General features: G+C 47.1%; 58 protein-coding genes, 5 tRNA genes, 2 pseudogenes and 2 riboswitches (2 of these 67 only partly in view). Of the genes and pseudogenes, 23 read left to right on the forward strand and 42 right to left on the reverse strand.

Going from position 1 to position 56418, the window contains the following annotated elements:
- Positions 1-360, reverse strand: partial view of a MarR family winged helix-turn-helix transcriptional regulator gene (locus HP568_RS09380; protein ID WP_048033804.1) — the 5' portion only. 189 nt of this gene lie to the left of the window's left edge; only the first 360 of its 549 coding nucleotides appear in the window; the start codon lies at positions 358-360; its stop codon lies beyond the left edge, outside the window.
- A gap of 180 nt (positions 361-540) precedes the next feature.
- On the opposite strand from HP568_RS09380, the gene HP568_RS09385 reads away from it, so the two are divergent.
- Positions 541-969 carry a DUF1885 family protein gene (locus HP568_RS09385; protein ID WP_048033805.1) on the forward strand — a complete coding sequence of 143 codons (429 nt, stop codon included), beginning with the start codon at positions 541-543 and terminating at the stop codon, positions 967-969.
- Between the two features lie 113 nt (positions 970-1082).
- Positions 1083-1721 (forward strand): glycoside hydrolase family 73 protein, encoded by a 639-nt coding sequence (locus HP568_RS09390; protein WP_048033806.1) that lies wholly within the window; start codon positions 1083-1085, stop codon positions 1719-1721.
- A gap of 112 nt (positions 1722-1833) precedes the next feature.
- Here HP568_RS09390 and HP568_RS09395 read toward each other — a convergent pair whose 3' ends face one another.
- From HP568_RS09395 to dapD, 5 genes are all read right to left on the reverse strand, one after another.
- Positions 1834-2196: a DUF4912 domain-containing protein gene (locus HP568_RS09395; protein ID WP_007723202.1), complete on the reverse strand. Its 363-nt coding sequence runs from the start codon at positions 2194-2196 to the stop codon at positions 1834-1836.
- Positions 2197-2308: 112 nt separating this feature from the next.
- Positions 2309-2908 carry a hypothetical protein gene (locus HP568_RS09400; RefSeq protein ID WP_048033807.1) on the reverse strand — a complete coding sequence of 200 codons (600 nt, stop codon included), beginning with the start codon at positions 2906-2908 and terminating at the stop codon, positions 2309-2311.
- 275 nt (positions 2909-3183) lie between these two features.
- Entirely contained in the window at positions 3184-4317 is a 1134-nt protein-coding gene (locus HP568_RS09405; RefSeq protein ID WP_048033808.1) for an N-acetyldiaminopimelate deacetylase, read from the reverse strand.
- Positions 4318-4320: 3 nt separating this feature from the next.
- Complete coding sequence (locus HP568_RS09410; protein WP_048033809.1) at positions 4321-5535, reverse strand: aspartate aminotransferase family protein; 1215 nt, start codon at positions 5533-5535, stop codon at positions 4321-4323.
- Between the two features lie 14 nt (positions 5536-5549).
- Positions 5550-6260: a 2,3,4,5-tetrahydropyridine-2,6-dicarboxylate N-acetyltransferase gene (gene dapD, locus HP568_RS09415; protein ID WP_007723196.1), complete on the reverse strand. Its 711-nt coding sequence runs from the start codon at positions 6258-6260 to the stop codon at positions 5550-5552.
- Between the two features lie 91 nt (positions 6261-6351).
- Positions 6352-6541, reverse strand: a riboswitch (Lysine riboswitch).
- A gap of 139 nt (positions 6542-6680) precedes the next feature.
- Here dapD and HP568_RS09420 point away from each other — a divergent pair.
- Positions 6681-7121, forward strand: coding sequence for a flavodoxin (locus tag HP568_RS09420; protein WP_048033810.1), 441 nt, complete (start codon positions 6681-6683; stop codon positions 7119-7121).
- 68 nt (positions 7122-7189) lie between these two features.
- Positions 7190-7738: a GNAT family N-acetyltransferase gene (locus HP568_RS09425; RefSeq protein WP_048033811.1), complete on the forward strand. Its 549-nt coding sequence runs from the start codon at positions 7190-7192 to the stop codon at positions 7736-7738.
- On the opposite strand, the gene HP568_RS09430 is transcribed toward HP568_RS09425, so the two are convergent.
- Genes HP568_RS09430 through HP568_RS09440 form a run of 3 tightly spaced genes read right to left on the reverse strand, consistent with a single transcriptional unit; the run spans position 7716 to position 10876 of the window.
- Positions 7716-8558: an EcsC family protein gene (locus HP568_RS09430; protein ID WP_173628933.1), complete on the reverse strand. Its 843-nt coding sequence runs from the start codon at positions 8556-8558 to the stop codon at positions 7716-7718. The genes HP568_RS09425 and HP568_RS09430 overlap by 23 nt on opposite strands.
- A gap of 22 nt (positions 8559-8580) precedes the next feature.
- On the reverse strand, positions 8581-8775 hold the full coding sequence (locus HP568_RS09435) for a hypothetical protein (RefSeq protein ID WP_235617508.1): 195 nt from the start codon (positions 8773-8775) through the stop codon (positions 8581-8583).
- Between the two features lie 58 nt (positions 8776-8833).
- Positions 8834-10876 (reverse strand): hypothetical protein, encoded by a 2043-nt coding sequence (locus HP568_RS09440; RefSeq protein ID WP_048033813.1) that lies wholly within the window; start codon positions 10874-10876, stop codon positions 8834-8836.
- A gap of 198 nt (positions 10877-11074) precedes the next feature.
- On the opposite strand from HP568_RS09440, the gene HP568_RS09445 reads away from it, so the two are divergent.
- On the forward strand, positions 11075-11875 hold the full coding sequence (locus HP568_RS09445) for a class I SAM-dependent methyltransferase (protein WP_048033814.1): 801 nt from the start codon (positions 11075-11077) through the stop codon (positions 11873-11875).
- Complete coding sequence (locus HP568_RS09450; RefSeq protein WP_048033815.1) at positions 11872-12546, forward strand: hypothetical protein; 675 nt, start codon at positions 11872-11874, stop codon at positions 12544-12546. Before HP568_RS09445 ends, HP568_RS09450 begins: the two co-directional genes overlap by 4 nt.
- A 91-nt stretch (positions 12547-12637) precedes the next feature.
- On the opposite strand, the gene HP568_RS09455 is transcribed toward HP568_RS09450, so the two are convergent.
- From HP568_RS09455 to HP568_RS09465, 3 genes are read right to left on the reverse strand one after another with little or no spacing between them, the layout of a single operon-like run.
- Positions 12638-14155, reverse strand: coding sequence for an efflux RND transporter periplasmic adaptor subunit (locus HP568_RS09455; protein WP_048033816.1), 1518 nt, complete (start codon positions 14153-14155; stop codon positions 12638-12640).
- Positions 14156-14179: 24 nt separating this feature from the next.
- Positions 14180-15637, reverse strand: a complete 1458-nt coding sequence (locus HP568_RS09460) for an ABC transporter permease (protein ID WP_048033817.1) — start codon at positions 15635-15637, stop codon at positions 14180-14182.
- 24 nt (positions 15638-15661) lie between these two features.
- Positions 15662-16363 (reverse strand): ABC transporter ATP-binding protein, encoded by a 702-nt coding sequence (locus HP568_RS09465; RefSeq protein ID WP_048033818.1) that lies wholly within the window; start codon positions 16361-16363, stop codon positions 15662-15664.
- Positions 16364-16584: 221 nt separating this feature from the next.
- Between HP568_RS09465 and HP568_RS09470 the strand changes: the two genes are divergently transcribed.
- A complete protein-coding gene (locus tag HP568_RS09470; RefSeq protein ID WP_007723176.1) occupies positions 16585-16758 on the forward strand; it encodes a hypothetical protein in 174 nt (57 codons plus the stop codon).
- Between the two features lie 170 nt (positions 16759-16928).
- Positions 16929-17756 carry a pyridoxine/pyridoxal/pyridoxamine kinase gene (pdxK, locus tag HP568_RS09475; protein WP_173628934.1) on the forward strand — a complete coding sequence of 276 codons (828 nt, stop codon included), beginning with the start codon at positions 16929-16931 and terminating at the stop codon, positions 17754-17756.
- 71 nt (positions 17757-17827) lie between these two features.
- On the opposite strand, the gene rarD is transcribed toward pdxK, so the two are convergent.
- Complete coding sequence (gene rarD, locus HP568_RS09480) at positions 17828-18736, reverse strand: EamA family transporter RarD (RefSeq protein WP_048033820.1); 909 nt, start codon at positions 18734-18736, stop codon at positions 17828-17830.
- A 288-nt stretch (positions 18737-19024) separates the two neighbouring features.
- Between rarD and HP568_RS09485 the strand changes: the two genes are divergently transcribed.
- From HP568_RS09485 to HP568_RS09495, 3 genes are all read left to right on the forward strand, one after another.
- Positions 19025-19933 (forward strand): EamA family transporter, encoded by a 909-nt coding sequence (locus HP568_RS09485; protein ID WP_048033821.1) that lies wholly within the window; start codon positions 19025-19027, stop codon positions 19931-19933.
- A gap of 149 nt (positions 19934-20082) precedes the next feature.
- Positions 20083-20547 (forward strand): DinB family protein, encoded by a 465-nt coding sequence (locus tag HP568_RS09490; RefSeq protein WP_048033822.1) that lies wholly within the window; start codon positions 20083-20085, stop codon positions 20545-20547.
- Positions 20544-20912: a glyoxalase superfamily protein gene (locus HP568_RS09495; protein ID WP_048033823.1), complete on the forward strand. Its 369-nt coding sequence runs from the start codon at positions 20544-20546 to the stop codon at positions 20910-20912. The genes HP568_RS09490 and HP568_RS09495 overlap by 4 nt, the downstream gene beginning before the upstream one ends.
- Positions 20913-20991: 79 nt before the next feature.
- Here the strand turns inward: HP568_RS09495 and HP568_RS09500 are convergent.
- From HP568_RS09500 to HP568_RS09540, 8 genes are all read right to left on the reverse strand, one after another.
- Positions 20992-21067, reverse strand: a tRNA-His gene (locus tag HP568_RS09500).
- A gap of 17 nt (positions 21068-21084) precedes the next feature.
- Positions 21085-21171 (reverse strand) — tRNA-Leu (locus HP568_RS09505).
- A 9-nt stretch (positions 21172-21180) separates the two neighbouring features.
- Positions 21181-21256: transfer RNA gene (locus HP568_RS09510), tRNA-Val, on the reverse strand.
- Positions 21257-21316: 60 nt separating this feature from the next.
- A tRNA-Glu gene (locus tag HP568_RS09515) sits at positions 21317-21390 on the reverse strand.
- An 8-nt stretch (positions 21391-21398) separates the two neighbouring features.
- Positions 21399-21491: transfer RNA gene (locus tag HP568_RS09520), tRNA-Ser, on the reverse strand.
- 885 nt (positions 21492-22376) lie between these two features.
- Positions 22377-23186 carry a hydroxyethylthiazole kinase gene (gene thiM, locus HP568_RS09530; protein ID WP_048033825.1) on the reverse strand — a complete coding sequence of 270 codons (810 nt, stop codon included), beginning with the start codon at positions 23184-23186 and terminating at the stop codon, positions 22377-22379.
- Positions 23152-23694 (reverse strand): hypothetical protein, encoded by a 543-nt coding sequence (locus tag HP568_RS09535; RefSeq protein WP_235617509.1) that lies wholly within the window; start codon positions 23692-23694, stop codon positions 23152-23154. Before HP568_RS09535 ends, thiM begins: the two co-directional genes overlap by 35 nt.
- A 282-nt stretch (positions 23695-23976) precedes the next feature.
- Positions 23977-25413: an RtcB family protein gene (locus tag HP568_RS09540; RefSeq protein ID WP_173628935.1), complete on the reverse strand. Its 1437-nt coding sequence runs from the start codon at positions 25411-25413 to the stop codon at positions 23977-23979.
- Between the two features lie 183 nt (positions 25414-25596).
- Between HP568_RS09540 and HP568_RS09545 the strand changes: the two genes are divergently transcribed.
- From HP568_RS09545 to HP568_RS09555, 3 genes are all read left to right on the forward strand, one after another.
- Positions 25597-26892 carry a helix-turn-helix transcriptional regulator gene (locus HP568_RS09545; RefSeq protein ID WP_048033827.1) on the forward strand — a complete coding sequence of 432 codons (1296 nt, stop codon included), beginning with the start codon at positions 25597-25599 and terminating at the stop codon, positions 26890-26892.
- Positions 26879-27688, forward strand: a complete 810-nt coding sequence (locus HP568_RS09550; RefSeq protein WP_048033828.1) for a WYL domain-containing protein — start codon at positions 26879-26881, stop codon at positions 27686-27688. Before HP568_RS09545 ends, HP568_RS09550 begins: the two co-directional genes overlap by 14 nt.
- A gap of 102 nt (positions 27689-27790) precedes the next feature.
- Positions 27791-28897 (forward strand): N-acetylmuramoyl-L-alanine amidase family protein, encoded by a 1107-nt coding sequence (locus HP568_RS09555; RefSeq protein WP_048033829.1) that lies wholly within the window; start codon positions 27791-27793, stop codon positions 28895-28897.
- Here HP568_RS09555 and HP568_RS09560 read toward each other — a convergent pair.
- The 7 genes from HP568_RS09560 to HP568_RS09590 all read right to left on the reverse strand — a co-directional run bounded on the left by HP568_RS09560 (position 28882) and on the right by HP568_RS09590 (position 35277).
- On the reverse strand, positions 28882-29358 hold the full coding sequence (locus tag HP568_RS09560; protein ID WP_048033830.1) for a hypothetical protein: 477 nt from the start codon (positions 29356-29358) through the stop codon (positions 28882-28884). The genes HP568_RS09555 and HP568_RS09560 overlap by 16 nt on opposite strands.
- Before the next feature lie 170 nt (positions 29359-29528).
- On the reverse strand, positions 29529-30185 hold the full coding sequence (locus HP568_RS09565) for a YitT family protein (protein WP_173628936.1): 657 nt from the start codon (positions 30183-30185) through the stop codon (positions 29529-29531).
- Between the two features lie 279 nt (positions 30186-30464).
- Positions 30465-31031, reverse strand: coding sequence for a bifunctional adenosylcobinamide kinase/adenosylcobinamide-phosphate guanylyltransferase (gene cobU / locus HP568_RS09570; RefSeq protein ID WP_173628937.1), 567 nt, complete (start codon positions 31029-31031; stop codon positions 30465-30467).
- Positions 31032-31055: 24 nt separating this feature from the next.
- Entirely contained in the window at positions 31056-31832 is a 777-nt protein-coding gene (locus HP568_RS09575; RefSeq protein WP_173628938.1) for a heme ABC transporter ATP-binding protein, read from the reverse strand.
- 8 nt (positions 31833-31840) lie between these two features.
- Entirely contained in the window at positions 31841-32878 is a 1038-nt protein-coding gene (locus HP568_RS09580) for a FecCD family ABC transporter permease (protein ID WP_048033834.1), read from the reverse strand.
- 1 nt (position 32879) lies between these two features.
- Entirely contained in the window at positions 32880-33875 is a 996-nt protein-coding gene (locus HP568_RS09585) for an ABC transporter substrate-binding protein (protein ID WP_173628939.1), read from the reverse strand.
- A 156-nt stretch (positions 33876-34031) separates the two neighbouring features.
- A riboswitch (cobalamin riboswitch) is annotated at positions 34032-34181 on the reverse strand.
- Positions 34182-34332: 151 nt separating this feature from the next.
- Positions 34333-35277 (reverse strand): MBL fold metallo-hydrolase, encoded by a 945-nt coding sequence (locus HP568_RS09590; RefSeq protein ID WP_173628940.1) that lies wholly within the window; start codon positions 35275-35277, stop codon positions 34333-34335.
- A 168-nt stretch (positions 35278-35445) separates the two neighbouring features.
- Between HP568_RS09590 and HP568_RS09595 the strand changes: the two genes are divergently transcribed.
- On the forward strand, positions 35446-36024 hold the full coding sequence (locus tag HP568_RS09595) for a pyridoxamine 5'-phosphate oxidase family protein (protein WP_173628941.1): 579 nt from the start codon (positions 35446-35448) through the stop codon (positions 36022-36024).
- Between the two features lie 49 nt (positions 36025-36073).
- Here HP568_RS09595 and HP568_RS09600 read toward each other — a convergent pair whose 3' ends face one another.
- On the reverse strand, positions 36074-36832 hold the full coding sequence (locus tag HP568_RS09600; protein ID WP_048033837.1) for a MerR family transcriptional regulator: 759 nt from the start codon (positions 36830-36832) through the stop codon (positions 36074-36076).
- 137 nt (positions 36833-36969) lie between these two features.
- Here HP568_RS09600 and HP568_RS09605 point away from each other — a divergent pair, with 137 nt between their 5' ends.
- Complete coding sequence (locus HP568_RS09605; protein ID WP_173628942.1) at positions 36970-37140, forward strand: hypothetical protein; 171 nt, start codon at positions 36970-36972, stop codon at positions 37138-37140.
- A gap of 51 nt (positions 37141-37191) precedes the next feature.
- Here the strand turns inward: HP568_RS09605 and HP568_RS09610 are convergent, their stop codons facing one another.
- Complete coding sequence (locus HP568_RS09610) at positions 37192-38124, reverse strand: manganese-dependent inorganic pyrophosphatase (protein ID WP_056485813.1); 933 nt, start codon at positions 38122-38124, stop codon at positions 37192-37194.
- A gap of 143 nt (positions 38125-38267) precedes the next feature.
- Here HP568_RS09610 and HP568_RS29715 point away from each other — a divergent pair.
- Both HP568_RS29715 and HP568_RS29720 read left to right on the forward strand, forming a co-directional pair.
- Positions 38268-38441: pseudogene (locus HP568_RS29715) on the forward strand (metallophosphoesterase); the annotation flags it as partial.
- Positions 38442-38509: 68 nt separating this feature from the next.
- Complete coding sequence (locus tag HP568_RS29720; RefSeq protein ID WP_309142214.1) at positions 38510-38926, forward strand: metallophosphoesterase family protein; 417 nt, start codon at positions 38510-38512, stop codon at positions 38924-38926.
- 30 nt (positions 38927-38956) lie between these two features.
- On the opposite strand, the gene HP568_RS09620 is transcribed toward HP568_RS29720, so the two are convergent.
- The 8 genes from HP568_RS09620 to fmdA all read right to left on the reverse strand — a co-directional run bounded on the left by HP568_RS09620 (position 38957) and on the right by fmdA (position 47380).
- Positions 38957-39553, reverse strand: coding sequence for a PepSY domain-containing protein (locus HP568_RS09620; protein ID WP_173628943.1), 597 nt, complete (start codon positions 39551-39553; stop codon positions 38957-38959).
- Between the two features lie 761 nt (positions 39554-40314).
- A complete protein-coding gene (locus HP568_RS09625; protein ID WP_173628944.1) occupies positions 40315-41316 on the reverse strand; it encodes an ABC transporter substrate-binding protein in 1002 nt (333 codons plus the stop codon).
- Between the two features lie 43 nt (positions 41317-41359).
- Positions 41360-42385 (reverse strand): FecCD family ABC transporter permease, encoded by a 1026-nt coding sequence (locus HP568_RS09630; protein ID WP_173628945.1) that lies wholly within the window; start codon positions 42383-42385, stop codon positions 41360-41362.
- Complete coding sequence (locus HP568_RS09635) at positions 42385-43422, reverse strand: FecCD family ABC transporter permease (RefSeq protein WP_173628946.1); 1038 nt, start codon at positions 43420-43422, stop codon at positions 42385-42387. Before HP568_RS09635 ends, HP568_RS09630 begins: the two co-directional genes overlap by 1 nt.
- Positions 43397-43990, reverse strand: a complete 594-nt coding sequence (locus tag HP568_RS09640; RefSeq protein ID WP_048033843.1) for a nitroreductase family protein — start codon at positions 43988-43990, stop codon at positions 43397-43399. Before HP568_RS09640 ends, HP568_RS09635 begins: the two co-directional genes overlap by 26 nt.
- 32 nt (positions 43991-44022) lie before the next feature.
- Positions 44023-45450 carry an AraC family transcriptional regulator gene (locus HP568_RS09645; protein WP_254551109.1) on the reverse strand — a complete coding sequence of 476 codons (1428 nt, stop codon included), beginning with the start codon at positions 45448-45450 and terminating at the stop codon, positions 44023-44025.
- Positions 45451-45850: 400 nt separating this feature from the next.
- Positions 45851-46162, reverse strand: a complete 312-nt coding sequence (locus tag HP568_RS09650; RefSeq protein WP_048033845.1) for an FmdB family zinc ribbon protein — start codon at positions 46160-46162, stop codon at positions 45851-45853.
- Positions 46163-46198: 36 nt separating this feature from the next.
- A complete protein-coding gene (fmdA, locus tag HP568_RS09655) occupies positions 46199-47380 on the reverse strand; it encodes a formamidase (RefSeq protein WP_048033846.1) in 1182 nt (393 codons plus the stop codon).
- Positions 47381-47862: 482 nt separating this feature from the next.
- Between fmdA and HP568_RS09660 the strand changes: the two genes are divergently transcribed.
- On the forward strand, positions 47863-49185 hold the full coding sequence (locus HP568_RS09660) for a sigma-54 interaction domain-containing protein (RefSeq protein WP_173628947.1): 1323 nt from the start codon (positions 47863-47865) through the stop codon (positions 49183-49185).
- Positions 49186-49241: 56 nt separating this feature from the next.
- Here HP568_RS09660 and HP568_RS09665 read toward each other — a convergent pair whose 3' ends face one another.
- Both HP568_RS09665 and HP568_RS09670 read right to left on the reverse strand, forming a co-directional pair.
- Entirely contained in the window at positions 49242-50159 is a 918-nt protein-coding gene (locus tag HP568_RS09665) for a phosphotransferase (protein ID WP_173628948.1), read from the reverse strand.
- A gap of 52 nt (positions 50160-50211) precedes the next feature.
- On the reverse strand, positions 50212-50847 hold the full coding sequence (locus HP568_RS09670; protein ID WP_173628949.1) for a helix-turn-helix transcriptional regulator: 636 nt from the start codon (positions 50845-50847) through the stop codon (positions 50212-50214).
- Between the two features lie 220 nt (positions 50848-51067).
- Here HP568_RS09670 and murB point away from each other — a divergent pair, with 220 nt between their 5' ends.
- Complete coding sequence (gene murB / locus HP568_RS09675) at positions 51068-51970, forward strand: UDP-N-acetylmuramate dehydrogenase (RefSeq protein WP_173629007.1); 903 nt, start codon at positions 51068-51070, stop codon at positions 51968-51970.
- A gap of 22 nt (positions 51971-51992) precedes the next feature.
- Positions 51993-52346 (forward strand): HesB/IscA family protein, encoded by a 354-nt coding sequence (locus HP568_RS09680; RefSeq protein WP_173628950.1) that lies wholly within the window; start codon positions 51993-51995, stop codon positions 52344-52346.
- A 739-nt stretch (positions 52347-53085) separates the two neighbouring features.
- On the opposite strand, the pseudogene HP568_RS09685 reads toward HP568_RS09680, so the two are convergent.
- Both HP568_RS09685 and HP568_RS09690 read right to left on the reverse strand, forming a co-directional pair.
- Positions 53086-53550: pseudogene (locus tag HP568_RS09685) on the reverse strand (type 1 glutamine amidotransferase family protein).
- 171 nt (positions 53551-53721) lie between these two features.
- Complete coding sequence (locus HP568_RS09690) at positions 53722-55347, reverse strand: amidohydrolase (protein ID WP_173628951.1); 1626 nt, start codon at positions 55345-55347, stop codon at positions 53722-53724.
- 99 nt (positions 55348-55446) lie between these two features.
- Here HP568_RS09690 and HP568_RS09695 point away from each other — a divergent pair, with 99 nt between their 5' ends.
- Together HP568_RS09695 and HP568_RS09700 are read left to right on the forward strand one after the other, a co-directional pair.
- Positions 55447-56178 carry a GAF domain-containing protein gene (locus tag HP568_RS09695; protein ID WP_173628952.1) on the forward strand — a complete coding sequence of 244 codons (732 nt, stop codon included), beginning with the start codon at positions 55447-55449 and terminating at the stop codon, positions 56176-56178.
- Positions 56160-56418: the 5' portion of a helix-turn-helix domain-containing protein gene (locus HP568_RS09700; RefSeq protein ID WP_173628953.1), read on the forward strand. It continues 257 nt past the right edge of the window; the window shows 259 of its 516 coding nt (coding positions 1-259); its start codon is at positions 56160-56162; its stop codon lies beyond the right edge, outside the window. Before HP568_RS09695 ends, HP568_RS09700 begins: the two co-directional genes overlap by 19 nt.

Here is a 56418-nt window from a genome sequence, read left to right on the forward strand (position 1 = left end):
CAATCTAAAAATATCTGGTACACTTCTTCGACTGGCTTCCAATACTTCTTTGCCTTTTTCAGTCGGGTATACGTGAACCACACGCCCATCCAACTCCGACTTTTCGATCGTCACCATGCCTTTCTCCATTAATTTCTTGATATGAATGACAATCGATGAGGGATGCCAGAAGGTCCAATCTGCAATTTGCGTGACGCGTACACCTTCATAACAGTAGATGATCCAGAGAATGTTTAACTGTACAGAGGAATCCAATTCGGCTTCCTTCGCTGCCCGCTCCCAGTCTTCTTTGTTCACCACATCGATGGCGCGCATGGTGTTTAAAGCTTCGAATACGTGTCTAATTGAGGCCTCCTGCATGCGTATATTCCTCCATGATTCTTTATCGTTCATCTAACGGCATATAAATATGATATATATTTTACACTTTTCAGAAAAAACACGCAATTGTTTTCGGTCGCCAACTGCCTCATTGCCAAAGAGTGGAAGACAATGCTACACTTAACGCACAGAATACCGGTACTAGGAGTGAGTGCAGTCGTGAAACTTCAATCCGCCTACATCTATTTCGTTGATGGTTCTACCGCAGCATCTGTAAGTATTGATGACGTGAAAGCCAAGTTTACGCGATACGTTGACATGACCTCAAAAACAGGAAAGCAATTGGGCTGGAGCTATGCTGACGCCGCTTTCCCTTACACCCTAGAAGAACGCCCTGAAGGAGTCGACTCGTGGTTCCTTCTCAAAGGAAAAGATCCAAACATGTACAAAGCTATCGTTGTTGGCGTCGGGAGCAAAAATGAAAACGGTTCCGAGAAGCACTACATACAAGTGTCCCTCCCTGAATCGGCCACGCACGGCGATAAAAACAAGGCAAATGAATACTGTCGATACTTGGCACGTGATTATAAAGCAGAGCTCCACCTCTTCAACAAGCGCATTCAATACTTCCAACCTCGAAAGCCATAAACAAAAAAACGGAAAAACAGTCGAGAAATATCGACTGTTTTTTCATGTTCAGGCCTATTCCCCCTGACCTCTTTTTTTCATACGAATAACAAAAAGAGGAAAGGGGTGTGCTTATGGATGCGCAAGCATTTATTCAGTTGGTTGCTGACCACGCCAGAAAGTCTTATCTGAACCATCGTATATTCCCCTCCATTATCATAGCGCAAGCCATACTCGAGTCAGGTTGGGGTAAAAAAGTACCTGTTGACCCAGCCACTGGGACATTCTCGTACAACCTCTTTGGAATGAAAGGAACGGGACCTGCCGGCTCTGTCACCATCGAAAGCAAAGAGGTAGAAAACGGAAAGACAGTCACACGTACCTCCCAGTTCCGCGCTTACGAAAATTACCAGCAATCCATGGAAGACCATGCCCAGTTTTTACGTAAGCCCGCATACAAAAACGTGCTGGCAGCAGCTACTCCCGCACAAGCCGCACAGGCTTTAGAAGAAGCCGGCTACGCTACCGATCCTGCGTATGCAGAAAAGCTGACGCGCCTCATTCAAACGTACAACTTATCTCAGTACGATCCATTCGCCCCAGAAGAACCACAATCGTTTCCTCCCTGGAAATTGGAGCTGGGCAATCGTGCGTTACAAGAGGGCTTGCTGACCTCGCCTGAATGGCTGAAGAAGTTAGACGAACCAATGCCAGTATGGGCTGTTTTAGCGGTTGCCCTGCGACTGTTAGACAAACAGCGAGAGAACCCATAAGTGTACGAATATAAATCAAAAGCCCCATTGCCACAAGCAAATCTCGTGGATAATGGGGCTGTTTCGTATAAAAATGCAGTTGCCTCAGTCGTACGTTGCTTGAGCACGTTGATCAAATCATTTGAGACCTGGACAGCGAATAAAACCTTCCGTCCACCATCCGAATTCCCAGATCGACGCAATATTCCAATCCTTGCGTCACTCCGTACAAAATCCATTCGGAAGAACGGTGGTTGATATCAAAATCAGTATAAAGGTCAGTGCCATCATTTCGGATCTCTTTGCGGTACGTCACATCAAAAAGGCGTAGGACAAAAGGCAGTTCAGCAAACGGAATAGCAAACTTTCGCTCTATTTCTTGCTCGAACTCCTTCGTCATGCTCCACTCTGCCTGAATGGATTGCTCATCTTTCCAGGCAATGCGTATACTCGGGCCTTCTACATCTGTGGACGATCGCGGGGGATTTGTCTCCATTCGCTCCCATCGTTCCTTTCTTTCATGTACTTGCTATCACCAATCATATTGGCTTTTCCCTATATTATAGCACGGGGACATGCGAAGTGGAAACGCATCCAAGCCATAATTTTTAACGCCCAACTGTAAATGTATTTTCACCCACGGTTACATAAGAAGTAAATTTCTCGGATTTCATTTGAACTTGTACTTTATAAGTGCCGTATGCTTCGAGTTTTGTAGATACAAAAGGCTCAGAAAAATAGAAGCTGTTTGCATTTTGAGTGGAGTATTTCCATTCTTTCCCTTTAGACACTTCTTTGCCGTCCGGTCCGACCAACACGAGTTGCATACGCAAGTCTTTGGCTACAGGCGCGTCATCAACCTCTACGAACACGTTAAACGTACGAGGCACATTTTTGTCGCTGTATCCTTTGACAGGGTTGCTGAAAACGACATTTTTATTGCGGGTCTGCTGAATTCCTTCGACCACAATAATATTTACGTTTGGCTTAATCACTTGCAATTTGCCAGATTGCTGATCGTAATCAGCAAAACCACCGAGCTTGTTCACTATTGATTCTACCGATTCGGCCTTGGATGCTGGCATTTCACTCGCTACGGTTTCCGCACCGAAAAATACGCGCATCGCACCCTCTCCCAGCGCAGTAGTGCTCCCCACCCCTGCTGCTACAGTCAACGCCAACAAGGCCGATAACCATGCTTTTTTCATGTCAATAATCCTCCTGTATGTGTGCGCGGCAGCGCTTGTTTTTCCGGAATTTCTTCTCCCTAGTTTATACGTTTGGAAAAGGAAATAGTTGTGCTGCCCTGATAAGTTTTTTCAACAATATCCACATTATCCACAAGCACAAAAATCTTAGGAAGAAAGACTTATGCACAGAGATGTTAGTAACTACTCCTTACTCTTGACGAGAATACGGTTGGGAATGACACAGAAAAAAGAGCGGCTTTCCAGCCACTCTTTTTTTTGCTCCTGACACCCTGCTACTCCTGTTGCGAAAGCCATGTAAAATACCGAGAGACCAGTCGAACGGCAACCTCGATCGCATCTTCGTTCGGCTCCAATTTGGAATGGTGCAAGCCATACGGCGTTTGCACTCCCAGCCAGAACAAAAAGCCGGGAATTTCTTCCAAAAAGTAACCGAAGTCTTCTCCAGTCATGGCTTCTTTGCAGGTGATGAGAGTTACATCTTCACATTGTTCCTGTACCCATTGCATGAAGTCTGTCGTTAGCTGCTCCTCGTTGTAAACCTGGCAGTAGCCAACCCCGTAGTCAATCGTTGCCTGGCAATCAAAGCCTATTTCCACTCCCTTTACGAGAGATTCAATGCGGCTCTTGACGATTGCCATCGATTCCATCGAAAAGGTTCGGATGGTCCCTTCTAGCCTGGATTTCTCTGCGATGATGTTCTGCTTCGTCCCGCTCTCCAGCTTGCCAATCGTTACGACGGCGGAATCCAATGGGTCCATATTACGCGAAATAATCGATTGAAGCTGTGTCACAAGATGGCTCCCTGCAACCACCATGTCATTCGCCTTGTGCGGGAAGGCTGCATGCCCCCCTTTGCCTACCAAATCAATGTACAACTCAGACGTGTTGGCAAACAAGATTCCTGGCTTCGTCGCAATATGACCAACTGGATATTCTGGCGCAATATGCAGGGCAAAAATGCAGTCCGGTCGCCACCCTGCAAACTCTTCACTTTCCATCATCGGCTCAGCACCGCCAGGACCTTCTTCTGCTGGCTGGAAGAGGAACAGCAAATCATCTGCTATCGGCTGCTCGGTAAAATGCGTCAGGAGACCAAGTGCAATTGCCATATGCATATCATGCCCGCAAGCATGCATGTATCCTTCATGAAGCGAGCGAAACGGATAGGACGTTTCCTCTATGATCGGTAGGCCATCCATATCCGTCCGCCAGGCAATGAATCGTTTTGGCTTTGTTCCTGCCAGCTTGACCAATATGCCTGTCCGCCACGTTTTGATCTCGATTCGCTCTTGGGGCAGCTTTTTCAAATAGTCGAGCAAGTATTGTTGCGTCTTCACTTCAGCGAAGCCTGGCTCCGGTATTTGGTGCAGGTCTCGGCGAATTTGTGTAAACAAGGAAGTCGTCATGGCCTACGCCTCCTTTTTCGTGCCTGTTCTTGCTGTTAATTGTTCCTCAAACACAGCAAGGAAACGGTCCACATCAGCTTTTGTCAACGTCAGAGGTGGAAGCAGACGAACAATCGTTTTCTGCGTCACATCAACGAGAATTCCTTCGTCAAGCAATGCTTGCTGCAAGTGACTTACCTCCTCCGGGGTGGAAGAGAGCGGAATTCCAACCATCAAGCCTTTTCCGCGAAGGGATTGCAGCTGATCTGGAAGACGAGTTCGCAACGCTTCCAGGCCCGACCACAGGTACGCAATCACTTCTTCTACGTGAGCGATGAAGGCTGGATTAAGCAATTCGTCCAACACGACATTCCCCAGGGCAGCAGACAGTGGTGATGGTGCGAATGTCGTTCCATGATCCCCCGGTTTGAACTGGTTCATCAGCTTTGGACCAGCAATGACACCGCCGAGTGGAAGCCCTCCCCCTATGCCTTTGGCGAAAAGGATCAGGTCTGGCGTTACGCCTGCATGCTCATAAGCAAACAACTTTCCAGTTCTGCCCATTCCTGTCTGGATCTCATCCATGACAAAGAGCATACCTTCTTGTTCACAGATCGCAGCTACCTCTCGCAAGAACGCTTCCGTTAATGGCACGACACCGCCGGAACCCAAGACTGGCTCCATGAGGACCGCAGCGGGCTTTGCTTCCTGGCAAATCGCTCGCAATCCTTCCGTATCCTCCACATCCAGTTCATACACTGGAAAAGCCGGCTGAGGAAAGTCTTGATAGATGTGAGCCTGCCTCGTCAAACGCACTGCTCCGAGTGTTCGCCCGTGAAAGCTGTTCCGTAAGACAACGATGCCTTCACGACCTGCCCCCTCGTTTTTCGTCCATTTGTGAATCAGCTTGATCGCAGACTCTGTAGCCTCTGCACCAGAGTTGGTGAAAAACACTTTTCCACTAATGCTGTTCGCAACCAAACGCTCGGCCAAACGAATAGCCGGCTTGTTTAAAAATACATTGGAAATATGCAAGAAGCGCTCTCCCTGCTCACGCAGAGCCTGTACAATGCGCGGATGAGAATGCCCCAGAACGTTTACCGCGAGTCCGGTAAACAAGTCGAGATAGCTCTTCCCGTTCGTATCGTACAAGTAATTTCCTTCACCTTTTTCTATGGCAATCGGAAGTCTTTTGTAAGAGGAGACGATATATTGTTCATCAAGCGAACGCCAGTCCATGTGCACTCTCTCCCTTACAGTTGACGTAGCTCCTGCTTGATCTCTGTCTTGGAACGAGTTTTTTCATCGATTTGCTTGATCACGCGTGCAGGCGTTCCCGCAACTACTACGTATGGAGGTACATCTTCAATCACGACAGCACCCGCTGCAACCACAGCACCTTTTCCTACACGTACACCTTCCAGAATGACAGCATTTGCTCCGATGACAACATCATCCTCGACAACAACTGGCTGTGCAGATGGCGGCTCGATAACACCCGCAATAACCGATCCGGCGCCGATGTGGCAGTTTTTCCCGATGGTTCCACGTCCACCTACTACAACATTCATGTCGATCATCGTACCTTCACCGATCACTGCACCGATGTTAATGGAAGCACCCATCATGATGACCGCATTGTTACCGATTGTCACTTGGTCACGAATAATTGCGCCTGGCTCAATACGCGCTTGAATCCCTTTGGTATCCAGCAATGGAATAGCGGAGTTGCGGCGGTCGCTTTCTACAACATAATCTTCAATTTTGTCTGCGTTAGCAGCAAGCACTGGCTCAATCTCTTTCCACTCACCAAAAACAACACCAGTAGGACCAGTAATGAAGGCTTTGGAGCTCGCACCGAAGTCGATTCCCTCCAGGTTCCCTTTCACATATACCTTCACGGGTGTTTTCTTTTCGCTTTTTTGAATAAACGCGATAATTTCGTTAGCATCCATCATGTTCATAGTTACATCCTCCTCAAGATAACAGCATGGTAAATCAAAAAAAGCAATGAGTGCATTCGCTATCTCATTGCTCTTGATACTACATAAGCAAATCATAAATAGCGCTCCACAAAAAGACTTGAGGTCCCTTGTGACAGGATGTTCATTTTTCATGAGACACCCCAGCCTGTGCTACGTAGGGGCATAGCATAAGCTTCGGCGCTTTAGCCTTTCTTCCTTCTCCTGCCCCCTGGCAGATTGCGAAAAGACTTACTCTTCTTCGGCGCACCTCTATTTAGAGTACATTATTATAATTTTATTTAACTCTACCAAAATCAATGAAACGTGGCAATAAGAAAAAAGTTATTGACAACGATTCTCATTTTCATTATTTTATTACTGAGAATGATACTCATTATCTAAATGGAGGTTTTACGTTTTATGAGCATTTTGATGGTATACGCGAGCATGACAGGGAATACACAGGAAATTGCTGAAGCAATTGCAGAAGGTATTCGTTCAACTGGTGCTGAGCTGGAGATAAAAGAAGTAATGGATGCGAACGCAAAAGAACTAGAATCTTACGACGGAATCTTGCTTGGTGCCTACACATGGGGCGATGGCGAACTTCCAGACGAATGCCTGGATTTTTATGAGGAAATGGACGATATTGACCTCAGCGGGAAAAAGGTCGTTGCTTTTGGCTCTTGCGACTCCGCTTACGAGCATGTCGGTGCAGCTGTTGATATTTTGCTGAAAAAGGCGAGCGAGCGTGGTGCGGAAACTCCTCTGGAAGGTTTGAAAATCGAGCTTTCTCCTACTGCAAAAGAAGTGGAAACTTGCAAAGCATTTGGGGTATCGTTTGCTGAATTGCTCGGCTAATTGATGTTTCCCAAATAATCTGGCACATGTTATACTATCAATCCAACTTTTTAAGGAGGATTGATCTCATGACACTACATACGGACGAGATTCTCTTACGGCCTCTCCAACAACAAGACGCAGCCGAGCTCCTAGAGCTTCGGCTGCGTAATCATGACTTTCTCCAACCATTTGAACCAATCCGCCCCTCTTCCTTTCTGACCCTCCCAGGACAGCAAGAACAGATTTCACAAGCAGAGATTGATTTTGAACGCGGCACAGCCTATGCTTTCGGCGTATTCAGCCGCGAGGCCAAAAAGATGATGGGACGTGTAGCCTTATCGAATGTCGCCCGCGGCGCGTGGCAAAATGCAACGATTGGCTACTTTATGGATCAGTCTTGCAATGGCAAAGGCTATACGACATCCGCAGTAAATCTCGCCCTTCATTTTGCATTTTCTGATGCTAAACTGCACAGGGTACAAGCTGCTGTCATGCCTCGCAACCAAGCTTCCATTCGCGTCTTGGAAAAAAATCGTTTTCGCCAGGAAGGACTTTCGTTACGCTATTTGCAAATTAACGGTGTATGGGAGGACCATCTCCTCTACGCTCTTACTATTGAGGAGTGGTCTCAGTAATTTCCTCGCTCTTTTCGCTCTCACGCAGCCGCTCCAGGATGCGCCGTTTGCGGTACAACATCATCCCCGCTTCGGCGACATCCTGTACGGTTGAGCGGTTCAAATACGCCCCGAACAAAATACCTGCAATGGGCACCATTTGAAATAACTTTTTCCACCCAAAGTTTTCTGTGTACGTTACCACGACTTCACGCCATCCCTGCAATTGCGCCATTACCTCTCTCTGTGCATTTGGATCATCAAAGCGAGAGAGCTCAGCGAGTATCGCTTTTTTCCCTACGATGTCGGAGGAAGCAAACTGCAAGCATTTGACGACGAACAACCGCTCCCTCTTCTCTTCAGGTCGATAGCCATAGGCAAGAGCCATCTCTTGTAATACTTTTAGGGATGTCCCCATTAATAACGGGATATCGATCGCGAGGGTAAAAATCCCTCCGAAGCCAGTCGTCGCACCTTGTACCGTGGCAAAATTCGCTCGTGAATCCTTTAGCTCCATAGCGACATCATTCATCATCGTAAGCGGTACAGCGGCAATCTCCGCCTTGCCAATAACAGATATGCCCTGTCCCTCTAAGCGTTTACCAAACCGCTTGTAAATCGGTTCATCCTGCACCAAATAAGTACCACCTGTCTCAAGAAAAGCTGCCATTTCATCTACGGCTTTTCCCAGCTTCTCTTGAACGAATGCAGGCGTAATCCGATCCAACAGAACAAAAGGAAGTCTGCCAAGCTTTTCCCAGAACCACAAGTCGTTCTGATCCTTCTCCCAAGCCTCCACTTCACGTAATGCCGTAACTAATGTCTCCCTGGACTCCCTCAAACCCAATAACCTCCCTGGCTGCTCACTCAGATTCTCCTCGCCTCCACTGACATTGGTTGCGCAAGATGGACTTAATGTAGTCCTGCAACTCTTCCGATGAGGCGTGACGGACAAATTCTTTTTTATTTCTTACGATTCCCAGCTTCAAATGTTTCACTTCCTCTCCTTCGATCCGAAACCCGAACTTTTCCAGGATCGCCTTCTGCTCATTTGTCACAGGACTTCCTCCCCTTGTAGTCGAAAACCCCCATGCCAAAATGCAAGGGGGTCAATCGTTATTTCACTTCGACTGTAAATGTAATCGTTTCTTTTCGTTCATCAACGTCTGTTTTTTTGACTGATCTTTTTTGTCTTGTAACGAGTTGGCAAGTCTTGTTGCTAAGGATATTGGTTACTTTGATCTCGTATTTACCGGGCTGCTGCCGATCAATGTATTTGCTGATATCAAGTGATTCCAGTCCGTTACCAGTGTCGCCATCTCGATTGGAAGGCTTAATGGCAGTGATTTCTTTTCCTTCGTAGTAGATCTCGATCCGATTTTCTGAGGATATCGTAGCACTGCTATGCTCTTGTCTAGCACCGATGGCGTTCTCTCCATATTTCCACTCATACTTTGGCATATGGTAAGCGGAAGCCTTCCTGCTCTCTCTAACTTTCTTCGTTCCAGTTCGCTCTGCATACGTCGAGATGAGCTGTAAGTTTTCCAATTCAGCAAGATCGCTCTCAGATTCCACAGTCACAAGATCTCCATCTCGAAATTCCTTGCCCTCTTTTCCTCTCATGAACATCGGCGCTGATGATGGAGCCATACCTGAATCACCTGCATCACAACTTTGGGACGCTGGGATTGGTGGCGTATCCTCAATGACCTGTATGTAACCACACCATGTCTTGGCAGGGTCTCTTTTGCTGTAATAGTTTACCTTGTAACGCCCTGGCTTATAACCAGACAGTAGCAAGCCTGTATGATCCCAATTCAATTTATCACTATCGACCACGACGTTATCGACTGCCCATACTCCTGGTCCTTCCTCGTCATCAGCTTCACTACCGAATTCGATATGCTCTGCTGCTGTAGTCAGCCATATCACATGAACCGGGTTTTGATAGAGCTTCACTGTATTGTCTGATGAATACACGTTTGCTTTCTCGACCATGAGTGTAGATTTTTCGTTTGGCTGCATCAACACATCCATCGTGACGTCTCCGCTTGTGGGACCACAAGCATTTGGTGCACCTGGAATTTGTATGTGAATCGTAGTCGACGTAGAACCTCCCCATAAGGAATCCGTTTTGTTTTCCTTGGAATCTGGCTCAAAAGTGACAGAAATCGTCATACCCGCCAGCATCATCGGGATATCCACTTCAAAATGGTGCGCATTCGTCAACGTTTGTCCAGTTCCGTTCACCGACCATCGACCTGGGTATGCCGAATACAAAGAAATCTTACCTGGTGACTCCGGGGCAGTAATAGTCTGATCCGGTGCCAGTTTTTGACCACTCGCATCTGTTCCCATATATAGCTCCGCCATGCCAATCTGAACCGTCGTAGTCCAAGGCGACATGGAGGTATCATCAGGTAGAAACAGGAGTTGGTATTGACCAGTCAACAACGTACCTGTTGAAAACACAGTAGCAGGAACAGATCTCATTTCTTGGTTCGTAGACTTGTTTGTTAGCTTCCACGTACCGGGTACAGAACTGTTAAAATCAGTTGACCCCATATTTCCGAAAATGGTCGTCTGCCCGCCTGTCGCCAAAGGCTCTCCCTCTGCCTTTTCTCCCTTATAAATACGTGGGTAATTTTGTGCTTCTACCTGAAAACTCACGTGTAACGTACTGCTCTTCGCATTGGCATCAGTCACTACAAAGGTCAACGTATGAGAGCCAGCAGACAATTTCATTGCGGGAATTGTGAAGCGCGGTACCTGCCATTTGAACACTTCTTGATTTGAGCTTTGCTCCATTTGAAACTCCGTTAATTCTACACCATCCAAATATACTTGCTTTCGACTCAGGTTTGTTCCATTTCCATAAGTAGTCTGTATCACATCAATATCGAGTGGTGTCTCCGGAGGTAGAATAAACTCATCATTCTTCACCCAGTTCCAACCTTTTGAATCCAGTCCCGCAACCTGATAATCGTTAAAGATAACCATATCGTGAACAGGCTGCTTCCGGATTGGCTTAGATACTTGGCTGTTTTTTTTCATTGATGCTGTTGCCCCGGCTCCCATGGCTGGCGGTACTGACACACCTGACAACAAGGTACCAGTTGCCAAACACACAAGTAGTGCTTTTACAACCCATTTTTTCACGAACTGCCCTCCTACTTTTTCGTCTTACGTATTTGCATGGAAACAACTGATTTTATTCGACAATAACCGTGTTTTATCCTTTATGTTCTCATGCCTTTTCCTAAACTCGATATAGTTAAAAACTATCCATTTAATAATTTATATAGATTTGACTTATGTCTTTTAAATCGGTAAAAAGGAAGAAAGGGAGGGATACAGATGATTCGAACCAATCAATGGAATGCCGGGCTATACGACGCCAAAATGAATTTCGTTTCTGAATACGGCAAAGAGTTAGTGGACTGGCTGCAGCCGGCTCCTGGAGAAAGCATTCTTGACTTAGGCTGTGGAACAGGCGACCTGTGTGCTCAACTATCGCTTGCAGGAGCAAATGTGACAGGAATCGATTTTTCTGCCGCCATGATTGAGGCTGCTCGCCAAAAATATCCGCAGTTTGCCTTTGAAGTAGCCGATGCGCATACGTATCGTACACATGTCCGTTACGACGCTGTCTTTTCCAATGCCGCACTCCACTGGATGAAACGTCCTGCCGAAGTCGTTGAAACCATTTGGCTGGCTCTTGCTCCCGGCGGACGCTTTGTTGCCGAATTTGGAGGACACGGCAATTGTGGACAAATCACACAGGCATTACGAACTGTATTGGCGCGAAAAGGAATATCTGCTGATGAGCGCTCCCCTTGGTATTTTCCCAGCATTGGAGAGTACACGACTCTTTTGGAGAAGCAAGGCTTCCATGTCGTACTTGCCTCCCATTTTGATCGTCCGACAGTCATGGCTGATGGGGACCTGGGGCTTTCGCATTGGCTGAATTCTTTTTGCAGTCCTTTTTTTGCAGGACTGTCGGCAGATGAAATCCAGCAAGTCTGTAGGGAAGTCACTGACTTCCTGCGTCCTGCGCTGTTTCAAGAGGGTCACTGGGTGCTCGATTACAAGCGTATTCGCGTCCTTGCCCATAAGAAATCAGAGAATGATACTCTACATGGGGGTGCTCCACGATGACTCGTATTGCCTGTCTCCATGGACATTATTCGAATATTTCGCTCTTATCAGATGCGTTCGCAGCCTTTGAAGTTGAGCTCATTCATTTTGTTGATCCAGGTTTACTCCTGCAAAACGCGGGAACCCCTATCCATACCAAGGAACAATCGCATGCCAAATTACGTGAGCAACTAAGCTGGATGCAGAGCTGCGCGGTCGATGCAATCGTAATCACTTGTACGCAGTATGCCGCACTAGTAACACCAGAGGATGAGGCAACTGCCACTGTCCCCATCTTCACAATCGATGGCCCTTTTTTTCATGAGCTTGCACGATATACGGAGCCACAAATTCTGCTGTTCTCCAATCCCGCTACTGTCCAACCTACGATGGAGCGTCTCGTGCAACACGCCCATTCCCACAATCTACATCCGGAGATACAAGTAAACATCGTCGAAAATGCTTTTGCCCTACTCATGGAAAACCAGGAGGAAGCGTACAGAGAAGCGATTAAAGACGCTCTGTATCAGCTCCACCATACGATTCCAGACCGAGCTATTGCAGTGGCACAGCTCTCCATGGTACCTGTTGCTGATCAGTTTGCAAAGGAAAACGGCTGTACAATCTCCCATCCTTTACATAGTTTGACGTCACAAATGTCCACAACGTTACGATTACGTTCAAATCGTTGAAAAGCGTATGCGTGTAAAAAAACAGCCCCGTTTGCTTAGGTCTTTGGCCAGTGGCAACGGGGCTTTCGCTATAAACGAATTCGATTGGCTTTTACATGCCTTCGGAGTTGGTCACCAGAACCTCTTCTCCCTCATTCAAGCCGCCTTTGATTTCAATAAAATCATATCCTTCAATACCGATTTCTACGTCTTTCGGCATTGGATCTCCGGTGCTCGGATCTTTCACCATAACCGTTCCTTGACCTGGCCCCAGAATTTCAACCGCATTGCTTGGCAAGCGCAGGACATTTTGTGCTTGGGCGACGATAATATCGTTGTCTCCCGTCATCCCATGCTTAAAATCAGCCTTGTCTAGCAGTTCCACTTTTACCGCGAACCGAACTTCCTTGTCTTCTTTTTTTCCTTCTTTTGGGAGCTCTATGACTTTGCCTTTAAACGGCTCCGTACCAAACGCATACACGTAAACATCGACATTTTGTCCGATTTTAATCTCGGGAATATCGAGCTCTCCAACGGCTGCCACAAAGTAAACAGAAGTCGTGTCCATAATAATGGCTGCAGGATCTGATCCTGGCGCTTCACCTTCTTTTACACCCAGCTTGGTGATGACACCGCTGATTGGCGCTGTTACCTGGTTCTTCGCAATTTCACGCTTTTTCTGCTCCATGTTCAATAAGGACGATTTTAGTGCGAGCTCTTTTTCCAGCAGCTCCATACCTGACGCTTCCATATCCATCTTGAACAGTTGTTGCCCTACTTTGACTACATCGTCCTTTTTCACGTCTACCTTGCCAATTTTTCCGTGAGTACCCGCCAAAATTTCTATTTCATCTGGCAACTGGAATTCTTTCTGATTTCGGCTTACATATAAGAGGCCCTTATCATCCGTATACTGTACCTCACCCTTGTCCCCAACGTAGATGGCACCAGGCTTCTTGACCAAAACCTCGACATCATGAATACCGCCCGCTCCTTCTACCTTTTCGCCAATTCTGTCCACTTCCGTTACGACACCATCCACAAAGTACATGGAAGTCGGAATGAATACCTTCACTTTTTGACCTACACTGAATCTTTCAGACTCATAGGAGGTAAATTGCCCAATAATTTTCAGATAGTCGGTATTAGCCAGCTTGACTACTACCTGCTCCGGTCTTACATCTTGCCCTTCTTCCACAAGGACCTCAACCACTTTTCCTTCTTTAGTAGCCGTGATCTTGTCTTTCTTTTGTTTAATTTCACTTAGCTCTTTTTTCGCTTTTAAAATGTCCAGCTCCAGCTTTTGAATTTCCAACTGTGCATCCGAGCTGTCTATCGTGAACAAGACATCGCCTTTTTTCACAGATTGCCCTTCCTTGACTAGCACACGTTGCACCTTGCCGCTGAGCTCTGGCTTGACTTCCTCACGCGCCTTCGCTTCCACTGTCCCTGCTGAGTTGATCGTTTTCTTAACGTCACCACGTTCCACGAGCGCTGTCGGGAAGTTCGGTTTTTCTTCTGGCTTTTCTTCTGTAACCTCTTCGCCCTTGAAGTACGAATAGCCGTAATAGCTTCCCCCTCCAAGAACGGCCACGACCGTGGCGATAATGATCCATTTTTTCTTGTTCATCTTACGTTCCTCACATTTCATCACTTATTCAGATCGAATCGCTTGCAGCGCACTTAAACGAGACGCACGGATCGCCGGGAAGATTCCCGCCAACACCCCAATGATAAAGGAGAAGCCGATCGCAAAGAGTGCCAGCCAGCTCGGAATGACCGCCAATTTTGTTGGCTCAGCCTCTGGATCACCACCGCCGTAGCCCATGTTCAGACTATCCAAGAGACCGCCAGACGCACCGAAGTAATTCACGAGCTCAACCGCTCCCCACGCCATGCCAAGACCAGCTAGTCCACCAATTAATCCAATAAAACCTGATTCCATTAAGAACAGCCAGCGAATATTCAACACAGTGGCTCCGATTACTTTCATGATCCCAATCTCTTTGGTTCGCTCTAAAATCGACATGATCATCGTATTGACGATTCCAATGGTTGCAACGAGCAAGGAGATTGCTGCAATTCCTCCGAGGACCATCTGAATCACGAAGAAGAAGTTATTGATGGTTTCCAGCTCACGTGCAGGCGACCATACTTCAAAGCCATTTTCCTTCAACGCTTTGACTACACCCTCGACTTTTTCACGAGATTCTACCTTGACTGTAATTCTGTCAAATTCAAAGGTATCCTTTTTAGCTTTATCGCGTGAACGGCGCGATGCTCCCTCTTCGACTTCGTCACCTCGACTGCGCGTGACCCACTCGTTCAGCTCTTTCACAACGTTAATCGGAACATAAACCGCGGCTGATGAGTTACGTTCTTCAGACTTCTTTAATTGACCGACAACCTTCACACGCAGTTCTTTTTTCTCGTATTTCGGTTCATCGTCGATGCGATATTCGCGTGACAAGATGAGAGTCCCTGCTCTGTCTACGAGATTGAAGGCCAGTGCTTCTCCGCCCCCTATATCAGGAGGTGGCATCTGAGACATTTCATGCCGTCCAGCTCCGGCCTTTCTTCGCCGTTCCTCGCGCTTTTCCTTTTCTACGTCGCGCAATTCTCTGGATACATCGAAAGCAACCACGATCTCTTGTGGGGCCCCTGTCAGATAGCTTCCTTTTTCAATGTCATTTTTGCGATAGGCAGCCGACTCATTCACATCCACCCCAATAAGCTGTACGTAACCTTCTCGCCTACCTACCTTAAGCTTTGCTTGCTCTCGTAATTCTTTTATCGGCATAACAGCCTGAATGCCAGGAATCTTTTTTAATTCCTGCACCGCTTGCATATTCAGCTTCTTGACCTTATCCTCTGGAACATCAATCCATTCGCCATTTTCCTCGTACCAACGCAATGGCTCGACGTCCATCTCTGTCAAGTTCCCGAAGTTCTCCAAGCTTTTTACCGCACTTTCCTTAAGCCCTAAACTTAATGCCATCATCGCGACGATTGCAGCCGTCCCGATCATGACACCAACCGACGTAAGGGCTGTCCGTAGCTTCATTCGCCACAGATTCCTCCAGACGATGCGAAAAGAATCCATTACCTTCACTGTTTGTTCACCTCATACCCTCGCCTACGCTGGTCTTGTCCTTTTTTGTACAACCCGTCCGTCCTGGAGATAAATGACGCGGTCGGACTGTTCCGCTACTTCCTGCTCATGGGTAACGATGATGAACGTAGTCCCATTTTCCTTGTTCATTTCTCTCATTAATAGGAGAATCTCTTGTTCTGTCTTCGAGTCCAGGTTCCCCGTCGGCTCATCCGCCAAGATAATGCCAGGCTGATTGACGAGCGCTCTCGCGATACTGACACGCTGCTGCTGTCCACCACTGAGCTCATTGGGTCTGTGGTCGATACGACCTTCCAGCCCTACGCGGTGGAGGATTTCCGTTGCTTTTGCCCGACGTTTTTTCTTGCTTTCGCCTGCAAAAATCAAGGGAAGTTCTACGTTTTCCAACGCTGTCAGATTTGGGAGCAGATTGTATGACTGGAAGATAAAGCCCATATTTTTACGGCGAAACATGCATAGTTCGTTTTCGCTGTAGCTGGAAATCTGTGCTCCGCTAACCATGACACTCCCTTCCTCCGGCTTGGTCAAACCTGCAAGCAAGTTCAAAAGCGTAGACTTGCCTGACCCCGACGAGCCACACAAAGCCACGAATTCTCCCTTGTTGATATGAAGGTTGATATCAAACAGCACGGGAACTTTGATTTTTCCCGTTCCGTAGCTGTGATTGACCCCTGTCACCGTCAGCTCTCCTGTTGAATTGACCATAAGTTTGTCGCACCTCATTCGTTCTTTCAAAATGGAAGTTTTCGTAAACACCACATACTAAAGACGTAACATTTCGCAAAACGTAACGCTTCTTTCGGAAACAATTTACGTTTTACAAAAAAACAATCTTTTCTTCAAAAATATGTAACAGCCATGTAACCTTTTGCGGCCCAAATCGTAATACAATGTAGATGTCAACAAACCATGGAGGGTCGAAGAAGATGACTATCTATCGCTTTTTATTTGAAACAGCAACACGCAGATGGGTTGAAATCATCAAGGCACCCAGTATGTTTGAGGCAGCAAAGCAAGCCAAACAGCTTGCAACCAAGCGTTCCAAGTCCATGTCCACTACCATCAGCTTCTCTTTTCACCACGCTGCTTCTCAAGCATAATTGCACACATACATAAACCGCTTACCCGTTATGGGAGGCGGTTTTTATATTTTGGGGATATTATTGACAGCACCGATTTCTTCCTCTTTAATATAGAGAGAGGCATTACAGTGCATGACAGTATAGATCCGCTTCGATAGTGCAGCGGTATACAAAGGGAGATAATCACAATGACCATGAAGAAAGCACTCACCATTGCAGGTTCCGACACCAGCGGCGGAGCTGGTCAGCAAGCAGACCTCAAAACGTTTCAGGAGCTTGGTGTTTTCGGGATGACCGCCCTCACCGTTATCGTAGCCCAAGATCCACATAACGAATGGTTTCACGAAGTGTTTCCGATCGATGTTGCGATCCTGGAAAAACAAATCGAAACCGTACTCGCAGGAATTGGCGTAGATGCTGTAAAAACAGGGATGCTCGGAACCACTGAACTGGTTGACCTCGCTACCCGTAAAATAAAACAATACGATTTGAAAAATGTTGTCGTTGACCCTGTGATGATCTGTAAGGGTGCAGATGAAGCACTCCATCCAGAAATTGCAGTCAGCCTGCGTGAAGTCTTGCTCCCGCATGCAACAGTTGCGACTCCTAACCTGTTCGAAGCTGGTATTCTCAGCCAAATGGGCGCCCTGAAAAGTGTCGATGACATGAAGGAAGCGGCAAAACGCATTCACGACTTCGGCACCTCTTACGTCGTTGTAAAAGGCGGCAGCAAGCTTCAAAGCGGCAATGCCGTAGATGTTTTCTATGACGGAAAAACGATCGAGGTATTGGAATCAGAACGCTTTGAAACGAGCTTTACTCATGGTGCTGGTTGCACGTTCTCGGCTGCAATCTGTGCCGAATTGGCAAAAGGAAGCTCTGTACACAACGCTGTAGCGGTTGCCAAAGACTTTATTACCGAAGCGATTCGCCACTCGTTTGCTCTCAATAAATATGTAGGACCTACTAATCACGGTGCGTACCGCATGAAAAAGCACGGCGAAGCGATTTGCTAATTACGTCCTTGTAAACAAAAACTCCTGACCGTATCCGAGTCTTCCTCGGCAGGTCAGGAGTTTTCTTATGATCACGCTTGTTTTTTGAGAGCGACTTCAGGATTGATTGGAGCAGCTTTTCGTTTCATGCGAACGGAAGACACCGTAAATACGATGAGCGCAGACCAGATGAATCCAAAGCTGATGAGATGTGTTTGGGTGAAAGGCTCTCCAAACAAGAAAACGGCTGATAGGAGCGATATCGTAGGCGCCAAGTATTGAATGAAGCCCACAACGGAAAGTGGGAGTCTAGTCGTTGCTTGGGCGAACCAGTAGAGCGGCATGGCAGTAGCTACCCCCGCCAACGTCAGCAATAGAAGTTGCCACCATGCCAAGGATGTCATCGTATCCGTCCCATTGACCTGTAGCATCAGCAGATAGCCGAAAGCAATAGGGGCCACAAACAGCGTCTCCCACGCTAGTCCAATCATCGCCTCCATCCGGACGAGCTTTTTCGCCAAGCTGTAAAAAGCAAAGGTCAGGGCAAGTGATAGAGAGACCCATGGAATCTCACCGTACTGGAAGGTGATGAACATGACTCCGAAAGCCGCAAGTATAAGCGCGAGCCATTGCCCAGCATGCATTTTTTCTTTTAAGAAAATGACTCCGAGCAGTACGGTGATGAGAGGATTCATGTAATAGCCAAGACTCGTTTGCATGACTTGATCGTTATTTACTGCCCATATAAAAATGAGCCAGTTTGCGCTGATTAGCAGTGAACATATCGCTAATGCTCCGAACATTTTAAAACCAGTAACCGCTCGCCACATACTGCGCCAGCGTTTCGTTACCTGAATAATGATTGCGACAAAAATAATCGACCAGACGATTCGATGAGCGAGTATCTCCCATGCCCCCATTGCCTGAAACAGCTTCCAATAGAGCGGGAGTAACCCCCAAGCCAAATACGCCACAATTGCGTAAATAATCCCCTGTCTCATCCTTGCTCCTCCATGTGTTTCGCCTTCTCTTTCTCTATAGACAACTTTTTGAACTTCTTCTCTATGGAGTAGTGTAACGGAAATACAAAAAAACAGCTATGTATTCTCACGAAGAATAAGGTGTTCCCTACACTTTCATCCGTTACCATATTACCAATGCATGCAGCTAGCTAATTACCTTAGTAGCACAATAAAGAGTGGACAAAAATTTTATTGTACCACTTTTATACCTGTAGTACAATAGTCATTATTCTTCCGAGTTTAGTCATACGAAAGGAACTTTTACTTATGACATACTGGCGATCTATCTTTTTAGTTTTACTCGGTGCGTGCAGCTACGGTGTACTCTCGATCTTCATGAAGCATGCTTTTCAACTCGGCTTTACTCCATTTGAAATGAGCGGAAGCCAATTGATTTTTGGCGGCCTGATCATGACGGTCATGGCTATCTTTTTCTCCAAGCAACGGTTTTCGTTCAAGTATTTGTTGCTTTTGGCACCAGCCAGCCTCATGATGGCCTCAACCAGTCTTTTTTACCATCAGGCTGTTAGCCGGGTCTCTGCTTCGCTCGCCATCGTTCTCCTCTTTCAGTTTACTTGGATCGGCGTCTTGCTGGAGGCAATTATGGATCGCAAATGGCCGACCGCTGAAAAATGGGTGTCTCTGGTTATGCTTGGTGCAGGGACGGTTCTTGCAAGCGGACTTGGCGAAAGCGGCATTCAGAGTGTAGACATGGTCGGACTGATCTTCGGTCTGATGTCAGGCGCGACCTTTGCCTTGGTTATTTTTTTCAGCGGACGAATTCTCCCTGGAATGGACCCATACTTGCGAAGCGCGATTTCGATTAGCATGGCTGCCCTGATGCTCTCGATCGTTTATCCACCGACTTTCCTGGTAAATGGTCAGCTTCTTCAAGGTTTGCTTCCGCTCGGTCTTTTGGTTGCAATCTTCGGTTCGGTCATCCCGATCTTCTGTTTGGCTGTTGGTGTGCCGCGGATCGGAAATGGACTGGCTACCATTTTAAGTGCAGTCGAGCTGCCTACAGTTGTGCTCTTGTCGAGTTTCGTGCTTCAAGAGACTGTCTCTCTCCCTCAATGGGGTGGCGTATTCATGATCCTGGCTGCCATTTGTGTACCGCAAGTAAGATGGCGGAAACTATTCTCCCCTTCTCACGCCCTCGAGCAGGAAAGAATGTAGCGCCGTTTCCCATACACAGCATACTAAAAAGCGTGCAGATGAGCTGGTTCTGCACGCTTTTTTGTTCGTACACCCCTTCTTACTAGAAGGAAGTAGCTTATCTGACTCGAATCTATTTCCTAAGACTGCCACTCAAAAGGGGGAAATGTATGGAAAAGCGGCACAGGGTGCTATTCCAGCAGCTAGAGGATTATCGACAGGAGACGTTAAAAGCAATCGCTGGTTTGACGGATGAAGATGCGAACATCATTCCCGATGGTTTTTCCAACAATATCTTGTGGAATCTAGGGCACATCTATCTCGATCAGTATTTATGGATCGCTCACCTTACAAAAGAAACGATCCCAATCCCCCCTGGCTTCAACGAATGGTTCAACTTCGGGACAAAACCTGCTGACTGGGATACACCACCACCGAATCTTGAAGTGCTCGTCACGTTATTACAAGAACAACCTCAGAAGATCCAAGCTGCTTACAAGGATCGATTAGAAGAAGAATTTCCCGCAACGGAATCCGGCATGCATACGATTGCACAAGTGCTTGTCCGAACGATTTTTCACGAAGGGGTGCACCTCGCCTCCCTCAATACAATCAGGAGGTTTCTTGGCAAATGAATCAGATCATAACACCTATTTTTCGCATGTTTGACGTTGAGAAGGCAAGAGAGTTTTATGTGGAGTTTCTAGGGTTTCAGATTGATTGGGAGCATCGTTACGAGGATCACTTTCCTTTATACATGCAAATTTCCTCACCATCATGCACGCTTCATCTGTCTGAGCATCACGGGGATGCTTGTCCTGGCTCAGCGATTCGGGTACAGGTAGAGAACATTGAGCTTTTTCATCAGTCACTGTTGCGTCAAGGATACATGTACGCTCGTCCCGGTCTAGAAGAGACGCCGTGGGGAACGCTTGAAGTGAGCGTGACCGATCCTTTTGGCAATCGCCTTCATTTTTATCAGCCTGTTGATCATACGTAGACGGATACTAAGAAAGCCCAGCCGGAGTTCCTTTACAGGAGCCACCGCTGGGCTATTTCATTTTACATTTAAACATATATGGGGCGATCGATGGGACTTGAACCCACGAGTGCCGGAGCCACAATCCGGTGCGTTAACCCCTTCGCCACGACCGCCATATATAGGGTTTGCTTGGTGCGGTCGAGAGGACTTGAACCTCCACGGTGTTGCCACCACTAGAACCTGAATCTAGCGCGTCTGCCAATTCCGCCACGACCGCATATAAAAATGGTGGAGGCTGACGGGATCGAACCGCCGACCCTCTGCTTGTAAGGCAGATGCTCTCCCAGCTGAGCTAAGCCTCCCTACCCCAAACAAGTTGTTGGGGCCCCGCAAAGCAATTGCTTGACTATGCGGGATATAAGTGACCCGTAGGGGATTCGAACCCCTGTATGACAGCGTGAAAGGCTGCTGTGTTAAACCGCTTCACCAACGGGCCAGGTATGATGGCGGATGGAGTGGGATTTGAACCCACGAGACGGTTCGACACCGCCTACACGATTTCCAATCGTGCTCCTTCGGCCGCTCGGACATCCATCCATCAAGCCTGTAAGCGTTCGCTTCGGCAAGAATTAATCTATCATATTCACAACATGATTTCAAGTGATATTTTGAAAGTTTTCCCCTTGGTTGACCTCCGTGCCATTCATATCAGGCGATTATCTATCGAAACGAAAAAAGGGAGATTGCCTAAAGCAACATCACTTCCTGTTCAATATGATACAAGTAGTATCCCTTTACAAAACGGAGTGATGCCAGTTGTCAAAAAGAAAACGCCGTTCAGTAGGCTTCCCCTGTTTGTACGGAAACTGGTGTGGGCCTGGATGCTCCGGGCCGGGTGCGCCAATTGATGACGTCGACAGATGTTGCAAGAGGCATGATGATTGCTATCAAAAGCATGGCTATTTTTCTTGTCATTGCGATCAGGAGCTCGTACGCTGCCTTCGAAATAAAGTAAATAACTCAACAGAAAAAGGGAGAATGGCCGGTCTCATCTCGAATTTTTTCTCTCGAACAGGATGCTTTCCCAGCAATCCCCGCTAGTTTTTTCTGAATCATTTTCCTTGTCAGTTTTCATCCCAAAAACGGTAACAACTTGGACATGAATCAGACATAATTCCCTTGTTTTTCCTTGTATTTTTTTGGTACTCTATTGAATGTCCAAGGAGGGTACGCAGCGTGGAATTGCACATACGAACAGACGCCAGTGTGGCGCTGACGTTAAAGAGAGAAATTATTTGTCATGGTATTTCCCGTTTTTATGTCCGTCCATACGATGATGATCAAGTAGAATTTATATTCCTAGCACTATCAGAGCACCAGAAGAAGCTGCTGTCCTATTCATTACGAAATTACAGCTACTCTCTAACATATCTAGCTTAATCTTCTACGGCCATTTTTCTCCCCTTTTTTAAAGGGGAATTTTTATTGTTTTTTTTCGATGTACCCAAAAAGGCGAACATCCTCTGGGGTCAAGTTATGCAACGCATTCAAAAATTCGACTTGGAAACTGCCTGGCCCTACTCCTGCTGCTTTCTCTGCTGCCAGCTGCGCAGCAACACCGTAGCATACCAATGCTGCAGCTCCGGCGATCAGCTTGTCATTTGCAATGGCTGCAAACGCTCCCATAACAGATGTTAACAAGCAGCCAGTTCCGGTCACCTTCGTTAAGATTGGATGACCATTATGGATCGAGTATGTTGTTTCTCCATCCGAAACCACATCGACCTTGCCCGTAATCGCAACGATTGTCCCAAGCTTTCTCGCTGCTTCTTTCGCTAGGTCCGCGACATCTCCTCCCGCTTTCTTCGCATCTACCCCTTTAATTTCCCAGCGCTCCCCGATGACATTGGCAATCTCGGCAGCATTTCCTCTTATGAGGGTTAGGTCGAGTTCCTGCGCAAGATGTTGACTTGTCTCGGTTCGGTACAATGTTGCTCCCGCTCCCACTGGATCAAACAAAACAGGCACGCCATGCTGATTCGCCGATTTTCCTGCGATCAGCATCGCTTCGATCTCATGCTCGTTCAATGTCCCTATATTCAATACAAGAGCTCCGGCGATCTTTGCCATGTCTGCCACCTCTTGTTTGGCGTACGCCATGACAGGTGATGCACCAAGAGCTAACAAGCCGTTCGCTGTAAAGTTCGTGACAACTACGTTCGTCATGTTATGTACAAGAGGATTTTCCTCGCGCACTTTAATTAGCAATTGTCCGATTGTCTCCAGAATCATGATCGTTACCCCTTTCCTCTTGAACGGCGACTCGTGGAATCATCTTGTACACCTCGATGACATCCCCTAATATAGAATGCTCTTGCATGACGCCAATGATGATATACGAATGTTTTATGATGGGTAATTCGCGCATGTCAGCTACAATTTTCCACACTTTCCCATCATCATCCGTCACACTAGCACTGAAGGAGACTCTTCCCGCCCCTTCTTTCAAGATGTCCACGGCATCCACAACTCCACATATTTTCATCCGATCATCTGGATGCATGATCCGGTTTTCCTCGACCCATTTTAGCTTCATTTCTTCTACTTTTAATGTTTTCCATCGATCAAGGAACTCCCAGTCTTTGGAATGCGGAAATATATGCTTCGTTTGCTCAAGGAAGGTGTTGTACTCTCCGTGCAGTTGATCTACATAATCATCTACATCCTCAGAAATCACGCGAATCGAATCTTCCCCGCATGTACGGATGTGGTGGGCCAGGTATTTGAAGGACTCGATCATGTCAAAGTTCCCCCAACCCCAGGCCTGTTCGCCGAAAACTCCCCCCCGGGTTCGGCATTTTAGGCAGGTGAAGTAATAGTATGTAGGCATATCTGTTCCCCTATCTCCCCTATTTTGTCTCTCTTTTGGTATCGGTTGAGGAAGCGAAGCAATTTATGTTACATTCGAACCTATTTTTTGAAACTTCTCACGCAATTTGTTCACAATTTAACTTGTAGTATTTAGTGTAAGTTAAATCACAAAAGGTGGCTCCCCCCAAATTTATCGGGAAGCCACTCTTCATTATACTCCTTTTATGGCAATAAGAGGGTTACATTTTGCGACGACAGATGCAAGATTTGCACCCACAACCGAATCGATGATTTGATCCACATCTTTATAGGCTTGCGGGCATTCATCAAGGATGGAAGCGAGCGAACGATGATTCACCATGATCTCATCTTCCTGTCCCACGCGCATCGCCTGCTCGAATTGATCGATGGTCACAAGTTCCTTCGTTGCTTTGCGGGAACGAACACGCCCTGCACCATGACAGATCGAATAAAAGTTTTTGGCACCTGCGTCCGATCCGACCATAATATAGGACGATGTTCCCATAGAACCTGGGATCAAGGCTGGATGTCCCGTTTCACGGTAAGCTTTCGGATTTTGGAAATGGCCTGCTGGCAATGCCTTCGTCGCTCCTTTGCGGTGGACAAGCATCGGTGTGTTCCGATGGAATTCTTTCAAGGCGTAATTATGCATCAAATCATACAGGACTGGCGTACGCATCTCGCTACCGAAAACGTCGCGGAACGCCTGCTCCACTGAAAATCCGATCATATGCCGATTTGTTACCGCAAAGTTCAGCGCGGAATACATCAAATTCAAATACTGTTGTCCTTCCTCGCTTTGGATCGGAGCATATACCAGGCTCGGCTCAGGATTATGAATCCCCCATTTGTACATAGCTTCCTTGAAGCTTTTCGTGTAATCCCGCCCTAGCATAGCCCCCCACGCACGCGAACCGGAATGAATCATGATGACGACCTGACCGTCGAACAGTCCCCACGCTTTCGCAATCTCCCTGTTCTCCTCCGCGATGTCGATATGCTGGATTTCAATAAAGTGGTTACCGCCCCCCAATGTTCCCAACTGGCCCCACGCACGACTCCAGGATTTTTGCGGTATTTGCTCCAGAAAGGAATGGTCGAATTCAAATGTGTACTTTTCCACATGCGAGAAAGAACGGCTTAGCATGTCAGGCGCTTCTTCTGTATCCGGAATGTAGTTGCCAGGCAGTCCTTGTAAGCCATGCTTCACCACTTCCTCCAAGCGAATATCTGTAAAATGCGTATTTCCTCGTTCGGTTGTCGGGACATACGCTTCGATCGCTTCGATCAATGCACGTTTTAGGCTCTTGTCTTTAAGGTCGTCTCGATGCAACGGAGTCAGATGCACACGCATGCCACATCCAATGTCTGATCCAACGATGGAGGGCGAGACAAATCCATCGGCAAGATTCCAAACCGCTGTCGTCCCAATACAGGTCCCAACACCCACATGTGCATCAGGGGTGTACGAAAAATAAACATTTCGCGGAATACGCAAATTATTGTCTGCCATTTGATATACGCGTTCACCGAAGCTCGCAAATACTTCGTCATTTGCAAAAACGTGCACATCTCCATGCTCCAGTTTCACTTCACGATGGTTGTTTCCATGCAAAATTGTTTTCATCATCCATTTCTCCTGTCTCTCACAGCCTGCGCTGTTTTTCATACTCTTATTTTCCATCTGCGCATGTGGTTTGAACATGGTAAAAGTATTACGAACCTCTTTTTATCATTGACTTCTCTTCAGCCTCTTCGTAATATGAGGACTAATTTGGAAATAAATGACGAATGAATAAGGATGAATGTAATGGCACGCGAAAGCTTTGACAAAGAGCTGCAATTGCTCCGTCTCCTGTTTTTGACCGCTGGTGCCTACAATCGGCAGCAGTTAGCCGAGCGGCTCGGAATCTCCGTTCATACCCTTGATAAAACGATAAAAAAGCTGAAGGACATCCAATCGACCTTTTATCAGCATGTCGGCGATGAGGAGAAAAAAGAGTATTACGCACAGCTTCGTTACAACTATTTTGAGGTGACGGACAATTTCTTGATGTTTTTGTACCATGCAAAATCATTGAAGGATTCGGAGGTAGAGCGACTGTCTCACATCTTGGAAAAGCTCAGACACCAGCCTCTCTCCATTAAAGATTTGCTGGATACGTTTGTGGATACAGAACCCGATGAAAAAACGATTCGCCAGGATATGAAATACCTGGAGGAAGTTGGCGTGATAAAAAATGTGAGTGAGGTCAGACCGTACGTTTATCAGTTCGACGGTGAGCTACTGGACTCGTTGACGGACGACGAGCTATTGGACCTGTATGATTTCACCGACTTCATGGCTAATACACAGCTACCGGCCGTCCCTGGTTATCTCTTGCAAGAAAAAGTGAAGCGTTATCTCAAATATCGCTTGAAGCTAACCGATGCATCTGCGTTTTTATACAAGTATCATTTCGTCTCACGTATTCTCGATGAATATCAAGCTTTGCTTCTCACAGAAGCCATTCGTCAGCGAAAAATCGTTGAATTTCACTACTACACGCCCAAACGCCGAAAGTTTTATGATTCCCAAAATACGAATCCGGCTTTCCAACGGGATACATCCGGGCGCCATCAAAAAGTGATTCCACTCCGGGTTATTTTTGATCATCAATACGGCAGATGGTACTTGCTGGCACAAGGATGTGGCAATGGTCCGCTCCGCAAATACCGTGTGGAGGGTATGACCAAGCTCGTAACAGGCAAATCCGTTACGCCGGAAATCTTCTCTTCCTTGCAAGCGAGTGCGGATGAGCGCATTACCCATAGTTGGCTGATTGATACCGGAAAACTCGTAACCGTACGCCTTCGCTTTTTCCAGCCTCGGGACACGCCTCATTCCTTTATCAAAGAGCGAGTGGAGGCACAGGGGCAATGGGGGATTGTGACAGAAGAATCACGGGAAAGCTTTGTGTACGAAATAAACGTGAACAGCACGATGGAAATTACACCGTGGATACGCAGCTTCGGTTCAAGCGTCGAAGTTCTTGAACCGCTGTTTCTTCGCAAACAATTCCAAAAAGAATGGGAGGAGCTGCTCGCCTACTATGAATCTGTTTGATAAGATACATAATTACCAGCTAGTGACACGTCTCGATGAAGCAGGTGTTTATCCGGTAACCTCACACGAAAAAGCTTGGCTGGCCCTGATGCTGGCAAATCCGTCTGCGGCAGAAATTTTCGAGCCCGCTACACTCGCTAAGCTCCACCGTTTGACACAAATACCAGAAAGTGAATCGACCGAACAAGAACGATTCGTGGAAAAGGCGCAAACGCAGGCCAAGCAGCTCTGGAGTCCGCTCGTGCGCCCCCTGCGGCGAATTATTCTCGGCAAAAATCACATAAAAATAACCGCAGCCACGAACAAAGGCCCGGTTTTTCGCAATCAACGAGGAGTTCCCTACAAGCTGGAATATTCACTTGCCAAGAAGGCCTGGTACCTGATCTGGCTGAACATGTCTTCCAATCGCCTGATCACGACTCCGCTACATCTCATTCGCTCCGTCGATGAGCTTTACATAGAAGATGTATGGTATGAAAGTTTTTTACCGACTATTTCGGAGCAGATCCAACAGCGCAAGCAGATGGCAAAAATTATGATCATCCGTCGTTACAACGCTGAGCTCCAGCGCATATTGTACGCCTTTTCCTGCTTTGACAAAGAGGTCGCTTTTGATTCAGAATCGCTGGTATATACGATCACCCTGCACTATCTATCCGACGAGCAGGAGTTTATTTTATCCCGCATTCGTTTTCTCGGCCTTCGTGTAAAAGTAGTAGAAAACGATCAACTCAAACAGCGCATGGCAGAGTCGGCAACGAACGCCTTGGCAAGATATACCGAAACTCCACTTTGATTGTCCCAAAAAATCAGGAAATCATACCCTATTCGATTTCCTGCATTTCCCTTATCATAGTTCAGGTGAGCTAGTAGCTAATCCAAGTCAGAGGTAGAAATGATGAAAACAACATGTAAAAAAGCGTCTCTCATATGTGGACTATGGTTTAGTCTGTCATGGCCGTTTATTACGGAGCCGGCGCAAGCAGCAAGTGTCATCCAGGCAAAAGTGGTCGCAACCTCTCTGAACGTTCGCAGTGAACCAGCCCCCAATGCATCTGTTGTCGCGACCGTGCCGTATGGAGTGGTCGTGACGATTACCGATGAAGCATACGGTTGGGCAAAAATTAGATACAATCAAAAGGTAGGCTGGGTTGCGGGGTATTACTTGCAAAAAGGAGCGGTATCGAGTACGGGTTCAGCAACTTCACCAGCCAATACAGCCACTGTCAAAAGCAAGCAAGGCACGGTTATGGCCGATTCGCTCCGAATGCGAAAAGGACCAAGCACGAGCCATGAGATTATCCTTTCGCTGCCCAGAGGAACCCGTGTAGATATTTTGAAAAAGCAAGGAGACTGGATCCAAGCGAGAACTTCCAATGGACAAACAGGCTGGGTGTCTGCGACGTATATTGGCGATGCCAAGGCCAACGCTCCGGTGTCCAAAAGCTCCAAAACGCCAGGCTTAAAAGGAAAAGTCATCGTGATTGACCCGGGACATGGTGGTTCTGATATCGGGACACAAGGAACGAAGTGGAATAGCATGGAAAAAACGTTGAATTATAAAACGTCCATGCTGCTCGCCAGCAAACTGCGCCAACGGGGTGCGCAAGTCTTCATGACGAGGACAAGTGACACACAAAAGCCTTCGCTAGCGCAGCGTGTCGCTTTTAGCGAATCAAAGAGGGCGGATGCCTTCCTTAGCATCCATTACAATTCTTCTGTGAAGCCAAATAGCGGTACCCTCACGTTTTATTATTCGCAAGACAAGGATGAGCCGTTAGCTCGAGCGATTGAGTCTCGCTTGGCAGGGGGCATCGGTTTAAGAAGCAACGGCATTTCTTTTGGCAATTATCACGTCCTCCGCGAAAACGATGATCCGTCCGTCTTAATTGAGCTTGGCTTTCTATCGAATCCAAAGGATGAAGGCATCGTCCGTACATCGTCCTATCAGGACAAAGCTGCACAGGCGATTACGGAAGCTCTAGCAGATTACTTCGGTCGATAATCGTACGGCTGGACGTTGTAGGAGAACAGCTTCCGCTCGAATTTCCCTTTGGCACCAATGATCTGATACCAGGTCTCTCCGATCAACAAGTCGGTTGCGAAATCTTTCTCCAGCAGATTGGTGATTGTCTCCATGACTGCTTTTTCATTGTCTTTTTGGATTTTCAACGACAAGGCCAGGACGAAATACGCCTGGTCTTCTTCCATTTCCAGCAAATGCAGACGGGCTGTACCACGGCGTTTGGCGTTGAAACCATCAATCACATTCGACAGACCCTTTTTTGCCTGCACTTTATACTTTGTCGCTTCCCTCCAAGAGGAAATAACCGCATCGTACAACGAAAACGTCAGGATGAAATGGCTGGCGTAATCCTTCGGCTCAAAAGGCTCCGGTCCCATTTGCTTCTCATCCGCTGGTATGACAACGAATGCTTTGTAGTTGCTAAAAAACGGATCGCTCATGGCAGGTCCTTTCCATCGATAGTATCTGTGTTGGTTAGTATCCACTAGGAAAGCAGGATATTATGTACAAAAACGGTCATAAACGTTCAAAAGGCCAAGTCGACATGAAAACCGACTTGGCCTTTTGCTTGCTTTTGTATAGGCATGTTTTTCAACTAAATATCTACACATTACCGGTGGGTCATCGAGACGCTTCCATGCCCGTGCTCCTCTTCCATGACATCCATTCCTGCACCATGATTGACGGTCCAGGTGATGACTTGGCTAGAAATGACAACGGCCAAAATGGTGTACATCATCTCTTTCATCGGTACGAACCAGAACGACATGCAAAGCACAATGACGTCCAGTAAAAGAAAGACCGTACCAATAGACAATCCCGTGTACTTACTGATCAACAGAGAGAAAATATCGTCTCCACCTGTCGCAGCTCCATAGCGCAGAACCAATCCGGTACCCAGCCCGGTCAATACACCGGACAGGACAGACGCCAGTGGCATCACTCTGCTCATATCCATGACAATCGGTGAAAATCGTTCAAACAAATCGTAAAACATGGTAAAAGCAAGTGATGCAAAGATCGTGTCCCAAATGAACTGGCGGCCTCTTACTAACCAGGCAACCAAAAACAATGGAATATCCAGTAAAAGCATCACCATCGCTGGCGACAAGTCAAAGGCGTATTTCGCCAATAACCCCAAGCCAACAAACCCACCTTCAGACAAATGGTTCTGAAAGTTAATGTGATAATACGCAAAAGCAAGTAAACAAGCTCCAAACAAAATCATACTGTAACGCTTAGATAACTGCAGCGCTCTCCTCATCATGGTTTCCTCGCATTTTTGTCGGTTTAGGCACAGACGACCAACCGACTACCGAGGAACATCGAAAGTATAAGTCGCTACTCATACAAAGGGCCTCGCTTTCGTAGTAGATTAGTCGTCTTCAGTGACGATCGACTACTACGAAGCTAGATGTAGGAGAGGTCAAAACGTTTCCAGATCGTCCTATGGGGACGCATGGTATCCTGATCCCTTCCATGGCTTTTCTTGTATTATATCATAAAAAAAGGTGAAAAGACGACTCGAAACCGTCTTTTCACCGCGTTAAAATCGGAAAGCTTGTCCTTTTAGCTCTACCGGAATCCCTGCTGTGACAAGAAAAACTTGATCGGCAACCGCTGCCACGCGTTGATTCATCAAGCCCGCCAAATCACGGAACATACGTCCCAACGGATGTTGCGGGACGAGTCCGTCGCCTACTTCGTTTGTCACCAGTAAGACCGTACCCGGGTAGTCTTTTAACTTGTTTACCAGCACATCAACCTGCTGGAGCACTTGCTCAAACGTCTGCTCCTCTCCAACATGCAGCAACCAATTAGACACCCAAAGAATCAAGCAATCAACCAGAATGACTGTCTTTTGTTCTTGTATGTCCACTTGCGCTGCGAGCTTCTCGAGCCACTCTGTCAATGCGTACGGCTCCTCGATCGTTTGCCAAGGAAAGTTGGACTGCAAGCGGCGGTCTCGGTGGTGCAAGATCCGCTCTTCCATTTCCTCATCAGTGCTTTGTGCGGTCGCGATGTAAACACCTGAGGAGCCCAAATGTGCCGCGTATTTTTCGGCAAACGTGCTTTTTCCGCTGCGTGCTCCACCTGTAATGAGTACAATCATGCTTCTGTCTCCTTACACAACCTCTTATACTTGCGATTGCAAAATAATTTGCGGCAAATGATGAACAGGATGTTCCATGACAATCGGTCTGGTTCCGTATACAGCCTCGATTCTGTCACTTTGCAAGATGTCTTTGGGTGCGCCGACGCTTATCTGCTTTCCTTTATGCAGCATCAAAATACGATCGCAGTATAAGGAAGCCAGATTCAGATCGTGCAGCACAGCAACGACTGTCACCTGCGTGGTCTTTTGCCATTTTCGCACAATGTCCATGAGTTGAATCTGGTACCCGATATCGAGGTAAGTCGTGGGTTCATCGAGCAACAGCACTTGGGGTCTTTGGATTAATGCCTTCCCCAAAGCTACGCGCTGCTTTTCCCCACCACTCAACTGATCCAGTGTGCGCTCTTCCAAATGTTCAAGACCGAGTATCTGTACGATTTCATTAATGAGCGATGCGACATCCTGCTTCTCTTCCCCCAGCCAATTTTGGTAAGGAAAGCGCCCCATCTCCAACACCTCTCGGACACGAAAGCCGACTGGCGGCAGACCCTCTTGCTCCAAAACAGCCAGTATTTTGGCAAGCTCTTTGCGTGGATAGGAATGAAGCTTTTTCTCTTGAAGCAATATGTCTCCTGCATCTGGCTTAATGACACCTGAAATGATTTTTAGCAGAGTGGATTTACCGCTTCCATTGGGCCCGATGATGCCAAAAAATTCTCCCTTGTCCACGCAAAAATCGATGCCGTGCAAAACTGGCGTATCCTGATACGATTTTTGCAAGTTACGCACATTGATCATCGCTTACGTTACCTCTTCCTAAAGCGTTTATTTTGCTTCAATAAATAGGCGAAAAACGGTGCTCCCAAAAATGCTGTCACGACGCCGAGCGGGATTTCCGTTGGACTCAACAGCATTCTGGCAAGCGTGTCGGCCCACAATACGTAAATACCACCGAAGATCGCAGCCATGGGCAGTAAAATACGATGGTCAGGACCAACCAGCAATCGGACGAGATGCGGTACCACCAGGCCAACGAATCCGATAATTCCCGCGATAGAAACTGCCGCTGCGGTCAGGAAAGTCGAGACGACCAGAACCACGAGCTTCGTTCGATCCACATGGACGCCGAGATGCGCTGCCTGCCGCTCCCCTAACGCAAATAGGTTCAAGGAACGCGCATAGCTCACAAGCACCATTCCACCTATGACCAAGTACGGAATCAAGACAGATGTAAAGGCCCAGCCGCGAAATGACAGGCTGCCCATAAGCCAGAACACGATCTCATTCACCGTCTGGTCAGATAGCGACACCATAAAGGAAACGAGCGAGCCGAGAAAAGCCTGCACCACGACACCAGACAAAATCAAGGTCTCGGTTTGCAGCTTTCCTTGCGTTTTCGCGAGTCCAAGTACGATCCATAAACTGAGCAGTCCTGTAAGAAAAGCGACGACAGGCGTGCTCCATGCACCCAAAAAGCTGATTTGCAAACCAAAAAGGATCAAGAAGGCTGCTCCGACAGCAGAACCGGATGCCACGCCCATCGTAAACGGATCAGCGAGCGGATTGCGCAAAACGCCCTGAAAGCCCGCTCCTGCAAGTGACAAGCAGGCCCCAATCAAGACAGCCAATACAACGCGTGGAAAACGAACCTTCATGACAATTTGCTCAGAAGACTCTGGCCACGTTACGCTGATCCACTCAGACAAGCCCGGGATTTGATGAAGCAGGATGAGCCATACTTGCGAAATGGGGAGTTGGGCCGCCCCCATCGAGATGCTGATAACTATTGATGCCAGAAGAACGAAACAGCTTACTCCTCCCCATATGAACAATCGTTTCTTCATTTTATTTCACCAGGTCAGGGTAAATCGTCTTGGCTACTTCGATCAACCCTTGTGTAATACGTGGACCAGGACGGGACAAAATATTTTGGTCCATGCCAAAGATTTGTTTTTCACGGATCGCCTTCATTTTATCCCAGCCATTGCGATTCGCGATCAGATCCTCCAGCTTGACGCCAGACTTTTCATCGGTAATTCCGCTCGCATACAAAATGACGTCCGGGTCGTTTTGCAAAATCTTTTCTTCACTGATCGGATTCCATCCTTCGGTGTCGGAAGCAATGTTTGTCGCTCCAGCCAGCGTGATGAGTTCGTCCATGAATTCGCCTTTTCCGACTGTCCAGCCCGGGGAAAATTCCAGGTATACCTTTTTCTTCTCTTCCGGTTTTACATTTTTCACTGCTTCTTGAACGTACGCGATGTCTTTCTTCATTTGCGCGACGACTTTTTCGGCTTGTTCCTGTGTATTCGTGATAACTCCCATCGTCAAAACATTGTTAAGGATATCATCCATCTTTGTCGGATGGCTAATATAGACTGGCATCCCGAGAGATTTGAGCTTGTCAGCCACTGGCTTCTCCATCGAAATTCCACCAACGATCATATCCGGCGTTTGAGCGAGAATTGCTTCTTCGTTTGGTTTGACGACCCCGCCAACTTTTGGCTTTGCCTTCGCCGCATCTGGATAATCATCATAGTCTGAGACAGCTACGATCCGATCTTCCAAGCCTAGTGCGAACAAAATCTCAGTCTCGGCAGGTGATGTTGAGACAATTCGCTCAGGAGCTTTTGCAAAGGTTACTTCTTTTCCTGCCGCATCCGTGACTGTCAATGGATACGTTGTTTGTTTTGCAGACTGCTCGGCCGCATTCTCTTGCGGTGCTGGCTGCGGTGCGCTTGTTTGTCCTCCTGGTGCTGGCTGGCTGTTATCGTTACCCGCACAACCTGCAAGGCTCGCCGCAACTAGCAGGGGGATCATGAATCGCAATGAACGTTTCATATGTAGAACTTCCTTTCTGCATGTCAAATCGACTGTTATTTCCAATAAAAAAGCGACCCTTGCTTCCATTCGGAAATCAAAAGGGTCGGCACCTTTGGGCAAACAGACAGGATGGTCTGCTTCCTGAAATAGGCCGATCCTTTCCGCGAAGGCAACAGGCACGAAAACAAACAGGCAGGTCTCCTGGCTTACGGCTGAGGAACGAGCCGATTTACAGTGGCGGGACCGCGTCGGATTTTCACCGACTTCCCTTTTCACCCGATCTTTTTGTTAGAAAGACGAGGCACCTATTTGCTGTTACGTTTGAAATTGTCACAGTTCATGACTCATCCTACATCATAGCATTCCTTGGATGAAAAAAGAATGACAAACACATAAGGCAGTACTTTCTTGCCTGCTAAAAATGAAAAATGCCTGAACAAAAGGTTCAGGCAAATGTAAAGCTTTTGGCAGGCTATTACCCTCGTTTGTGCAAATAATCCAGAATGCCCATGGAGCATACTTGCAAATCGAGCTTGAGTACCTCGAAAACTTCGTGGTCCTCATTAATGCCTTGTGACTGTAGATGATCCGAGACTCGTTCAACTAACTTACGAGACAGCTCGTCATAAGTTTGACCAGCAGCAAGCGTTGATTCTCCTTCCGCCACAAATATGGGGAGCCACTCACGAATTTGGCGGTACACGTCGTCTACCTGCTCTGACATCCCAAAATGACCAAAGTAAATCCGACTCAACTTGCTCGCTTCAAAACGGCTTAAAGACGCTAACATGGCATCCGGGTCAAACTGATTCGGCGAAGTAGATGGCAGCACGAGGTGAATACCATCCTTTTTAAGCTGTGGATAGAGTACACCTGCGGTATCACCTGTGAACATGCCGCGGCTTACGGGATCGTAGATGCTGAAGTGATGATTGGCGTGACCTGGGGAATCCAGAAACTCCAATGTGCAATTCCGTCCGATCTTGAGTGTATCTCCGTCCCCGCGAATCAAAATCCGCTCCTCGAAAACTGCCTCAATCGGATCAAACAATCGATCAAAATCATCATGATACACGGCTCTCGCGCCTGCGATCAGTCGGCTCGGATCTATGAGATGACGTGCACCTTTCGGGTGGACAACGACCTTTGCATTCGGACAATCCTTCAGAAACAGTCCTACTCCTCCTGCATGATCCAGGTGAATGTGCGTCACGATGATGTATTTTACTTGTTCCGGCGTATAACCGAGCTTGGCGAGACCAGCCTTGATGTATGGGACAGAGGGGCTTGGCCCTGTTTCTACCAATGTAAGCTCCTCTTCCGCGATCACATACGTCCCCGTACGTTCCGCCCAGCCCATATCGAAACCGTCTATTAAATGGATGCGTTCCCCTAAGTCGATTGGCTGTGATGATTGCATGTAAATACTCCTCCTTTTCAAAAAGTCTCGAGATGCCATTTTGTTGTAGGAATATTTACACTTTACCATCTATTTTGGACGCATTGGAGATAAACAACACAAAATCTTCATATTTTTATCGTATGATGAGGGCAGCAAAAACAATTCCATTATCTGGAGGGGTGCAAAATGGGTCAGCTTTTTTCTGAGTTACGACCTGAGCATGAGAAGTTTATCAAGAAGCAACGGATGTTCTTTGTTGCCTCTGCTCCTATGGACAAAGATGGTCACGTGAATCTTTCACCGAAAGGATACGATTCTTTTCGCATAATATCCCCTAATGAGGTCGCCTATTTAGACCTGACTGGAAGTGGAAACGAAACCAGTGCACATCTACAGGAAAATGGCAGGATTACGATCATGTTCTGTGCATTTGAAGGCCCCCCTCTCATCATGCGCCTATTCGGCAAAGGAACGGTTATTCTCCCAGATACACCTCGGTGGGATGAGCTCGTAAATGATTTCCCGCTTCTGCCTGGTGCTCGTCAAATCATTACCGTAAACATACAGGAAGTAAAGACTTCTTGCGGCTGGGCTATCCCCTTCTATTCCTATTCAAAAGAACGCGAAACCCTTCAGAAATGGACTTTGGCTAAAGACGAGCAGGAGCTGCTTGATTATCAAAAGGAATACAACATAGTAAGCATGGATGGATTGCCAACACCCTTGGGACAAAAGCTTTTTCCCGCAGCAGGTGGGGATAACTAAGCGTAAAACGCAAAGAAGCTGCCTTGCTCGCAGCTTCTTTTTTTGAACCTTACTTGCTGGTATAAATGGCCACTGCATCGCGGAGAAACTCGGCAACACCTGGCTGCTCCTTGTCATAGTAAGCGGTAAAGCGAGGGTCATCAACATACATCTGGGCCACCCCTGCGTGCGCTTCCTTACTGTAGCTGTCCCAATAAAAGCTCAGCCATTGACGGTGCAGATCAGCCGCTTTTTGCGACAATTCATGAGCAGGATCACCTGTCGAAAAAGCCTGCGCCAACGTTTCATGCAGCTCTGCGTTCAATTTCTCCAGCGCGGCATACTGTTCTTCTGTCATGCCTTTGACCTTCTGATTCGATTTTTCAATTTGGTCATTTCCGTATTTTGCTCGAATTTCTGCCCCGTACTTATCTTCATTCTCATCAATCATTTTTTGCTTGAAGCCTTCAAATTTTTGTTTGTCACTCATCGTTTTGGTCCCCTCTCTTTGTGCTAATGTCAAATCGACATTGGCGATTAACGCATCCAATTGCGCTCGCCTTTCCAGGAGCTTCTCGCGGTGCTCCCGCAGTGCCCGTTCAGCATCAAAGGTTGGTGAATCCAGGATCTCCTTGATCTCCTCCAAGCTCACACCCAGCTCGCGGTAAAAAAGGATTTGCTGCAATCGATCAACCTCTTGCTGTCCGTAAATGCGATACCCTGACGAATTGATTCTCGCCGGCTTGAGAAGATCAATTTCATCGTAGTATCGGAGCGTCCGGGTGCTGACACCCGCCAGGAGTCCTAGCTTTTGCACTGTATATTCCATGTTCATTCCTCCTGACAAATTGATCGTACACATTTACGGACCGTCAATGTCAAACACATTTTCACAAAAAAAATTGGCGTTACTTCATTTTCATAATTTGCTAAAATATAGAGAAAGCCATACAAGGAGGGACTGCGATGCTCTATATCATCGGCTTCATTGTAGCCTTACTCGGTGCCGGGTGGGGGTTAACAGGGTTGCTTAGTCTCAAAGCGAGAGACAAACATGCCATCACCCATTACAGTGACGATGCTTATAACCAGCAAACCTTGTTCCAGATGCACAACAACCCTACCCAAGGAATGTAAACATTGAAAAAGGCTGCCCGCAACATGCGCATGGGCAGCCTTTCATATTTTTTACAGGGCTTGGAATGTATCAGTCAATACTGGCACGATTTGCTTCTTACGGGAGACAACGCCCTTCAGAACAGCTTTGTTGTCCACCAATGTTACTTGGTACGCTTTTTCTACTGCTTGCGTTGCGCTGCCGAGAGCGATGGCAACAGAATCGTTATTCAAGATATCGGTTACAACGAACACGAACAAGTCCAAACCTTTTTCAGCGATGTTTGCATTCATAGCCGCTTCCAATTCGCCTTGGCGTGCAAGTACATCATTTACATCCACTGCATTTACTTGTGCGATTTCTACCTTCGCATTGCCCATTTGGAACTCTTTTGCATCCAATGTGAGCAGTTGTGCGATTGTTTTGTCGCTCAGGTCTGCCCCCGCTTTGAGCATGTCCAGACCGTATGCTTCCAGATTGACACCTGCGATTTCAGCCAGCTCATGAGCAGCAGCTACATCTTGCTCCGTGCAAGTTGGAGATTTCAACAGCAGCGTATCCGAAATGATAGCAGAAAGCATTAAGCCCGCCATCTCTTTTGGAATGTCTACGCCGTTTTCTTTGTACATTTTCTTCAAAATGGTAGTCGTGCAACCAACCGGCTCTGCACGGAAGTAGAGCGGATTGCTCGTCTCAAAGTTCGCAATACGGTGATGGTCGATCACTTCTACCACTTGCACTTGTTCAATGTCATTCGCGCTTTGTTGGCGCTCGTTGTGGTCTACAAGGATGACTTCATTTACTTCATTCGCCACTGTTTCTACGAGGCGCGGCTCTTTTACTTGGAAGTAATTCAGCACAAATGCTGTTTCGCTGCTGATTACACCCAGGCGTACAGGCTCTACATTCGCGCCCAGTTTTGTTTTCAAGTCAGCGTACACAAGTGCTGAACAAATGGAATCTGTGTCTGGATTTTTATGACCGAAGATTAATTTTTTTTCCATCATCCATACTCCTTAATCGTAATTTGGCGTCAAAATTATACCATAACTTAGAGGATATGCCCAAGATACATTATAGGTTCAAACTCGATCGTTGGAAATAAGGTTTTGAAGATCATACGGAAAAAAATGGGAGGCGAAGTGAAATGAGAGTGGTAGCTTTGTATGACGTTCACGGGAATGTACCTGCCCTACATGCAACATTGGCAGAACTCGAAGTTGTGAAGCCTGATCTTATTGTCATTGGAGGAGATATCATCTCAGGCCCGATGCCCGTCCAAACACTTGAAATGCTCTTCCAACTGGATACACCTGTGCAATTCATCCGTGGTAATGGCGATCGTGAAGTCGTCCTCACTTTTGACGGTGAGGCTCTGGCCTTAGAGATGTGCTATTCTGCCACGCCATTCCCACCAATGATGAAGATATTTTCACTCCCCTTACATCGGATGCAGTCGTTGCCACTTACTTTGAGGGGACACAGCAACGAACGGTCATCTGTGGCCATACACATGTCCAATTTGAACGTCATCTTGGCGATCTGCGTATTCTCAATGCTGGGAGTGTGGGCATGCCGTTTGCAGACAAACCAGGGGCATACTGGTTACTTCTTGATGGTGACCGCTATGAGCATCGCTTTACACCCTATGACAACGTAGAGGCTGCTGCAAAACAAATCGCTTCCACGAACTATCCGCAAGCTCAGCAATTTGCCGAAGAGAATGTCCGAAAAATACCTACTGCTCAAGAAGCGATGGAATTTTTAGAAGCCATCGCACAAAAAAACCGACCCTCTACTTCGTAAAGGGTCGGTTGAGAAAGATAGCGGAATCGATTAATCGTCCCAGTCTACATCCAGTACAGCGCCTGTCGTAGCGGAAATCTCCAGATCTACTTCCTGTCCTTTGGCCGTTTTCACTTCCACTTCATACACATAGTAGTTATCGTCTTCATCCAGCTTGATGGATTTGATGTTCCCGCTCACTTTAGCCAAAGCAATTTTTTTCGCTTGCTCTACACTAATTTTCACTTGTTGTTTGTTCCAGTGATCGTGGTTGTCGTCGTCATGATCATCGTCGTCATCGTGGTCAACTGTTTGCCACACATCCCCAGTCATTGCATCGACGTACACGTCAATCTCTTGATGCTTGTTTTTGATCTCTGCTTTGTATACGAGGAAACCGTCCTCTTCATCCAGCTTCCATTCGGTAATGATACCAGACTGTGTATCCCGAACTTTTTTCAGTGCTTTTTCAGGCGTGATGCGCACGAGCTTCGCCCAGTTGTGTTTCACATCATCGTCGATTTGCAGGTACGCGGTAGAAGTGTTCTTTTGCGGTACGCTGTAATATTGGTTGCTATGTGCAAAGGCTGTTACGCTGAGACTCCCTACAATCAGTGCTCCTACCATGGTCATGACTACTTTTTTCATATGATCTCGCTCCTTTTTTTCACTGGTTTTGTTTGATCTCCTTTATCATAAAAAGGACAGATGAAGGAAAAAAAAGAGAGAGATTAGAAATTGATGAGAAAATAGAGGAGACCTTTCACAGAATTCATGATTGCCGGTGAGCCTCAGCGATTAACGAAAAGAGCGAGTGCTTTCTACTGGCAAAAATGATCCATTCCGGCTGTAAATCGACGCAAATGCAACATCCGCGCTTTTGCGTGCTTCCCGCTTTTATCCGTATAATGAAAGCAATCGAGAGGACACTAGTCGACTCGATGACATACGAAAGAGAGCGTGAATGGCAGTGTAATACATATCGTTTCTAACTACTTTCTATTTTTTCTTACATGAGAAGGAGAAACGATTTTTCCGTGGAATCACCACTTTTGAAAAACATCTTTTTTTGAATCTATTTTCTCGTCACCATGCAAACGGTCGTCATGTCCGTTATGACTTTGGAAGTGAAAAACCCAGCACGGATCCAATTGGCAACACAAGCAACCCAAGCTATCTCTTATGTCTATACGGAATCCGGCAATCGAAAATAAACAAAAGCACTCTACTAATCTTGTAGAGTGCTTCTTATATGTTTACGATTAACCACTCTGGTGAAAAAGCAGGGACAGCAGGATACGAAAAATGGAAGTACGTCCTTACGATGCACAATGGGAAACATTGTTTAAAAACGAGGCGCTGTTGTTATGTAAAAGAGAAAGAATCTCTGAATGAGCAGTCGTAAATTTCTATTTTCCGAGATTGTTCTTGATGGCTTTCAATCCCGCGATTTCTCCCAGGAAGAACGTATCACCCGCGAGTGTATCCATCGTGTAAACATGGTTGTTTTTCACTGCTTTGATGTTTTTCCAGACAGGATGATCCTTCCAGATATGAATCAACCCTTCCGGCTCCTCTGCTTTTGCCGAACGGCGGTTCTCAGCAATAAAGATATGATCGGGAGCAAGCTCACTCAACGCCTCGATTCCGATACGTCCCCCGATCTTGCCATCCTCGGGCAATCCTGCTATCGGTGTTAGTCCCACTTCCTCATAGTAAATCGGGAAATTTTTGGGATGCATTACTGTAAAATCCTTACCATTGGAAACGAGGAATAGCACTGTTTCTCCTTTATGCTTGTCTGCTGCTACTTTTGCTTCGTTCTTCAGCTTATCAAAATCGGCCAAAACTTGCTTCGCCTTTTCTTCTTTCCCAATAACTTCAGCTATTTTCATGAGGCGGGTGGGTGCATCCACTGAGAAATCAATGACGATGGAATCAGCCATTTTGTTGAATTCCTCAAATCTGGAGCCTTTTCCGGTGCTTGTCATGACAATAACCTCTGGGTCCATCTCCAACAAAGTCTCCAAATTCGTTTTTCCACCCAGATCCTTCACCGTTTTACCCTCGGCATACTTCGCAAAAATTCGTGACTTACTTTTCGTCGACTCAAAACCTTCCGATACAATCGGAGCAAAATCTAGCACGAGGAAGTAATCTGTTCCCATGATATCGACAGAGGCGACACGCTCCGGCTTTTTCTCCAGTGTGACTTCTCCCATCGCATGCTTGATGGTTCGAGGAAAGACAGGCTCCCCTGTCCCTTTTGTATCGGGTTGTGATGCTCCTGCCTCAACCGTTTGCGTTTTATTGGTAGCGTTTGTATCTGTAGTCGCCTGCCCTGCTCCGCACCCCGCCACGACAGCTGTGGCTAAGATTACGGACAGAATGCCTGATAATTTCTTTTTCATATCGATTGAACTCCTTTTTCCATCTCCTGATTTCAAACGTGTCTTACCCTTTTGTCCGGATTAACAAATACAGAAAATAAGGCCCCCCAATGAGGGAAATGACAATACCCGCTGGTACTTCTGTAGCCGGCATGATGCTTCGCCCTAACGTATCCCCGGCCAATACGAGCAATGAACCGACGAGCGCTGTAATGGGCAGCATGTATTGATGCTGGGGTCCGACCAATCTGCGCGCGATATGCGGGCCAAGCAAGCCAATGAAGCCTATGCCTCCGCCTGTCGCTACACTCGACGCAGCCAATCCAACCGCACCCGCCATCAAGGCCAGTCGCTCCCGTTGAAGAGATACGCCCAGACTTGCTGCAATCTGTTCGTTCATACTGAGCAGGTTCAGTACATTTGCCTTCCGATACACGTACGGCAGCAGGACCACCATCCACGGCAAAAGTGCCAGTACGAACTTCCAATTGGAACCCCACAACGATCCCATTTGCCAAGTGACAACAAACTCGAGGTTTCGCGGATTCAACTGAAGTGTCAAAATAATGCTGATGGCGCTAAGTCCCGCCCCTACTGCAATCCCTGTAAGCAAGAGACGGGTAGGAGATATGCCGTGCCCCTTCTTGTATGCAAGCATATAGATGATGGTTGCTGTGGCAGTGGCACCGATGAGTGCGAGGAACGGCATCAAAAAGGGCGGAGCCATGTTCGTCGCTGGATAAAGAGAGACGAACAACAATACGGCCAGTCCAGCACCGGAACTGATTCCAAGAATGCCGGGGTCAGACAGACCATTGCGAGAGATTCCTTGCAGAATCGCTCCCGATACAGCAAGCCCAGCCCCAACCATGACCGCAATTACCATCCGAGGAAGCCGTAGCTCAAACAGCACGAGATTCTGCTTTTTCGAGCCCTCTCCTAGTAACGTCTGCAATACCTCGAAAGGTCCAATACTGTAAGGTCCCGTGTTCAAGCTCAGGACAAAACCGACAAGCAAAAGTACCTCGAAAAGAAGAATCAGTCGGACACTACGGCTTTTTCTTTTTTCGGAAAATAGATCGATGTCCACTACCACTCCCTCCTTTCCTTACGTGCCAGGTACAGGAAGAAAGGAACGCCGATGACGGCGATAATGGCGCCAAGCGGTGTCTCGTAGGGCATCGCTATCATTTTGGCTCCAATGTCCGCAAAAACAACCAAAAAGCCTCCCATGACTGCCGAGCAAGGAATAATCCAGCGGTAATCAACCCCGACCAGAAAACGGACGATATGTGGGACGACGAGACCGACAAACCCAACACCACCAACCGTGGAGACTGAAGCACCTGCCAGCACCATGACGACAACCGCCGCCACCCCCTTCACCAGCCTGGTCTTTTGTCCGAGTCCCGCTGCGATCTCTTCTCCCAGACTCAAAATGGTAATGGAGCGAGAAAGGATCATGGCCACAATGATTCCTCCCACAATCCAGGGCATCATGACCGACACTTGGAACCACTCCGCTGTAGAGATTCCCCCTGCTGACCAAAATGCCAGATCGTAGTTGATCTGAAAGAGGAGGGAGATCGCCTGACTAATCCCTGATAGGATTGAGCTGACGATCGCCCCCGCCAACGCGAGCCGTAAAGGTGTCAAACCGTTTTTGGAAAAATAGGCCAGTCCATAAACAAGCCCTACCCCCAGACCCGCCCCCATAAAAGAAAAGAGAATGATAGACTCAAAAGGGAGTCCTGGTGCAAAAGCAAAAACGAGTACGAGCACGAATCCAGCTCCTGCATTAATGCCCATCAAGCCCGTATCGGCAATCGGATTTTTCGTAACCCCTTGCATGATGGCTCCCGCTACGGCAAAAGCAGCTCCTACCAGCGCTCCTGCCAAGGCACGTGGCATTCGCAGTGTTTGAATAATGACATGATGCTCGTTGCTAGAATCATAGTGAAAAATCGAGTTCCAAACAGTGGCAAACGAGATATTAGCCACTCCCGTGATAATGGATGAACCTAGCCCGAAAAGGATGGCGCAAATCCCGGCAACAATCAACACCGTCGCCATCCACGGTCTTGTTCGAAGCGAAGCATTTTTAGTGATCGGCTGCGACTGTGACATTTCCCTTCTTATCCTCCAGAGCAACGTTCGAATGAATCACGGTCAGCTTGTCGTTTGCAGCCGTTCTCGCTCGAGCTTCCGGGATCATCTCCGGAAAGCCAAGCTGAAGCATTCCTACGAGTTTTTCCTCCGCACGTACCCCTACCGCTTGTAAAAATCCTGCTTGATACGTGAACGGTTCCGTTTTCCAAACGACGCCCAATCCCCGCTCCCACGCCGCTAGTTGAAAGTTTTGAATCAACGTGCAGGCTGCCGCATAGTCCTCTTCCCGTTCTCTTTGCCGAGAGTCTTCGTTGACGATAACCAAAAGATATGCCGGGACGCGTAAAAGCAATTCCGGATCTCTTTTTTTCATGGCGTTTTGAAGAATGGCATCGACGACAACCCGCTTCCCTTCTTCCATATAAAGGACGAATCGCCAAGGCTCGCGCAGTCCGTGGTTAGGTGCCCAGACAGCTACATCCAGCAACTCACGAATCAATTCCAGTGGAATCGGGTCCGGCTTGAATTTCTTAATGGTTCTGCGGTCACGGATCGCTTGTGCAATCGGATACAATGATGACTCCATCTCGTTCCCTCCAACAATAGTGATACTCATTCTCAATCATTATCACAAACTTGTGGCCGCAAGAAAATTGAAGAACCTGATTCCTTTTTTGTACATTCCTGTGACTCTGCAAAATGTGTGAGCGCCTCTGATATGGCCTGCTCATGGCCGAGGGCGGAATAATGCAGCCATGGATATACCCCAGCTCGATGTACATTCCCTTTCAAACGATGCTTGCGTACATCCGTCCGAATTTTCCTTTCGTCGAAAAGCAGAATATGATCAGCCTGAAATTCATGAAGCTCATCCAGGCTCGCGATATCCAGAAAGGCAAAATGATCGGTTCCCACTGGCGGTCTCACCTGTAGGTCACCGTATAAAATATCAGAAATTTTCCGCCTTCTCGCACCAAATATACGGGCTCCACCATCCCAAGCCCTCACTGCCATAACGGTTTCATTCCCAATTTTTTCTCGAATACGCTCGCGGGCTGCAACTGCTTTCAAATCATAATAATAGAGCCAACTCGTCGCCACTTCTGCAATTCCCAGCATGGTAGCTACTTGCTGCAAATGATCCCGCCAGGTCGTTGTTTTAAAGGGAATGAGCTGTGTCGGTGCAATGGCTGCCAATTGTTCAAGCCAAGGTGCAACCTGATCTGTACCCACGATCAAATCCGGCTCCATCTGGCGCAGACGGTACAAGTCAAATTCCAGCGTGGCTGCGTCCATCTGGGAGTACGGCCTCTTTTGCCGATGCTTTTCCCAAACGGGGATCAGATGTTGGATCGAGATCCCCAATGCGAGCAGATCACCGATAATTGCTGGATGGAGAACGGCTATTTTCTTATGCAACGATTTCTTGTAGCGATAAGGGGGAACGCCAACGATCTTTTTAAACATGCGACTGAAATAGTACACATCCCGATAGCCCACTTCATTAGCTACCTCAGGAATTATCACGTCCTCCGCCACCAGAAGCTGACAGGCCTTCTCCATTCGTTTCCGATTGATGAATTGCAAGGGAGTAAGCGAGGTGTACTCCTTAAACTGCTGATAGAAAAGGGTCGGCGTCATCCCTGAGTAGCGAGCCATCTCCTCGATCTGAAAAGTCTCCTCACAATGCTGCTCCATATGTTCAGCGATCCCTTGAAGAAGTTGCTGACGATCTGTTTTTTTCTCTTGCTGCGTGATTCCAGCCATAATAGCTTGCCATAGCTTCCAAAAAAGAATTTGCATAGTTGCCTGATCGAAGTGATCTTTTCGCCATGCCAGATGCAATTGTTCGATGTGATGGTGAATCAAGGAGATGGTTTCGACATGGTGCTTCCCCTGGATCGGTAGCATCACTTCGTTTATGAGCCAGCCATCCCTTTCTTTTCTGGCATGAGCAGCAAAAAGCGCCACGTAACAAACATAGATGTTCTCCGTAATGGGCAAAAGGGCGAGCCCTTCCTGCATATCTTCTAGAGATATGACCATGAAATCTCCCTGATTAAGCATCCCTCCTGTCTTATCCGACCGAAACGACGCCCTGCCCTCTATTACCAAAATGATTATTGTTCACTTCTATCTCTCGCTTCTGCAAGCTTCCATTCTTTTGAAATGGACAAAACTTGCACATCATTTACAGTGATGACATTCGGATCACTATATGTGTCTGTTTTTCCCATAACGAACTCCTCTTACATCATGATGTAGCAATCTATTGATAACAATTCTCATCAATTGTACGAAAGACTTGACAAAACTGCAATTCACTTGATTGTGAACAAGCAAAAAACGCCTAACGATCATCCAGATGACCGCTCGACGTTTTTCTCTTTCCACGTAAGCTATTCACATGACTCAACTGAATGAACGCCCTTTTCATCCACTCCGTTTAGTGTCCAACCATCCAAGGGCGTTTGCCCCCACGGCTGTGAGTATGCCCACGCTGTGCCTGACTACCGTGGTTATGGCTGCACCCTGCTCCTTCATGGGAATGCGAATGCTTCCGTACCACTTTTGGTTCCACGCCACGCTCGATACGTTGTCGCAGCGCTTGCGGTGTCATGATCAATCCTGGTGCAGAAAACATACGCTTTGATAGCTGCTGGCAATCGGGGCAAGCAACGCTATCTGTCAGCTCGCTTATCTTCAGCCACTGTACAAATGGACCACATTCCTCGCACATGTAATCGTATCTCGGCATCGTATTTGGCTCCCTCTTTCGCGGTCTTTTTCTTGGCTACTTCGGTAAAATATCTCGGTCAAAAATGCTTGTCGGGATTGATAAGGTGCAGCACGCGTTCGGAATATCGACGATCCCCGCAATTCTTCCCTCCACCGGTGCTGTTCCCAGCAGCATGTACGCCTGCTCCCCTGTGAAGCCCATCGCTGTTTTCAAATACTCGATGGCATTCAGGCATGCATTACGGTAAGCGACATGCGCATCCATGTACAACTGCTGCCCTGTCGTCTCATGGACAGAAATTCCTTCGAAAACGAGGTATTCCGTATAGCGGGGCTCTACTGGACCCGGCTTGAATACTGGGTTGTTCACGATGTTATACTTCGCCATCCCGCCCTTGATGACGTCGACCTGAAGATCCAGCCAACCAGCCATTTCAATTCCGCCGCAGAAGGTCACTTCTCCGTCTCCTTGTGAAAAATGCAAATCGCCCATGGACAGTTTCGCTCCCTTTACATAAACCGGGAAGTAAATGCGAGTGCCTTTGGACAAGTTTTTAATATCGCAGTTTCCGCCATGTTCGCGAGGGGGGACCGTTCGAGCCGCTTCTCTGGCAATCCGGTCAAACTCGGCTCCTGTTAGACTGCCCAACACGGCACTGTGCGGGGTCGGCAAATTCGCGAGTGGAGGCATTCGCTCAGGATTTGTCGCTACGAGGTCGCTTTCTCTTCGATTCCAGCGATCCAATAGTTGGTGGGAAGGTGCGGTACCTATCAAGCCCGGATGAAGAATGCCAGCAAATTTGACGCCTGGCAAATGGCGAGAGGTCGTGTAAATGCCGTGGAAGTCCCAGATCGACTTGGCCGCTTGTGAATAATGATCGACGAGGAAGCTCCCTCCGTTTTCCTTGGCGAAAATCCCGTTAAAGCCCCATTCCGATTGGGGGAGTGCCCCGATATCGAGAATATCGACAACCAAGAGGTCGCCTGGTTCTGCTCCATTCACCCAGACAGGTCCACTGAGCACATGGACGCGATTGAGATTGACATCGCGAATGTCGGAAGGGTCATCGTTGTTAGCGATCTGCCCGTCCGTCCAGTCCTTACATTCCATGCGGAAAACAGCTCCTGGATTCACGGAAACGGTTGCAGGAATGTCTGGGTGCCATCTGTTGTGACCAGGTGTATCCTGCTCCTCCATCGGTTTGTTCAAGTCAACTCGAAATAAAACTTCTGGCATGCTGCTTCCCCCTCACTTGTTCAAAATGGCGTATGCCGTACATTCACAAAAAGAAGCAATTGACATGCCAATGCTTGCTGGTCCCGATAAAAATTTGATGATATCGATTCTTTTGGCTATTTTCTCCTGTATACTTATTAGAAAGAGCTTGTCGCAAAACAGGTCATGCAGTTAATCTACCCTTGACCGGAAAAGCCCCTCATCTCTTGTATCGCTTTCGTCATTGTGTGTCGTTTGTTTCACGCTTCCTTGTCGGACACCTGTCCCACGATCGAACAAACAAACTATAACCAAGAAAGGGTGCGAGAACGATTTTTGAAGCCGGCACGCTGCTCTCGTCTTTCAATTCTTCCTCCGTTATCGAGCGTTCCCATCATCGCGCGATCTCTCATGCTGTCTTTCATTCTCTCTATCAGCATTTACAGGCCTCTGCGAATCTTTCACCCTACGAATTTTCTCTGATCAGGGATGCGCTAATCCATTTGCTACAAAATGGCTCTTTGCCACTTTTCCCGCTATCCTTTTCCACTACGCGACGTTCTTCTGCACTCCAAACTGATCATGTGATTCCAACTCTCGTGCATGCATCCCATTCTGTTCCCAATTGGAAGAGTCTTCTTTTCGCATGGGCGGAAAACAGCCAAGAATGCCTAATCGCCGTAAGCGACGATCGTGTTGTGCTGTTTGCTAACAAACGGGCAAAAGAACGATTTTCGTTAGTTGAAGGCCTTGTCCTCGAGGCGGATTGGGAACATGAACGCTTAACCAATTGGTACCTGGAGGATCTCGATCTGGGGGAAAAGACGTGGTATCGCCTCTTTTTTATTCGCCCATGTACGTCAACTTTGTCAAAGAATACTAGCAGCTATTCGTTTTCAGAGATTCATACGAGTAGTCCCCTCTATCAAGCCCAACTACATACAGCGCGTATCGCTGCACAATCTCTATCAAATACGTTATTGCTCGGAGAAACAGGCTGTGGTAAAGAAGTCCTGGCACGTGCCATCCACTCCTCCAGTTCACGAAAAGACGGTCCATTTCTTGCAGTCAATATCGCAGCACTTCCGCGTGAACTGATCGCCAGTGAGCTATTTGGATATACAGAAGGAGCTTTTACGGGAGCAAAAAAAGGAGGACAACCGGGAAAATTTGAAGCAGCAAATGGAGGAACGCTCTTTCTCGATGAAATCGGGGAAATGAGTATGGAGCTACAAGTACTTTTGCTTCGCGTCCTCGAAGAACGCAAAGTAACGAGATTGGGCTCTCACGAAGAAAAGTCATTGGACATTCGGATTATCGCTGCCACCAATCGTTCCATTGAGGAAGAAGTACGGAATGGGCAGTTTCGTGCAGACCTTTACTACAGACTCAATGTCCTGCAAATACGCATCCCTCCCCTGCGCGAACGCAAGGAAGATATTGCAACCTTGGCTGACGAGTTCCTCCAGCAGCTTCATACCCAATACGCTGGTGGTCCGACAGGCATTTGTGAATCTGCCCTGGCAATCTTGCAGCAGCATTCATGGCCCGGAAATATTCGTGAGCTGCGCAATATCGTGGAGCGAGCTTTTTTACATGCGTTCGGTGATTCGTGGGTTACCTCTCACCATCTTCCGAGCGAATGGCAGCAGCAGTATGGACTGCAAGAAGCATCCGGTGAACCTTTGCCATTATTGCGCGAATTAGAGAGACAGACGATCCAGCAAGCCATTACTCAAGCTCCGTCCATCAGCGCCGCTGCCAAAAAGCTAGGAATTGCGCGAAGCACCCTGTATCGAAAAATGGAAGAGTTAGGAATCGGATAAGCAAATCGGGGGATGAGCGTAAGCAGCTTGTCCCCCCGAAGCAGTTTACCGATGCCCTATTCGTCAGCGAGTGCTCGCCTTATCGTCATTCTTGCTTCCTCTGCCAATTCCTCGTCATTATGATCAATAGCTTGCATCCAGAGCAGCATCGGAATGTACACCGCCATCATCCTGGCCAATATTTTTGTCTCTTCATCCACTTCTCCATACGATTGAAAAAATGACTGGCGGGCTTGTGGCGGTAAAAAACTGTAGGCCACATTTAAATCCGCTCCCGGGTGACCCACATTGAGATCTCCCCAGTCAATGATGCCTGATATATGCCCAGCTTCATCTACCAGCATATTTTTCACATGCAAGTCTCCATGCAGAAGCACTTCACACGGATTTATTCGGTCGATCACGACTTGCCCTAAATAATTCGCAATCGCATCCCGATCCTCTTTAGAAATATGTACAGTTAAGCTAGACAAGAATGTCTGCATCTTTTCTTTTCTCTGTGCAATGCCCAGCAGGTTTCTGTGATCATGTTCGATCCCGTTCTCGCGGGCACGCTCGGGCGGAAACGCATGCAAGCTTTTTAAAAACGTCGCAAGTGCCACTGCCGATGAAATACGCTGCTCGTCGGTCAAGCCTTTCGGAAACGTTCCCGGAACATACGTGTACCCCAAAAAAGGGAATGGATAGTCTTCGTTTGGTTCCCCATAAAAAATTGGCTTCGGATACGGTATCGTCAGGAATGCCGCGAGCATCGGCAGCAGCACTCCTTCCTTTTTGATCAATTCAACAGCGACATTCCGCCTGGGAAAACGAAAAACATATTCGTCCCCCACTCGAAAAACCACGTTATCCCAACCACAGCCGATCAGCTTGATGGGCATAGAAGATAGCTGCGGAAACTGACGGAAAATGAGTGCGCGTGCCAATGGCTCAGATACTTCCCAGTCAGCATCCCATGGATTCGAGTTGGTCATTATTTTCGTTCCCTCCCATTTGTCGTTTCATCTGCCATGATGATGCTTGCAGCTACGATTGCGTAGCACGGATCTGATAGACACATTTCTTTCCGCCGATTGCTACACATTCCGTCCGTTCTACGCTCGTCTGGAGTAACGCTCGGTAACAATCAAGCTCTCTTGCACAGATCATCTGATACCGATCCGCTACTTTAAAATAGGGGCAATTGTACTGCGTGATCACATATTCCTCATCACTGACCTGTTCCCATCTCGCCATAAATCCGTTGTCATCTTGGATGCGTGCCATCTCTGCCACCTTTTCAGATAGCGCTTTTCCTTCCATTTGTCCCTCGTATTTCTGGATAATCTTCTCTTGCTGTCTTGCGAAAAATTGATCCACTCGGTCTACCCCGTCTGCCAGCACGATATGCTCCATCAAGTCCACGGCCAGTTGCCCGTAATCATTCGGAAATTGTTCGTTACCTTGCTGTGTCAACGAGTAGTAGTGCATCGGTCTTCCTGCTTTTTGACGGCCTACTCTACACACAACAAAACCGTCTTTTTCCAAGTAGATCATTTGCCTGCTGACAGCTACCTTTGTGAGCTCCAGCCTGTTTTGCAAATCCTTTGTGCTGAGCTCCCCTTCCCTTTTCAGCAACAATAGAATGTATTCACGTGTTGATAGATGTCTATATCTCTCCATTTTCTCTTCGCCCCTTTATTGGAAAAGAACGATACGCTCACAGTATATGTCCTTTGTATAACTAATTCAACAAACATGTTTATAAAGTGACATTCTTTGTCCATCGTGAGACCTTCGTAACTGTAATTTATTAAACATTTTAGTTGAGTATATATAAAATAGTGCCTATACTGTGATTGTAGTGCAAGGTGCTTTTTCCCAAGAAGGATAGGTGAAACGAATGAAACCTGTATTCTCCCTTCTCCGTGAACGACAAGTTGAAGTGACTTATCAGGAGTCTTTGGCGGCACATACTACCTGGAAAATTGGCGGACCTGCGGATTTACTGATTACGCCGAGCAGTAAATCCCAGCTGATCATGGTCCTACAAATACTGAATGAACATCACGTCCCATGGATGGTGCTGGGAAAGGGCTCCAACCTTTTAGTCACAGACAAGGGTTATCGTGGCGCAGTCATTACATTAAACAAGGCTTTGGACTATGCCCGAATCGTAGGCAATCAGATTTACGCAGGGGCCGCCTACTCCTTGATCAAGCTTGCAGCATTAGCAAACAAGCACAGGCTCAGTGGCTTGGAGTTCGCAGGCGGAATACCCGGGTCTGTCGGCGGTGCTGTGTATATGAATGCAGGCGCGAACGGATCAGATATATCGGACATTTTCCATTCAGCAGAAGTGATCACGCAAACGGGAGCCATTCGCTCCTTGCGTGCTGTAGATTTGGATTTTTCTTATCGCCACTCTTCCTTGCAAGAGACTGATGTCATTATCACGGAAGCCGTTTTGGAGCTGACTCCGTGCGACAGCGAAAGCATCAAGCTTCAGTGGAACATGTATAAAGAAAAACGTTTAAAAACACAGCCACTGCCGTTTGACTGTGCGGGTAGTGTATTCAAAAATCCCCCAGGCCATTTTGCTGCAAAGCTCATTGAAGATGCAGGCCTAAAGGGCATGCGGTACGGAGGCGCGGAAGTATCGAGCAAACATGCCAATTTTATTATGAATACCGGTACTGCCACCGCACTTGATGTATCGACACTCATGAAACAGATTCAGGAAAAGGTTCACAGCCAATCAGGGATTCTCCTTGTACCTGAGGTTGTGATCGTAGGTGAACAGTAAGCATAAAAAGGGAGGTCTTACGATGATTCAAATTAGCGAAGCTGCCGTCACTCGCATTCAGCATATGCTCGAACAAGAAAGCTCTTCTCTCTTCATTCGTTTTGGGGTGAAGGACGGAGGGTGCTCCGGAATGACCTACGGACTCGGTTTTGATGATACATATCAAGAAGGCGACACCACAATTGAGATGGATGGTGTGAAGCTGGTCGTCAATCCGGAAAGCTATCCGTATGTCGATGGCGTCGAAATCGATTACAAAGAGACTGGAATGATGGGTGGATTTATGATCCAAAACCCGAATGCAATCGCAACCTGCGGCTGTGGAAGTAGCTTCCGTACAGCCCTACATCGAGGGAAAAGAGAAAAGTGTGAGTAAATCATCTGACGAAAATGACTTGTCACCGATTCCAAATAAATGCTATTTTATCGAAAATTTCTCCTTATTACTTATGTAAGGTGACAATATGCTTTCATTTTCTAGGCTAATCAATTGTAAACCCCCAATCCCGTAATCTCCCTCCTACGCTGTTTGAGATTTTCGGAATGTTGATCATCACCTTCTTAAGATTTTGTCGTTGACTTCAGTTATTTAGTAAAACTAGTAAAGTAAGAGATATTGATAAACAGATACAAACAAGTACTTTTTACACCCACGTTCTGAAGAATTAAGCAAAAGAAGTATAAATAAAGAAGATAAATAAATGAGCATGGGAATTATCTGCCCATGCTCATTTATTTATTATTCATCTAATTTAGATTATTATTGGTATTTTCATCGAATTTGCAAGAAGTTTCATAGATAGTTTCGGTAACTAAATGTACCATTCTTCTGGAATTAACATCTGGCCACTTCACCATTCAACATTGCCATGTTCCACCTGGCTTGGCTGGTCAACAGGATGATTCAAGGTCTCTAAAGTATTCTTGCAAAGAACACATTAAAACTAGATGATGTATCCTCGCCTCAAGGAGCTCTCTGACACCTGATGAAGCTTCTTCACACCCGGCATGAAGTGTCCTGCCTTCGATTGTTTCATGCCATCGCCGAGAGCACAATCCATCCTTTGAAAAGCAGCGAAGCGAGAAAAACAAGAACGGAACCTACATTATGAATATTATTCTACAAAGAAGTTTTGACTGCCCATTAGTTCCGTGTAGACTTTTTTCGTATATTGTACAATCGCTGGCGGTGCCTTCTTAACCGATCCCGCATCAAAAGGGGGCTTCGGATCGTACTCAAGCGTCAACTGCGTTGCCTGTGCTATCTCTACTCCAAACTCCCAAGCTACAACTTGAAGAGCCATGTCAATGCCGGAAGACACGCCTGCTGCAGTGACAATCTTCCCATGATGCACCACCCGCTCCTCCAGGAACGATTAAAACATCCGCAGAAGGAACTTCCGCATAACAGTATTCCGCATGCAGGTAGCCCATCTTTGAATCGAGTTGAATCAATCCTTTTTCTTTCGCGACAAATTTGGTTTTGCATTTCATACTTCCAGCGAATACTTCATAAGGACCAATAGACCAATTGCATCTAATGCTGTCACACCGTCATACAACAAAATAGCGACTTCCATAGTGTCATTCTCCGTTAGTTCTGTTTCTAAGTTGTAGGTAAACTTGTTCAAAAAACACCTCTTAATTCAAACGGGAGACAATGTCGCAACACGCCTTTTCCCCCGCAACCATTGCCATGGCTAAAGGAAGAATATGCCCCACACTAAGATTAACAAAGCGATGAGACCGACTCATACAATCTCATAAACAGTTTTACCCTCCAAAATCGTACACAGAACTTTTGTGTTTCGAATGTCGGTTGGCGGTATCGATAACGGGTTGCGGTCGAGAACAATCATGTCCGCTGATTTCCCGACCTGGATTGACCCGGTTACGTTATCCAAATACATCGACCGTGCCCCATTGATCGTAAACAGTTCGATAGCTTGAACGACGTCGAGGGCCTCGCTGGCATTAACTGTCCCTGGATAATCGATATACGGGTTTTGGCGGGTAACCATCGCTTCGAGGCTCGGCCACGGATTAAACGACGGCACGACAGGCCAGTCCGTTCCATAGACAGCCAAAGCGCCAGTATCTACCACACTGCGAATCGAATACTTGCCATCTGCGCGCTCGGGCCCGATCACCACTTTATCCTGGTCATGAAAATCGGAAGGGAACCACATCATAGGTGAAAACTCAGCCACGGCATCAAGTGCGTGGAAACGATGAATATCTTCGGGATGAATAAAGCTCGTATGGGCAATCTCATGTTTCAATCCAGAGAACCCGTTTTCCGCTCGAGCAGCCTCAATGGCATTCAGTCCGACCCGAATCGCTGCGTCTCCGACGGCGTGCATTTTGACTGTGATACCCATGCTGTCTAAATAAGCGAGATCCTTTTTGAGCTGTTCAGCATCAACTAAAATGTTGTCGTTGGCATCTTCGTCTCCGAGATACGGCTGCATAAACGCCGCAGTCTTGAATGCAGGGACTCCATCTATAAACATTTTCGCAAAATCCGTGAAAATGCGGGAAGAAGCGTACTTCTTGCGGTCTTCGATCAACGCATACTGCTCTTCCATGCTGATCTCTAAAGGCACCTTGTACATAAGGTTGGTAACTATCCGCAAATGAAGTCCGTTTTCATCATCCAGCCGCTTATAGGTCTTCAAGATTTCCCGATCCGTCATCGGTTCTTTTATGCCCGTAATCCCATGGGAATTGAGTTGGTTCACGATCCACTTCACTGCTTCAAAATGTTCTTGCTCACCGCCTTTGGGAATATGTTTGGCGACAAGCTGTATCGCAGGCAGCTCGATCAAGACTCCTGTCGGCTCTCCACTTTCATCGCGATGGATGTGACCGCCCTCTGGGTCAGAAGTATGGGCGTCGATTCCTGCAATCTCTAATGCCTTACTATTCACCCAAGCATTATGATGGGAGAAGTCGTATAAAATGATAGGACGTGAAGAATCAATAGCGTCTAACTGGCTTTTGTTTATGTACAGCATAATCTCGGGCTGCCAGTCCACCCCTACAATCCATGGCTTGCTCGGATTACTTTTGGCATATTGTCGGACGCATTCCAAGATGGCTGTTACTGACTTATGAGATTCCGGAGGAAGGTGGTATTCATTTAACGTGGAATAAGACCCCAAATACGCATGAATGTGCATATCATGCAAGCCAGGTAAGACCGTCTTTCCTTTCAAATCAACTACTTCGGTTGTTTGAGTGATCAGCGACTTGATTTCGTCGTTACTCCCCACTGCAACGAACTTTCCCTCTTTCACCGCTACTGCCTCAACGTAGCGATAGCGCGGAACTACACAATAAATCTGTCCATTCAAATAAACGGTATCCGGTGCCACCAAATGAACAACCCCTTCGCAAGAAAGTAGAATCGCAGACAATCAGATAGCTAGCCGCCTCCCATCCCCATCCATACGGGTGCTTGCTTGAGCTTTATTATGACAAAAGCTGAAAACACCGCCTATTACCCAAAAGGGTCATTTTTGCGCTCATCCTTACCCCGTCAGGCCATGTTGCTGCCAATGGGTGCATGTATTATGATTGTGGAAACCTGGTACCATAAGGGGGAAAACAATTTGCTGGATAAGGGCGCATCTAAAACAGATTATTTGAAAGTTCTACAATTTATCGACTCCATTCTGGTTCCCGCAGAGAGTTTTCGCAAGCAGGTATTGCTTTCGCTGTCACAACTATTTGGTTTTAACAGATCTATCTTTTGGACAGTTGACAGGCAAGGCAATTTATACGATCCGCTCACATACAACGTGGAGGACCGACTGATCCAAGAATATGTTTCCTATTATTTTCAATTCGATTTGCTGCATCCCCAAAAGATTCTTCACCGGATTTCTACCAGCAAGGCTTTGCGGATTAATGACATCATGTCCTATCAGGAATATGAACAATCTGTTTACTATAAACAATTTATGCAAGTATACGGAAACTACGATATGATTAGTGTTTATCTGGAAAAGGGAAACAAATTGCTGGGCGGTATTGGATTGGCACGCTCCAAACAGGAAAAAGGGTTTACTGCTGAAGATGCCCGAGTATTGGAGATCCTTGCCAAGCATATCGCCAATACCTTTGCCATGCATGCACGTGTGGAAGAGCTGGAGGATGAAAAAATACTGTTCAGACCCATTCCAATATGTCCTCAATCGGCATGATTATCGTCGATCCCCCTGCCATTATTCGCTATGTGAATCCGGCGGCCCGGGACATTTGCATCGAATTGACCCGTGGGAATACATGGACGAATCCGATCAAAGCCTTTATTGGGCAGCTTTTGGCAGACCATTCTACCAACAGGCTTCCTGCTTTTGTCACGACAGCCCATTCACCTAAACTGCAGGAAGTAACGATACATGTCCAGCACTCGTTTCAGACTCAATCTTCCTATCAAAGAA

The organism is Brevibacillus sp. MS2.2, assembly GCF_013284345.1.
Classification (GTDB): domain Bacteria; phylum Bacillota; class Bacilli; order Brevibacillales; family Brevibacillaceae; genus Brevibacillus; species Brevibacillus brevis_C.

What these genes read in the sequence shown, in the direction of transcription:
- HP568_RS09645 (WP_254551109.1), bottom strand. Translation starts at nt 45,450, where the DNA reads ATGGTCATATCTCTAGAAGATATGCAGGAAGGGCTCGCCCTTTTGCCC.
- pdxK (WP_173628934.1), top strand. Translation starts at nt 16,929, where the DNA reads ATGACCATGAAGAAAGCACTCACCATTGCAGGTTCCGACACCAGCGGC.
- HP568_RS09625 (WP_173628944.1), bottom strand. Translation starts at nt 41,316, where the DNA reads ATGAAAAAGAAATTATCAGGCATTCTGTCCGTAATCTTAGCCACAGCT.
- HP568_RS09420 (WP_048033810.1), top strand. Translation starts at nt 6,681, where the DNA reads ATGAGCATTTTGATGGTATACGCGAGCATGACAGGGAATACACAGGAA.
- HP568_RS09400 (WP_048033807.1), bottom strand. Translation starts at nt 2,908, where the DNA reads ATGAAAAAAGCATGGTTATCGGCCTTGTTGGCGTTGACTGTAGCAGCA.
- HP568_RS09535 (WP_235617509.1), bottom strand. Translation starts at nt 23,694, where the DNA reads ATGATCGAGTCCTTCAAATACCTGGCCCACCACATCCGTACATGCGGG.
- HP568_RS09490 (WP_048033822.1), top strand. Translation starts at nt 20,083, where the DNA reads ATGGAAAAGCGGCACAGGGTGCTATTCCAGCAGCTAGAGGATTATCGA.
- HP568_RS09560 (WP_048033830.1), bottom strand. Translation starts at nt 29,358, where the DNA reads ATGAGCGATCCGTTTTTTAGCAACTACAAAGCATTCGTTGTCATACCA.
- thiM (WP_048033825.1), bottom strand. Translation starts at nt 23,186, where the DNA reads ATGATTCTGGAGACAATCGGACAATTGCTAATTAAAGTGCGCGAGGAA.
- HP568_RS09695 (WP_173628952.1), top strand. Translation starts at nt 55,447, where the DNA reads ATGACAAAAGCTGAAAACACCGCCTATTACCCAAAAGGGTCATTTTTG.
- dapD (WP_007723196.1), bottom strand. Translation starts at nt 6,260, where the DNA reads ATGAACATGATGGATGCTAACGAAATTATCGCGTTTATTCAAAAAAGC.
- cobU (WP_173628937.1), bottom strand. Translation starts at nt 31,031, where the DNA reads ATGATTGTACTCATTACAGGTGGAGCACGCAGCGGAAAAAGCACGTTT.
- HP568_RS09580 (WP_048033834.1), bottom strand. Translation starts at nt 32,878, where the DNA reads ATGAAGAAACGATTGTTCATATGGGGAGGAGTAAGCTGTTTCGTTCTT.
- HP568_RS09585 (WP_173628939.1), bottom strand. Translation starts at nt 33,875, where the DNA reads ATGAAACGTTCATTGCGATTCATGATCCCCCTGCTAGTTGCGGCGAGC.
- HP568_RS09445 (WP_048033814.1), top strand. Translation starts at nt 11,075, where the DNA reads ATGATTCGAACCAATCAATGGAATGCCGGGCTATACGACGCCAAAATG.
- HP568_RS09605 (WP_173628942.1), top strand. Translation starts at nt 36,970, where the DNA reads ATGCTCTATATCATCGGCTTCATTGTAGCCTTACTCGGTGCCGGGTGG.
- HP568_RS09600 (WP_048033837.1), bottom strand. Translation starts at nt 36,832, where the DNA reads ATGGAATATACAGTGCAAAAGCTAGGACTCCTGGCGGGTGTCAGCACC.
- HP568_RS09485 (WP_048033821.1), top strand. Translation starts at nt 19,025, where the DNA reads ATGACATACTGGCGATCTATCTTTTTAGTTTTACTCGGTGCGTGCAGC.
- HP568_RS09640 (WP_048033843.1), bottom strand. Translation starts at nt 43,990, where the DNA reads ATGGAGTCATCATTGTATCCGATTGCACAAGCGATCCGTGACCGCAGA.
- HP568_RS09670 (WP_173628949.1), bottom strand. Translation starts at nt 50,847, where the DNA reads ATGGAGAGATATAGACATCTATCAACACGTGAATACATTCTATTGTTG.
- HP568_RS09495 (WP_048033823.1), top strand. Translation starts at nt 20,544, where the DNA reads ATGAATCAGATCATAACACCTATTTTTCGCATGTTTGACGTTGAGAAG.
- HP568_RS09390 (WP_048033806.1), top strand. Translation starts at nt 1,083, where the DNA reads ATGGATGCGCAAGCATTTATTCAGTTGGTTGCTGACCACGCCAGAAAG.
- HP568_RS09545 (WP_048033827.1), top strand. Translation starts at nt 25,597, where the DNA reads ATGGCACGCGAAAGCTTTGACAAAGAGCTGCAATTGCTCCGTCTCCTG.
- HP568_RS09635 (WP_173628946.1), bottom strand. Translation starts at nt 43,422, where the DNA reads ATGTCACAGTCGCAGCCGATCACTAAAAATGCTTCGCTTCGAACAAGA.
- HP568_RS09425 (WP_048033811.1), top strand. Translation starts at nt 7,190, where the DNA reads ATGACACTACATACGGACGAGATTCTCTTACGGCCTCTCCAACAACAA.
- HP568_RS09465 (WP_048033818.1), bottom strand. Translation starts at nt 16,363, where the DNA reads ATGGTCAATTCAACAGGAGAGCTGACGGTGACAGGGGTCAATCACAGC.
- fmdA (WP_048033846.1), bottom strand. Translation starts at nt 47,380, where the DNA reads ATGCCAGAAGTTTTATTTCGAGTTGACTTGAACAAACCGATGGAGGAG.
- HP568_RS09665 (WP_173628948.1), bottom strand. Translation starts at nt 50,159, where the DNA reads ATGACCAACTCGAATCCATGGGATGCTGACTGGGAAGTATCTGAGCCA.
- HP568_RS09555 (WP_048033829.1), top strand. Translation starts at nt 27,791, where the DNA reads ATGAAAACAACATGTAAAAAAGCGTCTCTCATATGTGGACTATGGTTT.
- HP568_RS09610 (WP_056485813.1), bottom strand. Translation starts at nt 38,124, where the DNA reads ATGGAAAAAAAATTAATCTTCGGTCATAAAAATCCAGACACAGATTCC.
- HP568_RS09620 (WP_173628943.1), bottom strand. Translation starts at nt 39,553, where the DNA reads ATGAAAAAAGTAGTCATGACCATGGTAGGAGCACTGATTGTAGGGAGT.
- HP568_RS09650 (WP_048033845.1), bottom strand. Translation starts at nt 46,162, where the DNA reads ATGCCGAGATACGATTACATGTGCGAGGAATGTGGTCCATTTGTACAG.
- HP568_RS09455 (WP_048033816.1), bottom strand. Translation starts at nt 14,155, where the DNA reads ATGAACAAGAAAAAATGGATCATTATCGCCACGGTCGTGGCCGTTCTT.
- HP568_RS09550 (WP_048033828.1), top strand. Translation starts at nt 26,879, where the DNA reads ATGAATCTGTTTGATAAGATACATAATTACCAGCTAGTGACACGTCTC.
- HP568_RS09680 (WP_173628950.1), top strand. Translation starts at nt 51,993, where the DNA reads ATGATTCAAATTAGCGAAGCTGCCGTCACTCGCATTCAGCATATGCTC.
- HP568_RS09590 (WP_173628940.1), bottom strand. Translation starts at nt 35,277, where the DNA reads ATGCAATCATCACAGCCAATCGACTTAGGGGAACGCATCCATTTAATA.
- murB (WP_173629007.1), top strand. Translation starts at nt 51,068, where the DNA reads ATGAAACCTGTATTCTCCCTTCTCCGTGAACGACAAGTTGAAGTGACT.
- HP568_RS09470 (WP_007723176.1), top strand. Translation starts at nt 16,585, where the DNA reads ATGACTATCTATCGCTTTTTATTTGAAACAGCAACACGCAGATGGGTT.
- HP568_RS09595 (WP_173628941.1), top strand. Translation starts at nt 35,446, where the DNA reads ATGGGTCAGCTTTTTTCTGAGTTACGACCTGAGCATGAGAAGTTTATC.
- HP568_RS09405 (WP_048033808.1), bottom strand. Translation starts at nt 4,317, where the DNA reads ATGACGACTTCCTTGTTTACACAAATTCGCCGAGACCTGCACCAAATA.
- HP568_RS09395 (WP_007723202.1), bottom strand. Translation starts at nt 2,196, where the DNA reads ATGGAGACAAATCCCCCGCGATCGTCCACAGATGTAGAAGGCCCGAGT.
- HP568_RS09575 (WP_173628938.1), bottom strand. Translation starts at nt 31,832, where the DNA reads ATGATCAATGTGCGTAACTTGCAAAAATCGTATCAGGATACGCCAGTT.
- HP568_RS09450 (WP_048033815.1), top strand. Translation starts at nt 11,872, where the DNA reads ATGACTCGTATTGCCTGTCTCCATGGACATTATTCGAATATTTCGCTC.
- HP568_RS09540 (WP_173628935.1), bottom strand. Translation starts at nt 25,413, where the DNA reads ATGAAAACAATTTTGCATGGAAACAACCATCGTGAAGTGAAACTGGAG.
- HP568_RS09565 (WP_173628936.1), bottom strand. Translation starts at nt 30,185, where the DNA reads ATGATGAGGAGAGCGCTGCAGTTATCTAAGCGTTACAGTATGATTTTG.
- rarD (WP_048033820.1), bottom strand. Translation starts at nt 18,736, where the DNA reads ATGAGACAGGGGATTATTTACGCAATTGTGGCGTATTTGGCTTGGGGG.
- HP568_RS09410 (WP_048033809.1), bottom strand. Translation starts at nt 5,535, where the DNA reads ATGGACTGGCGTTCGCTTGATGAACAATATATCGTCTCCTCTTACAAA.